The sequence below is a fragment of the Leclercia sp. M50 genome (assembly GCF_037150775.1).
Taxonomy (GTDB): domain Bacteria; phylum Pseudomonadota; class Gammaproteobacteria; order Enterobacterales; family Enterobacteriaceae; genus Enterobacter.
In genome coordinates this window covers 1-57671 of the sequence record NZ_JBBCPK010000004.1, presented here as the reverse complement: position 1 = coordinate 57671, position 57671 = coordinate 1, and the positions used below count along the sequence as shown (strand labels likewise).

51 protein-coding genes, 1 pseudogene and 1 riboswitch (1 of these 53 running past the window's edge) are annotated in these 57671 nt (G+C 56.2%); of the genes and pseudogenes, 19 read left to right on the top strand and 33 right to left on the bottom strand.

Annotated features, from left to right (window positions below):
- The 3 genes from aceF to pdhR form a co-directional block, all read right to left on the bottom strand.
- Positions 1-34, bottom strand: the 5' portion of a protein-coding gene (aceF, locus tag WFM46_RS01730; protein WP_336996953.1) for a pyruvate dehydrogenase complex dihydrolipoyllysine-residue acetyltransferase. Its footprint begins 1871 nt before the window's first position; only the first 34 of its 1905 coding nucleotides appear in the window; its start codon is at positions 32-34; its stop codon lies off the left edge, out of view.
- 14 nt (positions 35-48) lie between these two features.
- Positions 49-2712: a pyruvate dehydrogenase (acetyl-transferring), homodimeric type gene (aceE, locus tag WFM46_RS01725; protein ID WP_103178292.1), complete on the bottom strand. Its 2664-nt coding sequence runs from the start codon at positions 2710-2712 to the stop codon at positions 49-51.
- 121 nt (positions 2713-2833) lie between these two features.
- Positions 2834-3598 carry a pyruvate dehydrogenase complex transcriptional repressor PdhR gene (pdhR, locus tag WFM46_RS01720; RefSeq protein ID WP_039030352.1) on the bottom strand — a complete coding sequence of 255 codons (765 nt, stop codon included), beginning with the start codon at positions 3596-3598 and terminating at the stop codon, positions 2834-2836.
- Between the two features lie 538 nt (positions 3599-4136).
- Between pdhR and aroP the strand changes: the two genes are divergently transcribed.
- The 3 genes from aroP to WFM46_RS01705 all read left to right on the top strand — a co-directional run bounded on the left by aroP (position 4137) and on the right by WFM46_RS01705 (position 8026).
- The gene (gene aroP, locus WFM46_RS01715) at positions 4137-5507 is read left to right on the top strand and encodes an aromatic amino acid transporter AroP (RefSeq protein ID WP_139156318.1); all 1371 of its coding nucleotides are present in this window, start codon (positions 4137-4139) and stop codon (positions 5505-5507) included.
- Positions 5508-5667: 160 nt separating this feature from the next.
- Complete coding sequence (locus tag WFM46_RS01710) at positions 5668-7065, top strand: MFS transporter (protein WP_336996952.1); 1398 nt, start codon at positions 5668-5670, stop codon at positions 7063-7065.
- Positions 7066-7075: 10 nt separating this feature from the next.
- Positions 7076-8026 (top strand): glycoside hydrolase family 43 protein, encoded by a 951-nt coding sequence (locus tag WFM46_RS01705; protein WP_103178289.1) that lies wholly within the window; start codon positions 7076-7078, stop codon positions 8024-8026.
- Positions 8027-8044: 18 nt separating this feature from the next.
- On the opposite strand, the gene ampE is transcribed toward WFM46_RS01705, so the two are convergent.
- Entirely contained in the window at positions 8045-8899 is an 855-nt protein-coding gene (ampE, locus tag WFM46_RS01700; RefSeq protein ID WP_103178288.1) for a beta-lactamase regulator AmpE, read from the bottom strand.
- The gene (gene ampD, locus WFM46_RS01695) at positions 8896-9459 is read right to left on the bottom strand and encodes a 1,6-anhydro-N-acetylmuramyl-L-alanine amidase AmpD (RefSeq protein ID WP_180210889.1); all 564 of its coding nucleotides are present in this window, start codon (positions 9457-9459) and stop codon (positions 8896-8898) included. Before ampD ends, ampE begins: the two co-directional genes overlap by 4 nt.
- An 87-nt stretch (positions 9460-9546) precedes the next feature.
- Here ampD and nadC point away from each other — a divergent pair, with 87 nt between their 5' ends.
- The 4 genes from nadC (at position 9547) to hofC (ending at position 13644) form a co-directional block, all read left to right on the top strand.
- Positions 9547-10440, top strand: a complete 894-nt coding sequence (nadC, locus tag WFM46_RS01690; protein WP_103823262.1) for a carboxylating nicotinate-nucleotide diphosphorylase — start codon at positions 9547-9549, stop codon at positions 10438-10440.
- 183 nt (positions 10441-10623) lie between these two features.
- Positions 10624-11076 carry a prepilin peptidase-dependent pilin gene (gene ppdD, locus WFM46_RS01685; RefSeq protein WP_336996951.1) on the top strand — a complete coding sequence of 151 codons (453 nt, stop codon included), beginning with the start codon at positions 10624-10626 and terminating at the stop codon, positions 11074-11076.
- Positions 11073-12458 (top strand): type II secretion system protein GspE, encoded by a 1386-nt coding sequence (gene gspE, locus WFM46_RS01680; RefSeq protein WP_336996950.1) that lies wholly within the window; start codon positions 11073-11075, stop codon positions 12456-12458. Before ppdD ends, gspE begins: the two co-directional genes overlap by 4 nt.
- Complete coding sequence (hofC, locus tag WFM46_RS01675; RefSeq protein WP_103178283.1) at positions 12448-13644, top strand: protein transport protein HofC; 1197 nt, start codon at positions 12448-12450, stop codon at positions 13642-13644. Before gspE ends, hofC begins: the two co-directional genes overlap by 11 nt.
- Positions 13645-13675: 31 nt before the next feature.
- On the opposite strand, the gene WFM46_RS01670 is transcribed toward hofC, so the two are convergent.
- Complete coding sequence (locus WFM46_RS01670; RefSeq protein ID WP_103178282.1) at positions 13676-14719, bottom strand: GMP reductase; 1044 nt, start codon at positions 14717-14719, stop codon at positions 13676-13678.
- Positions 14720-14954: 235 nt separating this feature from the next.
- Here WFM46_RS01670 and coaE point away from each other — a divergent pair, with 235 nt between their 5' ends.
- Genes coaE through yacG form a run of 3 tightly spaced genes read left to right on the top strand, consistent with a single transcriptional unit; the run spans position 14955 to position 16513 of the window.
- Entirely contained in the window at positions 14955-15566 is a 612-nt protein-coding gene (gene coaE / locus WFM46_RS01665; RefSeq protein ID WP_103178281.1) for a dephospho-CoA kinase, read from the top strand.
- Positions 15566-16309, top strand: a complete 744-nt coding sequence (gene zapD, locus WFM46_RS01660; RefSeq protein ID WP_103178280.1) for a cell division protein ZapD — start codon at positions 15566-15568, stop codon at positions 16307-16309. The genes coaE and zapD overlap by 1 nt, the downstream gene beginning before the upstream one ends.
- 9 nt (positions 16310-16318) lie before the next feature.
- Positions 16319-16513: a DNA gyrase inhibitor YacG gene (yacG, locus tag WFM46_RS01655; RefSeq protein WP_103178279.1), complete on the top strand. Its 195-nt coding sequence runs from the start codon at positions 16319-16321 to the stop codon at positions 16511-16513.
- A gap of 38 nt (positions 16514-16551) precedes the next feature.
- Here the strand turns inward: yacG and mutT are convergent, their stop codons facing one another.
- The 23 genes from mutT to leuO form a co-directional block, all read right to left on the bottom strand.
- Entirely contained in the window at positions 16552-16941 is a 390-nt protein-coding gene (mutT, locus tag WFM46_RS01650; protein WP_103178278.1) for an 8-oxo-dGTP diphosphatase MutT, read from the bottom strand.
- Between the two features lie 57 nt (positions 16942-16998).
- Positions 16999-19704: a preprotein translocase subunit SecA gene (gene secA / locus WFM46_RS01645; RefSeq protein ID WP_103178277.1), complete on the bottom strand. Its 2706-nt coding sequence runs from the start codon at positions 19702-19704 to the stop codon at positions 16999-17001.
- A gap of 60 nt (positions 19705-19764) precedes the next feature.
- A complete protein-coding gene (gene secM / locus WFM46_RS01640) occupies positions 19765-20268 on the bottom strand; it encodes a secA translation cis-regulator SecM (protein WP_139156317.1) in 504 nt (167 codons plus the stop codon).
- 251 nt (positions 20269-20519) lie between these two features.
- Positions 20520-21437: a UDP-3-O-acyl-N-acetylglucosamine deacetylase gene (gene lpxC / locus WFM46_RS01635; protein WP_103178276.1), complete on the bottom strand. Its 918-nt coding sequence runs from the start codon at positions 21435-21437 to the stop codon at positions 20520-20522.
- Between the two features lie 101 nt (positions 21438-21538).
- Positions 21539-22690, bottom strand: a complete 1152-nt coding sequence (gene ftsZ / locus WFM46_RS01630) for a cell division protein FtsZ (protein WP_103178275.1) — start codon at positions 22688-22690, stop codon at positions 21539-21541.
- 63 nt (positions 22691-22753) lie between these two features.
- Positions 22754-24010 (bottom strand): cell division protein FtsA, encoded by a 1257-nt coding sequence (ftsA, locus tag WFM46_RS01625; RefSeq protein ID WP_103178274.1) that lies wholly within the window; start codon positions 24008-24010, stop codon positions 22754-22756.
- A gap of 2 nt (positions 24011-24012) precedes the next feature.
- Positions 24013-24846, bottom strand: coding sequence for a cell division protein FtsQ (ftsQ, locus tag WFM46_RS01620; RefSeq protein WP_336996949.1), 834 nt, complete (start codon positions 24844-24846; stop codon positions 24013-24015).
- Position 24847: 1 nt separating this feature from the next.
- Positions 24848-25768, bottom strand: a complete 921-nt coding sequence (locus tag WFM46_RS01615) for a D-alanine--D-alanine ligase (protein ID WP_336996948.1) — start codon at positions 25766-25768, stop codon at positions 24848-24850.
- Positions 25761-27236, bottom strand: coding sequence for a UDP-N-acetylmuramate--L-alanine ligase (murC, locus tag WFM46_RS01610; protein WP_180209021.1), 1476 nt, complete (start codon positions 27234-27236; stop codon positions 25761-25763). The genes WFM46_RS01615 and murC overlap by 8 nt, the downstream gene beginning before the upstream one ends.
- Positions 27237-27295: 59 nt before the next feature.
- Complete coding sequence (murG, locus tag WFM46_RS01605) at positions 27296-28360, bottom strand: undecaprenyldiphospho-muramoylpentapeptide beta-N-acetylglucosaminyltransferase (RefSeq protein ID WP_103823248.1); 1065 nt, start codon at positions 28358-28360, stop codon at positions 27296-27298.
- Entirely contained in the window at positions 28357-29601 is a 1245-nt protein-coding gene (gene ftsW, locus WFM46_RS01600) for a cell division protein FtsW (protein WP_039030375.1), read from the bottom strand. Before ftsW ends, murG begins: the two co-directional genes overlap by 4 nt.
- The gene (gene murD / locus WFM46_RS01595) at positions 29601-30917 is read right to left on the bottom strand and encodes a UDP-N-acetylmuramoyl-L-alanine--D-glutamate ligase (protein WP_220435364.1); all 1317 of its coding nucleotides are present in this window, start codon (positions 30915-30917) and stop codon (positions 29601-29603) included. Before murD ends, ftsW begins: the two co-directional genes overlap by 1 nt.
- Before the next feature lie 2 nt (positions 30918-30919).
- Positions 30920-32002 (bottom strand): phospho-N-acetylmuramoyl-pentapeptide-transferase, encoded by a 1083-nt coding sequence (gene mraY, locus WFM46_RS01590; RefSeq protein WP_103178268.1) that lies wholly within the window; start codon positions 32000-32002, stop codon positions 30920-30922.
- Positions 31996-33354, bottom strand: coding sequence for a UDP-N-acetylmuramoyl-tripeptide--D-alanyl-D-alanine ligase (murF, locus tag WFM46_RS01585; RefSeq protein WP_336996947.1), 1359 nt, complete (start codon positions 33352-33354; stop codon positions 31996-31998). The genes mraY and murF overlap by 7 nt, the downstream gene beginning before the upstream one ends.
- Positions 33351-34838, bottom strand: a complete 1488-nt coding sequence (gene murE / locus WFM46_RS01580; RefSeq protein WP_159339987.1) for a UDP-N-acetylmuramoyl-L-alanyl-D-glutamate--2,6-diaminopimelate ligase — start codon at positions 34836-34838, stop codon at positions 33351-33353. Before murE ends, murF begins: the two co-directional genes overlap by 4 nt.
- Complete coding sequence (locus WFM46_RS01575) at positions 34825-36591, bottom strand: peptidoglycan glycosyltransferase FtsI (protein ID WP_114315899.1); 1767 nt, start codon at positions 36589-36591, stop codon at positions 34825-34827. The genes murE and WFM46_RS01575 overlap by 14 nt, the downstream gene beginning before the upstream one ends.
- Positions 36592-36606: 15 nt before the next feature.
- Positions 36607-36972, bottom strand: coding sequence for a cell division protein FtsL (ftsL, locus tag WFM46_RS01570; RefSeq protein ID WP_103178264.1), 366 nt, complete (start codon positions 36970-36972; stop codon positions 36607-36609).
- Entirely contained in the window at positions 36969-37910 is a 942-nt protein-coding gene (gene rsmH, locus WFM46_RS01565; RefSeq protein WP_103178263.1) for a 16S rRNA (cytosine(1402)-N(4))-methyltransferase RsmH, read from the bottom strand. Before rsmH ends, ftsL begins: the two co-directional genes overlap by 4 nt.
- Before the next feature lie 2 nt (positions 37911-37912).
- Positions 37913-38371, bottom strand: coding sequence for a division/cell wall cluster transcriptional repressor MraZ (gene mraZ, locus WFM46_RS01560; protein ID WP_103178262.1), 459 nt, complete (start codon positions 38369-38371; stop codon positions 37913-37915).
- Between the two features lie 597 nt (positions 38372-38968).
- Complete coding sequence (gene cra, locus WFM46_RS01555; protein ID WP_103178261.1) at positions 38969-39973, bottom strand: catabolite repressor/activator; 1005 nt, start codon at positions 39971-39973, stop codon at positions 38969-38971.
- 179 nt (positions 39974-40152) lie between these two features.
- Entirely contained in the window at positions 40153-40644 is a 492-nt protein-coding gene (ilvN, locus tag WFM46_RS01550; RefSeq protein ID WP_032616525.1) for an acetolactate synthase small subunit, read from the bottom strand.
- Positions 40644-42368, bottom strand: a complete 1725-nt coding sequence (gene ilvI / locus WFM46_RS01545) for an acetolactate synthase 3 large subunit (RefSeq protein ID WP_180209026.1) — start codon at positions 42366-42368, stop codon at positions 40644-40646. Before ilvI ends, ilvN begins: the two co-directional genes overlap by 1 nt.
- A gap of 385 nt (positions 42369-42753) precedes the next feature.
- Positions 42754-43698 carry a transcriptional regulator LeuO gene (gene leuO, locus WFM46_RS01540; protein WP_180209062.1) on the bottom strand — a complete coding sequence of 315 codons (945 nt, stop codon included), beginning with the start codon at positions 43696-43698 and terminating at the stop codon, positions 42754-42756.
- 635 nt (positions 43699-44333) lie between these two features.
- On the opposite strand from leuO, the gene leuL reads away from it, so the two are divergent.
- From leuL to leuD, 5 genes are all read left to right on the top strand, one after another.
- Positions 44334-44420, top strand: a complete 87-nt coding sequence (leuL, locus tag WFM46_RS23790) for a leu operon leader peptide (protein WP_103178258.1) — start codon at positions 44334-44336, stop codon at positions 44418-44420.
- 93 nt (positions 44421-44513) lie between these two features.
- Positions 44514-46085, top strand: a complete 1572-nt coding sequence (leuA, locus tag WFM46_RS01535) for a 2-isopropylmalate synthase (RefSeq protein ID WP_103178257.1) — start codon at positions 44514-44516, stop codon at positions 46083-46085.
- Positions 46085-47176: a 3-isopropylmalate dehydrogenase gene (leuB, locus tag WFM46_RS01530; RefSeq protein WP_180209027.1), complete on the top strand. Its 1092-nt coding sequence runs from the start codon at positions 46085-46087 to the stop codon at positions 47174-47176. The genes leuA and leuB overlap by 1 nt, the downstream gene beginning before the upstream one ends.
- A gap of 2 nt (positions 47177-47178) precedes the next feature.
- Positions 47179-48579 carry a 3-isopropylmalate dehydratase large subunit gene (gene leuC / locus WFM46_RS01525; RefSeq protein WP_103823236.1) on the top strand — a complete coding sequence of 467 codons (1401 nt, stop codon included), beginning with the start codon at positions 47179-47181 and terminating at the stop codon, positions 48577-48579.
- Between the two features lie 10 nt (positions 48580-48589).
- Positions 48590-49195 carry a 3-isopropylmalate dehydratase small subunit gene (gene leuD / locus WFM46_RS01520; RefSeq protein WP_180209028.1) on the top strand — a complete coding sequence of 202 codons (606 nt, stop codon included), beginning with the start codon at positions 48590-48592 and terminating at the stop codon, positions 49193-49195.
- A gap of 56 nt (positions 49196-49251) precedes the next feature.
- Here the strand turns inward: leuD and WFM46_RS01515 are convergent, their stop codons facing one another.
- Positions 49252-50430 carry a sugar efflux transporter gene (locus WFM46_RS01515; protein ID WP_336996946.1) on the bottom strand — a complete coding sequence of 393 codons (1179 nt, stop codon included), beginning with the start codon at positions 50428-50430 and terminating at the stop codon, positions 49252-49254.
- Between the two features lie 101 nt (positions 50431-50531).
- A complete protein-coding gene (gene sgrT, locus WFM46_RS01510) occupies positions 50532-50684 on the bottom strand; it encodes a glucose uptake inhibitor SgrT (RefSeq protein ID WP_103178252.1) in 153 nt (50 codons plus the stop codon).
- A gap of 87 nt (positions 50685-50771) precedes the next feature.
- Between sgrT and sgrR the strand changes: the two genes are divergently transcribed.
- The 4 genes from sgrR (at position 50772) to thiQ (ending at position 55846) form a co-directional block, all read left to right on the top strand.
- A complete protein-coding gene (gene sgrR, locus WFM46_RS01505; protein WP_336996945.1) occupies positions 50772-52427 on the top strand; it encodes an HTH-type transcriptional regulator SgrR in 1656 nt (551 codons plus the stop codon).
- A 36-nt stretch (positions 52428-52463) separates the two neighbouring features.
- Positions 52464-52563, top strand: a riboswitch (TPP riboswitch).
- A gap of 34 nt (positions 52564-52597) precedes the next feature.
- Positions 52598-53581: a thiamine ABC transporter substrate binding subunit gene (gene thiB, locus WFM46_RS01500; RefSeq protein WP_159339990.1), complete on the top strand. Its 984-nt coding sequence runs from the start codon at positions 52598-52600 to the stop codon at positions 53579-53581.
- The gene (gene thiP, locus WFM46_RS01495; protein WP_336996944.1) at positions 53557-55167 is read left to right on the top strand and encodes a thiamine/thiamine pyrophosphate ABC transporter permease ThiP; all 1611 of its coding nucleotides are present in this window, start codon (positions 53557-53559) and stop codon (positions 55165-55167) included. Before thiB ends, thiP begins: the two co-directional genes overlap by 25 nt.
- The gene (gene thiQ, locus WFM46_RS01490) at positions 55151-55846 is read left to right on the top strand and encodes a thiamine ABC transporter ATP-binding protein ThiQ (RefSeq protein ID WP_336996943.1); all 696 of its coding nucleotides are present in this window, start codon (positions 55151-55153) and stop codon (positions 55844-55846) included. The genes thiP and thiQ overlap by 17 nt, the downstream gene beginning before the upstream one ends.
- Positions 55847-55852: 6 nt before the next feature.
- Here thiQ and WFM46_RS01485 read toward each other — a convergent pair whose 3' ends face one another.
- Together WFM46_RS01485 and araC are read right to left on the bottom strand one after the other, a co-directional pair.
- A complete protein-coding gene (locus WFM46_RS01485) occupies positions 55853-56620 on the bottom strand; it encodes a DedA family protein (RefSeq protein ID WP_103178247.1) in 768 nt (255 codons plus the stop codon).
- Between the two features lie 129 nt (positions 56621-56749).
- Positions 56750-57523: pseudogene (gene araC, locus WFM46_RS01480) on the bottom strand (arabinose operon transcriptional regulator AraC); the annotation flags it as partial.
- Positions 57524-57671 lie beyond the last annotated feature (148 nt).

The following is a 57671-nucleotide window of genomic DNA, read 5'->3' as shown; positions in this document are numbered from 1 at the left end:
CCCCGATGTCCGGTACATTGATTTCGATAGCCATTATTCTTTTACCTCTTACGCCAGACGCGGGTTAACTTTTTCTGCATCGATGTTGAATTTGGTAATTGCGTCCGCAACCACTTTCTTATCGATTTCGCCACGTTTAGCCAGTTCGCCCAGGGCTGCTACAACCACGTAAGAAGCATCAACTTCGAAGTGGTGACGCAGGTTTTCGCGGCTGTCAGAACGACCGAAGCCGTCAGTACCCAGTACGCGATAATCATCAGCTGGAACGTAAGTACGAACCTGCTCTGCGAACAGTTTCATGTAGTCAGTAGATGCTACGGCCGGAGCGTCGTTCATCACCTGAGCGATGTACGGAACGCGCGGAGTTTCCAGCGGGTGCAGCATGTTCCAGCGCTCACAATCCTGGCCATCACGCGCCAGTTCAGTGAAGGAGGTTACGCTGTACACGTCGGAGCCCACACCGTAGTCTTTCGCCAGGATCTGCGCTGCTTCACGGACGTGACGCAGGATAGAACCGGAGCCCAGCAGCTGAACTTTACCTTTGCTACCTTCAACGGTTTCGAGTTTGTAGATACCTTTACGGATACCTTCCTCGGCACCTTCCGGCATGGCCGGCATGTGGTAGTTTTCGTTCAGGGTGGTGATGTAGTAGTAAATGTTCTCTTGCGCTTCACCGTACATGCGCTGCAGACCGTCATGCATGATGACTGCCACTTCGTACGCGTAAGACGGATCGTAAGAGATACAGTTCGGGATAGTCAGAGACTGAATGTGGCTGTGACCATCTTCGTGCTGCAGACCTTCGCCGTTCAGGGTCGTACGACCGGAAGTACCACCGATCAGGAAGCCGCGAGCCTGCTGGTCGCCTGCCTGCCAGCACAGGTCGCCGATACGCTGGAACCCGAACATGGAGTAGTAGATGTAGAACGGGATCATCGGCAGGTTGTTGGTGCTGTAGGAGGTCGCAGCAGCCAGCCAGGATGCGCCTGCACCCAGCTCGTTGATACCTTCCTGCAGGATCTGGCCTTTCTCGTCTTCTTTGTAGTATGCAACCTGCTCACGGTCCTGCGGGGTGTACTGCTGGCCGTTCGGGCTGTAGATACCGATCTGACGGAACAGACCTTCCATACCGAAGGTACGCGCTTCGTCCGCGATGATTGGCACCAGACGATCTTTGATCGACTTGTTCTTCAGCATCACGTTCAGGGCACGCACGAAGGCGATAGTGGTAGAGATCTCTTTGTTCTGCTCTTCCAGCAGCTGAGAGAAGTCTTCCAGCGCTGGGAGTTCCAGTTTCTCAGTGAAGTTCACCTGACGGGACGGCAGGTAGCCGTTCAGTTTCTGACGCTGCGCGTGCAGATAGGTGTGCTCTTCAGAACCTTCCGGGAAGGTGATGTAAGAGAGGTTTTCAACCTGCTCGTCGGTCACTGGAACGTTGAAACGGTCGCGGATATAACGCACGCCGTCCATGTTCATTTTCTTAACCTGGTGCGCGATGTTTTTACCTTCGGCAGTGTCACCCATGCCATAACCTTTAACGGTATGCGCCAGGATTACGGTTGCTTTGCCTTTGGTTTCCTGCGCTTTTTTCAGTGCAGCGTAGACTTTCTTCGGATCGTGACCACCACGGTTCAGGGCCCAGATCTGCTCGTCAGTCCAGTCTGCAACCAGGGCTGCGGTTTCAGGATATTTACCGAAGAAGTGCTCACGAACATAGGCACCGTCTTTGGATTTGAAGGTCTGGTAGTCACCGTCAACGGTTTCGTTCATCAGCTGGATCAGCTTACCGCTGGTATCTTTACGCAGGAGCTCGTCCCAACGACCGCCCCACATCACTTTAATAACGTTCCAGCCAGCACCTGCGAAGATGCCTTCCAGTTCGTTGATGATCTTTCCGTTACCGGTTACCGGACCATCCAGACGCTGCAGGTTACAGTTGATTATGAAGCAGAGGTTGTCCAGCTTCTCACGGGTCGCGATGGTGATCGCGCCTTTGGATTCTGGCTCATCCATCTCGCCGTCGCCCAGGAAGGCGTAAACGGTCTGCTGAGAGGTATCTTTCAGGCCACGATGTTCCAGATATTTCAGGAATTTAGCCTGATAGATCGCACCGATTGGGCCCAGACCCATGGAAACGGTCGGGAACTGCCAGAATTCTGGCATCAGTTTCGGGTGCGGATAGGAGGAGAGACCTTTACCGTGAACTTCCTGACGGAAGTTGTTCATCTGCTCTTCAGTCAGACGACCTTCCAGGAACGCACGTGCGTAGACGCCCGGAGAGATGTGGCCCTGGAAGTAGACCAGGTCGCCGCCGTCTTTCTCGGTGCGCGCGCGGAAGAAGTGGTTAAAGCACACTTCATAAACGGTTGCAGAGGACTGGAAGGATGCCATGTGGCCACCCAGCTCCAGATCTTTTTTGGATGCGCGCAGAACGGTCATGATGGCGTTCCAGCGGATTGCAGAACGGATACGGCGTTCCAGATCCAGATTGCCCGGGTATTCCGGTTCGTCTTCAACGGCAATCGTGTTTACGTAGTTGTTAGCCCCTGCACCTGCAGCTACTTTCACGCCGCCTTTGCGGGCTTCAGAAAGCATCTGTTCAATCAGATACTGAGCGCGCTCAACACCTTCTTCACGGATGACCGATTCGATCGCCTGTTGCCAGTCGCGAGTTTCGATCGGATCCACGTCATTTTGGAGACGTTCTGACATGGGGGTATTCCTTATCTATCTAATACGTTGATTTGTCTGGAACCTGTCCCATTGCATTTTCGCCAGAAAACGCAATAAGACAGGTTCTGCGTTTAGTTGCCGCGCTCTAAAAAACTGGCGCTTAATCCTTTCGTTGCTGTATGCGGCGTAATGAACGTTCGCGACGCGACTGTTCACGGCTGCGGTCCAGCAAGATTTCCTCAATGAAAGCCAGGTGACGGTGCGACGCTTCACGCGCCTGCTCCGGCTCCCCGGCCATTATCGCCTCGAATATTCGGGTGCGATGGTTGCTGACCAGCGGAAGCATCTCCCGGCGGGCATACAACAATTCAAAATTCTGACGAACGTTCTGGGCAAGCATTGGCTCCATGCAGCGTAGCAGATGGAGGAGCACCACGTTGTGGGCCGCTTCAGTGACGGCGATTTGATACTGGACGACGGCGTCGGACTCGGCGTCGAGATCGCCGGATTCCTGAGCCCGTTCGATGGCCTGATGCAGTTCGCGGATGCGCTCGCGATCGGCATCATTGCTGCGCAGCGCCGCGTAATAAGCCGCGATGCCTTCAAGCGCGTGACGGGTCTCAAGCAGATCAAACTGGGATTCTGGGTGGTCGGAGAGCAGCTCCACTAACGGGTCGCTGAAACTCTGCCACAGGCTGTTTTGCACAAAGGTTCCGCCCCCCTGGCGACGAAGCAGCAGGCCCTTGGCTTCAAGGCGTTGGATCGCCTCACGCAGCGAGGGACGGGAAACGTCGAACTGTTTAGCCAGTTCGCGTTCAGGTGGTAGTTTTTCACCGGGGCGCAGGGTCCCCTCAAGGATCAAAAACTCCAGCTGCTGCTCAATCACATCGGATAATTTTGGTTGGCGAATTTTGCTGTAGGCCATATTCCCTGTCTTACGCCTTTTTGCCCGGAGTCAATTGGTCTTACCAATTTCATGTTCGTATCGCTAAAGTAACAAAGTATTCACCTTGTGTCCATATTGGTTTTGATTGAAATCATTAAACCCTGCTTATTTTAACAACCTTACAGAAATAACGTTTCAAAAATGTAACTCTGCACAAATGAATTGATTACCCCGAAAGAGGCAGTTTTAACTTTATTGAAACGGTGAAAAGTGCGATCTGAACCGATTTAGCGGAGTAAAAAATGAAATTCTGCCCACTTATGGCGCATTTTTATTCTATAGGTTGATAAAGGGAATTAAACGGGACGATTTACAAATGCTTTCTTTTTATTCGAACTCGCTTTCTCCTCGCATAAAGCAGGTGCATTCGCCGTCGCTTACCACTATTCTTCCGAATACGGAAGACACAGCCGGTTATTTCAGCCAATTGAACCGTAAACTAATAAATACATGAAATGGAATTTCATAATTACACACGCCAGAGCGTGAACATAACAACCACACACGAGGTTTTATAATGGAAGGTCAACAGCACGGCGATCAGCTAAAGCGCGGCCTTAAAAACCGCCATATCCAGCTTATTGCCCTCGGTGGTGCGATCGGTACCGGCCTGTTTCTGGGTAGCGCATCGGTTATTCAGTCTGCCGGGCCGGGTATTATTCTGGGCTATGCCATTGCCGGTTTTATCGCATTCCTTATTATGCGTCAGTTGGGCGAGATGGTGGTTGAAGAGCCGGTAGCCGGTTCCTTCAGCCATTTTGCTTATAAATATTGGGGCAGTTTTGCCGGCTTCGCGTCCGGCTGGAACTACTGGGTCCTCTATGTTCTTGTCGCGATGGCGGAACTGACCGCGGTCGGTAAATATATCCAGTTCTGGTGGCCTGAAATCCCAACCTGGGCCTCAGCGGCAGTCTTCTTTGTGGTCATCAACGCCATTAACCTGACCAACGTGAAAGTGTTCGGCGAGATGGAGTTCTGGTTTGCCATTATTAAAGTTATCGCCGTTGTGGCGATGATCCTGTTCGGCGGCTGGCTGCTCTTCAGCGGTAATGGCGGCCCGCAGGCAAGCGTCAGCAACCTGTGGGATCAGGGCGGCTTCCTGCCGCACGGCATGACCGGACTGGTGATGATGATGGCGATCATCATGTTCTCCTTCGGGGGGCTGGAGCTGGTGGGTATCACCGCCGCGGAAGCAGACAACCCGGAGCAGAGCATCCCGAAAGCGACCAACCAGGTGATCTACCGTATCCTGATCTTCTATGTGGGCTCGCTGGCCGTGCTGCTCTCCCTGCTGCCATGGACCCGCGTCACCGCAGATACCAGCCCGTTTGTCCTCATCTTCCACGAGCTGGGCGACACTTTAGTAGCGAACGCGCTGAACGTAGTAGTACTGACCGCGGCGCTGTCGGTTTACAACAGCTGCGTCTACTGCAACAGCCGTATGCTGTTCGGCCTGGCCCAGCAGGGTAACGCCCCGAAAGCGCTGCTCTCTGTGGATAAACGTGGCGTACCGGTGAACACCATCCTGGTATCGGCTGTGGTGACCGCACTCTGCGTGCTGATCAACTACCTGGCGCCGGAATCGGCCTTCGGCCTGCTGATGGCGCTGGTGGTCTCTGCCCTGGTGATCAACTGGGCGATGATTAGCCTGGCGCACATGAAGTTCCGTCGTGCCAAGCAGCAGCAGGGCGTGAAAACACGTTTCCCTGCCCTGCTCTACCCGCTGGGTAACTGGGTTTGCCTGCTGTTCATGGCCGCCGTACTGGTTATTATGCTGATGACCCCAGGCATGGCCATTTCGGTCTACCTGATCCCGGTATGGATTGTGATCCTCGGGGTGGGCTACATGTGTAAGCAGAAAAATGCTAAAACGGTAAAAGCGCACTAATCCTCTCCCCTCTGCGTCCTCCCGGACGCAGAGGGTTGTTACCTTCCTCACACTTTCCCGTCAACAGCAATTTTATCCATATCAGCGACGTTATACTGCAACGCATATTTTCCTTTGCCAGCGAATAATTCTCTCCATACCGCTACTCGGAGAAACGTCGATGGATAACAATAAATTATCAGTGAAAGAAAAGATCGGCTATGGGATGGGTGATGCCGGGTGCAACATCATCTTTGGCGCCATCATGTTGTTTGTGAATTATTTTTATACGGATATTTTTGGCCTGGCACCCGCCCTGGTGGGCGTACTGCTGCTCTCGGTACGCGTAATTGATGCCGTTACCGACCCGATTATGGGGGCTATTGCCGACCGTACTCGCAGTAAGTATGGGCGATTTCGTCCATGGCTGCTGTGGATCGCCTTCCCCTATGCGCTCTTCAGCATCCTGATGTTCACCACCCCGGACTGGACCTACAACAGCAAAGTTATCTATGCCTTCGTCACCTACTTCCTGCTCTCTCTGACCTATACGGCGATTAACATTCCCTACTGCTCGTTGGGCGGGGTGATCACCAACGATCCTAAAGAGCGTGTTGCCTGCCAGTCCTACCGCTTTGTGCTGGTGGGTATTGCCACGCTGCTGCTGTCGCTGACGCTGCTGCCGATGGCCGACTGGTTCGGCGGCGAGGACAAAGCCAAAGGTTATCAGATGGCCATGACCGTGCTGGCGCTGATTGGCACCTGCATGTTCCTGTTCTGCTTCGCCACGGTGCGCGAACGTGTGCGCCCGGCGGTACAGACCCATGACGAACTGAGAAACGATCTGAAAGATGTCTGGAAGAACGACCAGTGGGTGCGCATCCTGCTGCTGACCCTGTGTAACGTCTGCCCTGGCTTTATCCGCATGGCGGCCACCATGTATTACGTCACCTGGGTGATGGGCCAAAGCACCCACTTTGCGACCCTGTTTATCAGCCTGGGTGTTGTGGGCATGATGCTCGGCAGCGTTATGGCAAAAGTGCTGACCGACCGCTGGTGTAAACTGAAGGTCTTCTTCTGGACTAACATCGCGCTGGCGATCTTCTCCTGCGCCTTCTATTTCTTCGATCCAAAAGCCACCGTGACCATTGTGGTGCTCTACTTCCTGCTGAACATCCTGCACCAGATCCCATCCCCGCTGCACTGGTCCCTGATGGCCGACGTGGATGACTACGGCGAATGGAAAACCGGGAAACGTATCACCGGGATCAGCTTCTCCGGCAACATCTTCTTCCTTAAGCTGGGTCTGGCCATTGCCGGTGCCATGGTGGGCTTCCTGCTCTCCTGGTACGGTTATGATGCCGGCGCAAAAGCGCAAAGCGCTGACGCCATCAACGGTATCGTCCTGCTCTTCACCGTTATCCCTGGCATCGGATACCTCATTACCGCAGGCGTGGTGCGTCTGCTGAAGGTCGACCGCGAAACGATGAAGCGGATCCAGGAAGACCTGGAGAAGCGTCGCAATAACTACCGCGAGCTGAACGAGTATCAGGAACTCAGCGCCGCTGAGACGAAATAAGGAGAGCCGAATGCAAACCTGGCCAAACCCATTTATTGAACAACGCGCCGATCCGTACATTCTTCATCATGAAGGGCAGTACTACTTTATTGCCTCGGTTCCGGAGTATGACCGGCTGGCAATCCGCCGCGCCGACTCGCTGGAAGGGCTGCGCAGCGCACAAGAGGTCGTGGTCTGGCATAAGCCCGACAGCGGCCCGATGGGTAATCTGATCTGGGCCCCGGAACTGCATGCTATCGACGGCAAATGGTACATCTACTTCGCGGCGGCCCACACCCAGGCGCTGGACGAGCTGGGCATGTTCCAGCACCGGATGTATGCCCTGGAGTGCGCCGACAGCGACCCGCTCACCGGCAAATGGGTAGAGAAGGGGCAGATCAAAACGCACTTTGATACCTTTGCGCTGGATGCCACCACCTTTGTCCATCAGGGTAAACGCTGGTATCTCTGGGCGCAAAAAGCCCCGGATATCACCGGTAACTCGAACCTTTATCTGTGCGAAATGGAAAACCCATGGACGCTCAAAGGCGATCCGGTGATGCTCAGCAAACCGGAATATGACTGGGAGTGCCGCGGTTTTTGGGTCAACGAAGGTCCGGCGGTGCTGTTCCACGGCGATCGGCTGTTTATCAGCTACTCCGCCAGCGCCACCGATGAAAACTACTGCATGGGACTGCTCTGGATCGACCTCAATGCTGACCCACGTAACCCGGCGAACTGGCATAAATCCCCGCAGCCGGTGTTCACCACCAGCTACGAGAATCGCCAGTACGGACCGGGACATAACAGCTTTACCCAAACGCCGGAGGGGGAAGACGTGCTGGTTTACCATGCGCGCAACTACACCGAAATCGAAGGCGATCCGCTGTACGATCCAAACCGCCACACCCGCCTGAAAACCGTAAACTGGAACGAAAACGGGATGCCCGATTTCGGCATCCCGTCAGCTGATACACTCTGAAGCCTGCGGCGCGCTGGTTTAGATCAGCGTGCCGTAGATGGTCAGCAGCGCCACAATCACCACCACCACAAAAGAGGTTTTCTTAGCCATCGAGACCGCCGCTTTCGGCGTTGCGATCTTATCCGTGTGCGGCTCGCGGGCCAGGGAGAACTGGGCCAGACGTGTTAACACCAGATATTGCGAGGTGTGGCGATCGCCCAGCGAGGCGAACCATGCCGGCAGGGCTTTCTCGCCGTGGCCGATCAGGGCATACACCACGCCGAACAGCCGCACCGGCAGCCAGTCCACCACGTGCAGGATCGCATCGATACCAGACTGCAACCGCTCGTGCGGGGTCAGATAACGTGCCAGCCAGCTCTGCCAGGCGCGTAAAAACGCATAGCCCATCAGCAGAACCGGGCCCCACGCGCCGCCCACCACAAACCAGAACAACGGCGCCAGATAGAAGCGGTAGTTAATCCACAGCAGCGCATTCTGCAGTTCGCGTAAAAACTCGCGTTCATCGCACTCCGGCGGAATACCGTGAATTAAGGTCAGCTCGCTGGCCATCGCCCCACGGGCATGCAGGTCACCGTTAGTGGCCGCCTTCAGGTAGGCATGGTAGTGCAGACGAACCTTACCTGCGCCAATACAGAGTACACCGAGCAGGATCCACACCACCAGCAGCGGCACGTTGAAGAAGAGGCCATACAGCGACCGCAGCAGCAGGAATACCACCACCATCACGCCCGCCGTCATCAGCAGTGTGCGAATCATGGAAAAGTGGCGGATGCGACGAAACAGCACTTCCATCCGATGATCCAGATGCCAGTGCTCGCCCAGCTTAAACAAACGCTCGGCAATCAACACCAGCAGCATGGTAAATAACGTCATGTCATCTCCTTTTCTGACAGGGCGGTAAGCAGGGTTTTGAATCGTTCCCAGTCAAACGCCGGGCCGGGATCGGTCTTGCGCTGCGGCGCAATATCGCTGTGACCGGTCACGTTGTGGGCGATAGCCGGGTAGAGTGAAATCAGCGTGCGCGTTACCGCAGCCAGTTGCTGATATTGGGCATCGGTGTAGGGCAGCGTATCTGTCCCTTCGAGCTCAATACCGATGGAAAAATCGTTGCAGCGTTCACGCCCCTGATACTGAGAAACGCCCGCATGCCAGGCGCGTTTATCGAAAGGAACATACTGGACGATCTCGCCGTCACGACGAATCAGACAATGGGCAGAAACGCGCAGGTGGGCAATTTCTGCGAAAAAGGGGTGAGCATCGGGATCGATTGTCCCGGTGAATAACGCGTCAATCCACGGGCCGCCGAACTCGCCGGGCGGCAGGCTGATGTTATGCACAACCAGCAGCGACGGGATTTCATCCTCTGGACGGCAATCATGGTGTGGCGAAGGAACACGCCGAGCCTCCACCAGCCAGCCATGTTCTGAGTGCATGCAGGATCTCCTTATATATGGTGCTGATTCCCGGTTCAGAGTAGCATGTTTCAATCTTATGATTCGTTACCAATTTGGAGTTTTAACATGCCGCCACGCCGCTACAACCCCGACCACAGACGTAACGTACTGCTGGAACGTATAAATATGGATATTCCGGCAAGCGTCGCCAATGCGCTGCGCGAAGATCTGGGTGGAGACGTCAATGCAGACAACGACATTACCGCCCAGCTGCTGGCGGAGGATGCCCGTTCCCATGCGGTTGTTATCACCCGTGAGGATGGCGTTTTCTGTGGCAAACGTTGGGTGGAAGAGGTCTTTACGCAACTGGCCGGGGATGGTGTTCAGGTGACGTGGCATGTCGAAGATGGCGACAGCATTGTGGCTAACCAGCCGCTCTTTGAACTGGAAGGGCCATCGCGCGTCCTGCTCACCGGTGAACGCACCGCGCTGAACTTTGTCCAGACGCTCTCGGGCGTGGCAAGCGAAGTGCGCCGCTACGTCAACCTGCTGGAAGGCACAAATACCCAGCTGTTGGATACGCGCAAAACCCTGCCCGGCCTGCGTACCGCACTGAAATATGCCGTGCTGTGCGGCGGCGGCGCCAACCATCGCCTGGGGTTGTCCGATGCCTTCCTGATTAAAGAGAACCACATCATCGCCTCCGGCTCCGTTCGCCAGGCAGTGGAAAAAGCCTTCTGGCTGCACCCGGATGTCCCGGTCGAAGTGGAAGTAGAAAGCCTGCAGGAGCTGGAAGACGCGCTGAAAGCGGGTGCCGACATCATCATGCTGGATAACTTCGAAACTGAGCAGATGCGTGAAGCCGTGAAGCGTACCAATGGTCAGGCCCGCCTGGAAGTCTCCGGCAACGTGACGCGTGAAACCTTACGTGAATTTGCCGAAACCGGCGTCGATTTCATCTCCGTTGGCGCACTGACTAAACACATTCGCGCCCTCGATCTGTCGATGCGCTTTCGCTAGCTGACTTCAGCCCGGTCTGCCGAGGCCGGGCTCCCCCGATTTCCGACCCTTCTCGCAACCCCCTTGCATCACGCTGTAACATCAACACAACTCGCTGAATCCTGCTTCCCAAAATGATTTTTGCCGCTCGCCCCTGCTCTGCCGTGCTGCCACAGTAGCGCCAGTTCACACAAGGAGCGACTCATGGAAAGACAAAAAGGATTTACCCTCATCGAGCTAATGGTCGTCATCGGCATCGTCGCCATTCTTAGCGCCATCGGCATTCCAGCCTATCAGAACTACCTGCGAAAAGCCGCCCTCACTGACATGCTGCAAACCTTCCTGCCCTACCGTACCGCCGTCGAACTCTGCGCGCTCGATCATGGCGGGACAGAAAGCTGCGACGCGGGCGTCAACGGCGTTCCCTCCCCTGCCACCTCCCGCTATCTCTCAGCCATGAGCATTGTCAAGGGTACCGTTACCCTGACGGGTCAGGAGAGCCTGAACGGTCTGGAGGTCGTGATGACGCCGCAATGGAATAACGGCAACGGCATCACCGGCTGGACGCGCGTTTGCACCATTGCCAACGACAGCGCGCTGAAGCAGGCCTGTGAAGAGGTGTTCCGCTTTACGGCTGGCGAGGAGAACGTGCAATGAATTCTGACCAGCTCACCGCGCTGTGTCAGCGTCACAACGCTTTGTTGCTGACCAGCGCCCCGGACAGCGTCACGATTGCCGTGGTGGGTAACCCGCCTGTTGGGCTGCTGGAGGCGTTACGTTTCGCGACGCAGAAAAGGATAGATATCGAATGCTGGACCAGCGAGAGAATGGAAAAGCACCGGCAAACCGCATCAGACTCGCATCTGCCTGTGGCCGCCATCTCCACCCGCTCCGCCATTGAGATCCTCAACCGCACCCTGTTGCAGGCGATGAGCCAGCGGGCATCGGATATTCACATCGAGCCCGCCGACGAGAGCTGGCAGATCCGGTTACGCATCGACGGCGTGTTGTATCCGCAACAGCCTCTTTCGTCCGAACTGGGCACTACGCTGATCGCCAGGCTGAAGGTGCTGGGCAATCTGGATATCGCCGAGCGGCGCTTACCCCAGGATGGACAATTTACGGTTGAGCTCTCCGGCGCCCCCGTCTCGTTTCGTATTGCCACGCTTCCCTGTCGCAACGGAGAAAAAATCGTGCTGCGGCTTCTGCAGCAGGAGCAGCAGGCGCTCCTGCTGGATCAGCTGGGCATGAGCACCATCCAGCAGCGATTATTCGCCGAAGCGCTGCATAAATCCCAGGGGCTGATTCTGGTGACGGGCCCCACCGGCAGCGGTAAAACCGTTACCCTTTACAGCGCGTTACAGGCCCGGAATACGCCCGCTGTGAACATCTGCAGCGTAGAAGATCCTGTTGAAATCCCGCTCGAGGGGCTAAACCAGACCCCCATAAACCCCCGGGCGGGGTTAACCTTCCAGAGCGTATTGCGTGCATTTCTACGCCAGGATCCAGACATCATCATGGTGGGCGAAATACGTGATGGCGAAACGGCCGGGATCGCGATCAATGCCGCCCAGACCGGCCATCTTGTGCTGTCGACGCTGCATACCAACTCTACCGCCGAAACGCTGGTTCGCCTGCAGCAGATGGGCGTGGCGCGCTGGATGATCTCTTCGGCATTGTCTCTGGTGATCGCCCAGCGGCTGGTACGTCGGCTGTGCCCGCACTGTCGTCAGGAGGCCCGCCGGGATGCCCCCCTGCCCCAGGCGTTGTGGCCTCGCCCGTTGCCGCACTGGCTGCCGGTGGGTTGCGACCGCTGCTACCACGGTTTTTATGGCCGGGTGGCAATCTTCGAGGTGATGGTAATCACCCGCGAGCTGCGCACCGCCATTGCCAGCGGAGCGTCGGTGGAAGAGATCGAAAAGCTGGCCCGACAGACGGGTATGACCACGCTGTTTGAGCATGGCTGCATGGCGGTAGAACAGGGGCACACCACCCTCGAAGAGCTGGTTCAGATGCTGGGCGCGCCCGATGGCAGGTAATCAACTCTGGCGCTGGCGGGCACTCAGCCCGCAGGGGGAGCGGCAGGCGGGCGCGCTTTGGGCACCCGACAAACAAACGGCATGGGCTATCCTGCATGGCAAAGCGCTCGTTCCCCTGGAACTCAGGCGATGCGTGCAACAGACACGGTGGCAGGCGCAGCATCGCTACGACATTATCCATCAGCTGGCGACATTGCTACAGGCGGGGTTAACCCTGTCGGCAGGGCTGGCGCTTTTGGCGCAGCAGCACCCGGCCAGACAATGGCAGGCGTTGTTGCAAAGCGTTGCCGACGATCTCAGTGCCGGGTGTGCCTTCTCTGACGCCCTGAAAAAATGGCCGCATGTTTTTCCGCCGCTTTATGTTTCGATGATCAAAACCGGGGAGCTGACCGGCAAGCTGGACGAATGTTGTCGCCAGCTCGCGCAGCAGCAAAAAACCCAGCAGCAACTCAGCGCAAAGGTAATAAAAGCGCTGCGTTATCCGGTAATCATTCTCGGTCTGGCTTTCGCCGTAGTGCTGGCGATGGTGACGCTGGTGCTGCCGGAGTTTGCCGCTATCTATAAAACCTTTAACACCCCGTTACCTGCCCTGACGCGGGCAGTGATGGGGCTGGCAAACGTGCTTCAGGAGCGGGGGGCGGCGCTACTGTTCAGTCTTATAGCGATAACATCCGGCCTGCTGTTTCTTCGCCGCAAACGACGATGGCGATATGCCACCCAGCGTCTGCTGCTGAATAGCCCGGTGATTGGTCCGCTGGTACGGGGGCAAAAGCTCAGCCAGATATTCACCGTTCTCTCGCTCACGCAGCAGGCGGGCATCGCCTTTATACAAGGGCTGGAAAGTACGGAGGAGACGCTGGAGTGCCCCTTCTGGCAGGAGAAATTACAGGCGATACGGCATCGCATTATGCAGGGGTTGCCCATCTGGTCAGCCCTGAATGAGGCAGAAATTTTTACGCCACTCTGCATTCAGCTGGTACGCACAGGCGAAGCATCGGGCGCGCTGGACACCATGCTGAGCAACCTGGCGCAGCATCATAATGAGCAGACTTTTCAGCAGGCCGACAATTTAGCCTCACTGCTGGAGCCAGTACTGCTGATTGTGACGGGATTGATTATCGGCACGCTGGTGGTCGCGATGTATCTACCGATTTTCCATCTGGGGGATGCGATGAGTGCAGGATAACGCTGGCGCGAAAACGCGCCAGCGAGAAGCATTACAGGCTGTTGAAAACGCGGTTTTCCTGCTCCTGAACGCGGATAAAGGTCGTGCGCTTGGTCAGCTCTTTCAGGCGGGACGCCCCCACGTAAGTACATGCTGAACGCAGGCCACCCAGGATATCACGCGCGGTATTTTCAACCGGGCCACGCAGAGGCAGCTTAACGGTTTTACCTTCAGCGGCACGATACTGCGCAACACCACCCACATGGCGGTTCATGGCCGATTCAGAGCTCATGCCGTAGAACAGCATGAATTTTTCACCGTTTTCTTCAACAACGGTACCGCCGCTCTCTTCGTGGCCAGCCAGCATACCGCCCAGCATCACGAAGTCTGCGCCGCCGCCGAATGCTTTTGCCACGTCGCCCGGCATGGTGCATCCACCGTCGCTGATGATCTGACCACCCAGACCGTGGGCTGCGTCAGCACACTCGATCACTGCTGACAGCTGCGGATAACCAACGCCGGTTTTAACGCGCGTGGTGCAGACAGAACCCGGACCAATCCCCACTTTCACGATATCTGCCCCGGAGAGGATCAGCTCTTCACACATTTCACCGGTAACCACATTACCTGCAATAATGGTTTTGGTCGGCCAGGCTTGACGCGCCTTGCTGACGAACTGAACGAAGTGTTCAGAATAACCATTCGCAACATCAATACAGATGAAGTTAAGGTTTGGGTTAGCAATCAGGATCTGTTTCGTTTTTTCGAAATCGGCATCAGAGGTGCCGGTAGAGACCATCACGTGCTTCAGCACGTTTTCAGATACGGAGCCTGCAAACGCATTCCACTCTTCCACGCTGTAGTGCTTGTGTACAGCGGTCAGAATGTCGAAGGAAGCCAGCGCTTTTGCCATCGCAAACGTTCCGACGGTATCCATGTTAGCGGCGATAACGGGTACGCCAGACCAGGTCTGACCGGAATGCTTAAAGGTGAATTGACGTTCAAGTTCAACGTCGGAGCGACTTTTCAGAGTAGAACGTTTAGGGCGGATAAGAACGTCTTTGAAACCTAACTTCAAATCTTCTTCGATACGCATTTGCGGATTCCTGGGGTACTGGGGTAAATGTCGAAAAACGTAACACACAACTCCAGTGACGCTATCATACGCACTAATACCTGTTGCGCAAGACTGCGAAAATCACTTTTTTTACGCTACAATCCTATAAATTTACCTGGTAAAAAGTACGTAAGCAGGGCTTAATCTTCGCTGATAAAAGATTAAATCTTAAGCAATTGATATCAATAATGAATATTTCCCAGGATTTTATTTAATGGGGTACATCGTTGCATTAACGGGAGGCATTGGCAGTGGCAAAAGCACTGTGGCTGACGCCTTCTCTCGTCTGGGTATCACGATAATTGATGCCGACATCCTTGCCCGCCAGGTGGTAGAGCCAGGTACACCCGCACTACGCGCTATTGCAGACCATTTCGGCAGCGACATTATCGAGCCTGACGGCACCCTTAATCGTCGAATGCTGCGCGAACGCATTTTCACGCATCCTGAAGAGAAAGCCTGGCTTAACGCCCTGCTTCACCCGCTTATCCAGCAGGAGACGCAGAAACAGATAGCACACGCGACTTCCCCCTATGTGCTCTGGGTTGTCCCGCTTCTTGTGGAAAATAATCTCCATGACAAAGCGGACCGGGTACTGGTTGTGGATGTCTCTCCGGCAACACAAATTCAGCGCACCATCGCCCGTGATAACGTCGGGCGAGAACATGCGGAACAAATTCTTGCCGCGCAGGCCACGCGTGAAGCGCGCCTGGCCGTCGCGGATGATGTGATTGATAATAACGGCTCACCGGATGCCATTGCATCGGATGTGGCTCGCCTGCATCAGCAATATCTGGCGCAGGCCGTCTTACAGGAAAAAGCCTAATGCACACCCATGTTCTTTTCGAGCATCCCCTCAATGAAAAAATGCGCACCTGGCTGCGCATCGAATTTTTGATCCAGCAGCTTTCCGGCCTGCTTCCGGTTCATGACCACACCACGGCGCTGCACTTTTTCCGCAACGTGAGCGATCTGCTGGATGTGTTAGAGCGTGGCGAAGTCCGCACAGAATTACTGAAAGAGCTGGAGCGCCAGCAGCGTAAACTGCAGGCCTGGGCAGAAGTGCCGGGGGTGGATAACAGCCGCATCGACAGCCTGCGCCAGCAGCTGAAAAACAGCAGCGGCGTATTAATGGCGGCGCCGCGTATCGGCCAGTTTTTGCGTGAAGACCGCCTGGTCGCCCTGGTGCGTCAGCGTCTGAGCATTCCCGGCGGCTGCTGCAGTTTCGATTTACCGACCTTGCACATCTGGCTGCATATGCCGCAGGAACAACGCGATATGCAGGTGCAAAGCTGGCTGAACAGCCTTGAGCCGCTGAACCAGGCGCTGTCGCTGATCCTGGATTTAATCCGCAATTCAGCGCCATTCCGCAAGCAAACCAGCCTGAATGGTTTTTATCAGGATAATGGTGAAGATGCGGATCTCCTGCGCCTGCAGCTCTCCCTTGCCGATCAGCTTTACCCGCAAATTTCAGGCCATAAGAGCCGCTTTGCGATCCGTTTCATGCCGCTCGACAGTGAACATGGTCTGGTGCCGGAACGCCTCGACTTTGAACTGGCGTGCTGCTAAGGAGTTAAGATGTCTGAAGTCACCACCGTGAACTGCCCCACCTGTGGCAAGCCCGTTGTCTGGGGCGAACAGAGCCCGTTCCGCCCTTTTTGCAGCAAGCGCTGCCAGCTAATCGATCTGGGCGAGTGGGCTGCGGAAGAGAAACGCATTCCCAGCTCAGGCGATATGTCCGACAGCGATGACTGGAGCGAAGAGCAGCAGTAATGTCCCCATGGCCTGCCGGCACCTCGCTCGCAGGCCAGTTAGTCCGCCACTAAACGCGCAATGACAGGCGCATTTGCCGGTGGGAATTTATCGGCATCCAGCGCGTTCAGCGTCACCCAGTTTCCAGGCTGTCCCTCTTTGCCCCAGGGTTCCCCCTCCCAGTTTTCCACCAGCCAGAACCACAGCGTGATATGGCGATCGGGAAAGGTATATTCCAGTTTATCGAACAGGGTCGCACCGCGCGGCGTGATGCCCACCTCTTCCTGAAGCTCGCGGATAAGCGCCTGTTCCGGCGTCTCGCCGGACTCAATCTTACCGCCAGGAAACTCCCACTTATTCGCCATGTGCGCATCGGCCGCACGCTGGGTAATAAAGATTTGGTTATCGGAATTACGAATGATCCCGACAGCGATTTGCAGTATTTTCATTGTCTTGCATCCATAAAAAAGGCGCAGATATCTGCGCCTTTTACGTGTTTTACAGGCTTAGCTCAGACGGCCATGGCACTGTTTGTATTTTTTACCGGAACCGCACGGGCACGGATCGTTACGACCGACCTTACGATCACCGGACTGCGCGGCAATTGCGGCGGCGGCGGCTTCTTCATCGTCCTGATGGCTGAGCTGCTGCATCTGAGCCAGACGCTCCGCTTCTTCACGACGCTGCTGTTCCATCTCTTCCACTTCTTCCGGCATGCGCACCTGGACTTTGCTCAGGGTGCTGATCACTTCGTACTTCAGTGATTCAAGCATAGAGGCAAACATCGCAAAGGATTCACGCTTGTACTCCTGCTTCGGATCTTTTTGCGCATAGCCACGCAGGTGAATACCCTGACGCAGATAATCCATCGCTGCCAGGTGCTCTTTCCACAGGGAGTCCAGGGTTTGCAGCATCACGCCTTTTTCGAAATGACGCATCATCTCAGCGCCAACCACCTCTTCTTTACGCTTATAGACCTCAAGGGCGTTAGCGAAAATACGCTCGCGCAGGGTCTCTTCATGCAGCTCCGGCTCTTTATCCAGCCACTCCTGAATCGGCAGATCCAGGTCGAAGTCGTTTTTCAGACGCGCCTGCAGACCTTCGACATCCCACATCTCTTCCAGAGATTGCGGTGGAATATGGTTATCGATAGTCGCTTTGAAGACATCTTCGCGAATGCTGTTAATGGTTTCGCTCACGTCGGAAACGTCCAGCAGTTCGTTACGCTGGGTGTAGATAGCGCGACGCTGGTCGTTGGCCACGTCATCATACTCAAGCAGCTGCTTACGAATATCGAAGTTACGGCTTTCCACTTTACGCTGGGCGTTGGCGATGGCTTTGGTCACCCACGGGTGTTCAATCGCTTCGCCCGGCTTCATACCCAGTTTACGCATCATGCCCGATACTCGGTCAGAGGCGAAAATACGCATCAACGCATCTTCCATCGACAGATAGAAGCGTGAAGAACCGGCATCACCCTGACGACCCGCACGGCCACGCAGCTGGTTGTCGATACGACGGGATTCGTGACGTTCCGTACCGATGATGTGCAGACCGCCCGCAGCCAGAACCGCATCGTGACGAACCTGCCAGTCGGCTTTGATCTGCGCGATCTGTTCCGGGGTTGGGTTTTCCAGCGCAGCCACTTCAGCCTGCCAGCTACCGCCCAGCATGATGTCGGTACCACGACCCGCCATGTTGGTGGCGATGGTCACGGCTGCCGGATAGCCCGCCTGGGCAACGATATCGGCCTCTTTAGCGTGGAACTTGGCGTTCAGCACGTTGTGTTTGATACCGGCTTTGGTCAGCTCATTGGAGACCACTTCCGATTTTTCAATGGAGATAGTCCCCACCAGCACCGGCTGGCCCGCAGCGGTACGATCGCGGATATCTTCAATGATGGCCTGAATTTTTTCCGCTTCGGTCATGTAGACCAGGTCCGGCATATCCTTACGGATCATTGGACGGTTGGTTGGAACGACTACGGTATCCAGCTTATAGATGGAGCTGAATTCGAAGGCTTCGGTATCCGCCGTACCGGTCATCCCTGCCAGCTTCTCGTACAGACGGAAGTAGTTCTGGAAGGTAATGGATGCCAGCGTCTGGTTCTCGTTCTGGATATCGACATTTTCTTTGGCTTCAACGGCCTGATGCAGACCGTCGGACCAGCGACGACCCTGCATGGTACGGCCGGTATGTTCGTCGACGATAATAACTTCGCCATCCTTAACGATGTAGTCCACGTCACGGGTAAACAACACGTGGGCGCGCAGGGCGGCAGTGACGTGGTGCATCAGCATGATATTGCCTGGGGAATAGAGTGACTCGCCCTCTTCCATAATGCCCTGGGCAACCAGCAGCTCTTCGATCTGCACCAGACCGCGCTCGGTCAGGTTCACCTGGCGGGCTTTTTCATCAACGGAGAAGTGACCTTCACCCTGGAAGGTGTCGGAGTCCTCTTTTTCCTGACGGATCAGGTGCGGAATGATTTTATCGACTTTGCGATACATCTCGGAGCTGTCTTCAGCCGGACCAGAGATGATCAGCGGCGTACGCGCTTCGTCGATCAGAATGGAGTCCACCTCATCCACCAGCGCATAGTGCAGCTTACGCTGTACGCGCTCTTCCGGGCTGAAGGCCATGTTGTCACGCAGGTAGTCAAAGCCGTATTCGTTGTTGGTCCCGTAGGTGATGTCGGCGTTATAGGCTTCGCGTTTCGCAGGGGCCGGCAAACCAGACATGTTGATCCCGACGGTCATACCGAGGAATTCGAACAGTGGACGGTTGTTTTCGGCATCACGCTGCGCCAGATAGTCGTTGACGGTAACCACGTGCACACCTTTACCCGACAGGGCGTTAAGGTAGGCAGGCAGGGTTGCGGTCAGGGTTTTACCTTCACCGGTACGCATCTCAGCGATGCAGCGGTCGTTCAGCACCATCCCGCCCAGCAGCTGCACGTCGAAATGACGCATGCCAAACACGCGCTTACTCGCTTCACGCACCACGGCGAACGCTTCCGGGATCAGGCTTTCAACGGTTTCACCTTTTTCAAGGCGGGCACGGAATTCAGCGGTTTTGGCTTTCAGCTCTTCATCAGAGAGTTTTTCCATCGCCGGCTCAAGGCTGTTGATGACGCTGACGGCTTTGCGCATGCGGCGCAGGGTACGATCGTTACGACTACCGAAAACTTTTGTTAGTAATTTGATTAACATAATAAATTCTCAAACGCCCCATGATGGGCAGTTAAATTAAGGTATTGAACAACGGTTAATTTAGCTGAGGCGTTGAGGTCCGGCGCGGATGCCCTGCACCTGGCTAATCCAGGCGGACACAGAGAAAGCGGTTTGTGGATAAAGTGTGGCAAGCGCGACCTGACGGACAATAACCGGCGGCTTGCTTTGCTGCGTAAGCAGCGTGGTGAGTGTATCGAGCAGCGCCAGATGGTGCGCCTGTACCGGTAAAGGCTCTTCGACAACAGGTAACGCCTGCGGCGCCATGGCAAAGGAGAGATGCCGGATGACGGTACGAATCGCATGCTGATGCCAGTAATCCACCGTGAAATTGGGTCGGCGGTTCGCTTCCAGCAGGGCGAGATTCGTGAAATTGACCCGCGTGCTCAGATCGTGGCGGGTGGTGGTGGTCTTTGCCGGATTTGCGGTTTCGGTGTTACTGCTGAGCGCGGGCAGGCCAAGACTCGCCGCGACCATCCCCAGAAGGAGATGCGGCCAGAAGTAACGTCTGCCAAATTGTCGCCAGCGCGTCAGAATTCCGCTCAATTGCCCCACCACAAGTAAGTGAACCTTCAGGCTCACCGTATGATTTTTATATTTTCGCGCCCAGATAGTAACACTAAAGCCGGGTTGCAGCAGCAGTAATGCGCCACAGAGGAGGTTAAAAATGGTGATGAAATCAGCAAACGAGCCATTGACTACAGCAATACGGGGAAGATAAAAACAAAAACGACTGGTCTTCCTGGCCGGAGAGAGTGCCAGGTCAACCAGTCGAATTTACATAACGGAATTTACCGTTACGCCAGAACCGTGCTCGGTGCTTTGAATGCCAGAGGCAGTTCAGCTTCGTCTTCGAAGGTCACATATTCCCAGGCTTCCTGTTTTGCCAGAACAGCCTGCAACAATTTGTTGTTCAGTGCGTGACCGGATTTATACGCGGTAAACGCACCAATGATGTTGTGACCACACATGAACAGGTCGCCGATCGCATCCAGCATTTTGTGACGAACGAATTCGTCTTCAAAACGCAGGCCGTCTTCGTTCAGTACGCGATAATCGTCAACAACGATGGCACAATCGAAGCTGCCGCCCAGGCACAGGCCGCGGGACTGCAGATATTCGATATCACGCATGAAACCAAACGTACGCGCTCGACTGATCTGACGCATAAACGCATCAGCAGAGAAGTTCATCGCATAGCGCTGGGTGCTGGAATCAATCGCCGGATGGTTGAAGTCGATGGTGAAATCCAACGAAAAACCATTAAACGGCTTGAATTCAGCCCATTTGTCGCCATCCTGGACACGAACGGTCTCTTTGATACGTACGAATTTCTTCGCACTGTTCAGTTCTTCGATGCCGGCGTCCAACAACAGGTAGACGAACGGTGCAGCACTGCCATCCATAATCGGGATTTCCGGCGCATCGACTTCAACAATAATGTTGTCGATACCCAGACCCGCCAGGGCGGCATTCAGGTGCTCTACGGTAGATATCCGCACGTCATGCTCATTCACCAGGCAAGTACAGAGCATGGTATCACGCACAGATTTGGCATCAGCCGGGAAATCTACCGGTGGATTCAAGTCGGTGCGACGATAGATGACCCCGGTATTGGCCGGCGCAGGGCGCAACGTCAGGGTGACTTTCTTGCCGGTATGTAAACCGACACCTGTCGCCTGAACGATACGTTTTAATGTCCTTTGTTTGATCATCGTATAATCTCGCCAAGTTACTTATCCAACCGAGAGTGTACATCACTATCGGGCGGCCAGTTTAGCACAAAGAGCGTAAATTCCCTAATTCCAGCTAATTCTTAATCAGCTTGTTTACGCAGGAATGCTGGAATGTCCAGATAATCCGGCTCTTTCTGCGTTTGTGGCGTATTGTCATTCACCACCTTAGCAGCGGGTTTCTGCTCCTGGGTCAATGGCGCCATGCCGTGCGGCTGGTAGCGATCCATCACCGGCTGCTGTGCAGTTTTGTTGGTCACCAGAGTGATCTCAGGACGTTTGTCCATACCGATACCGGTCGCAACAACCGTTACGCGCAGCTCATCGTTCATTTCCGGATCAAGGGAAGTACCGATTACCACGGTTGCGTTATCAGAGGCGAACGCACGGATGGTGTTACCCACGGTTTCGAACTCATCCAGACGCAGGTCGAAGCCCGCAGTGATGTTAACCAGCACGCCGCGCGCGCCAGACAGATCGATATCTTCCAGCAGCGGAGAAGAGATCGCCATTTCAGCGGCTTCTTCTGCACGGTCTTCACCTTTCGCCACGCCGGAACCCATCATCGCGTAGCCCATTTCGGACATCACGGTGCGCACGTCAGCAAAGTCGACGTTCATCAGGCCTGGACGGGTGATCAGCTCGGCGATACCCTGGACTGCGCCTTTCAGAACATCGTTCGCCGCGCCAAAAGCGTCCAGCAGAGAGATGCCACGACCCAGCACTTTCAGCAGTTTGTCGTTTGGAATAGTGATCAGCGAGTCCACATGCTTGGACAGCTCGGTGATACCCTGCTCTGCAAACGCCATACGCTTCTTGCCTTCAAAGTTGAAAGGCTTGGTCACAACGGCAACAGTCAGGATACCTAAATCTTTAGCCACTTCCGCAACAACTGGCGCAGCACCGGTTCCGGTACCACCGCCCATGCCTGCGGCAATAAACACCATGTCTGCACCATCAAGTGCCGCACGCAGTGCTTCACGATCTTCTTCTGCAGCGTTACGGCCGACTTCCGGGTTTGCCCCAGCGCCCAGCCCTTTAGTGATGCCGCCGCCGATCTGAATTGTCTGGCCAACAGCCGTCTTACGCAGTGCCTGCGCATCGGTGTTCACCGCGAAGAATTCAACGCCTTCGATGCGCTCGCGCACCATGTGCTCTACAGCATTACCGCCGCCGCCACCGACGCCGATGACTTTAATCACCGCGTCGTTGGTCAGTTCCATAGGTTCAAACATAGTTTCTCTCCGTTTTGTGCCTGTCGCCTGAAACCGTTAATTCTCTCCGGTCTCTTACAAAAATTAAAACTCTTTTCGCAGCCAGGTGTTGATTCGTTTAAACCACGAACCCACCGACGTGCGTTTTTCTACTTCTGCTTCGCCACTAAGATGGGTTTCCTTCCCGTAATGAAGCAAGCCCACAGCCGTTGAGTAATACGGCTCCTGAGCATAATCCGTCAGACCGGTGATGTTCAGCGGTGCCCCAATGCGCACCTGCGTATGGAACACGCGCTGAGCGCAAGCCGCAAGACCTTCAATTTGCGCCGCGCCGCCGGTTAATACAATCCCCGCCGCAAGATGATGTTTAACCCCCTGCTGGCGAAGCTGTTCCTGTAATTGCAAAATCTCTTCGTTCACGAGGTTGAGCAGCTCGGTATAACGCGGCTCAATGACCTCGGCCAACGTCTGGCGCTGCAGGCTGCGCGGCGGACGACCACCGACGCTCGGCACTTCGACGCTCTCATCTTTACCAACGATAGAGCCCAGCGCACACCCGTGGCGCACTTTAATCGCCTCAGCATCGCTCGGTGGCGTACCAAAGGCATACGCGATATCGCTGGTGACCACATTCCCTGCATAAGGGATAACTTTGGTGTGGCGCAGCGCTCCGCCGGTGTAGACGGCCATGTCCATAGTACCACCGCCGATATCGACGACACAGACGCCCAGCTCACGTTCGTCTTCAGTCAGCACCGAATAACTTGCCGCCAGACCGGCGAAAATAAGTTGGTCAACTTTCAGGCCACAACGTTCCACGGCTTTAACAATGTTCTTCGCCATATCGTTGTGACATGTGATCAAGTGCACTTTTGCCTGCATACGCACGCCTGAAAGCCCCACCGGATTTTTAATGCCTTCCTGATAATCGATGGCGTATTCCTGCGGGATCACATGCAGTACGCGATGCTCATCGCGGACACGCACCGACTTCGCAGTATGCACTACGTTCTCGACGTCTTCCTGCGAGACTTCTTCTTCTGAGATCGGCACCATACCGATCTCGTTCTGGCAGCTGATATGTTTGCCAGAGAGTGCCAGATACACGGAGGAAATCTGGCAATCCGCCATCAGTTCGGCCTGATCGATGGCGCGCTGTACGCATTTCACCACCGACTCGAGGTCGTTTACCCCACCTTTATCCATACCACGGGAGGGGCAGCTACCCACACCAATGATATTGACCATACCGTCGGGCAGAACTTCCCCTACTAAAGCAGCAACCTTCGCAGTGCCAATCTCCAGTCCTACTACCAGTTTTCTGTCCGTCGCCTTGATCATTGTTATTCTGCCTGTACCTGAGCCTGATTCTGTTGCTGATTAGGTTCCTCAACCGGGGCCGGGGTCCACCCGACCGATGCGCCTGAGTCATAGCGCAAATCAACGTAGCTAATCCTTTTGCCTTCAGCCTGCGCCTGCTGCTGCAGAACGGGATAGAGTTCTACAAAACGTTCCAGACGCTTCATCGTGTCACCCCGCCCCAGGTTCAGCTTAATATCGTTCGTCAGCGTCAACTGCCAGGAACGACGCGCCGTCATTGCAGCCTGTTTCAGGGTAAAACGATCCTTAGCCAGCACCTTCCCCATGCTACGAAAACCTTCCAGCACTTCGTTTTCGCTGCCTTCCGGCCCATATAACATAGGTAAATTTTGCTTGCTGACACGATCGGCCGGGACGCTGAAAGAAACTCCCTGTACGTCAACCATATGCTGATCATTCCAACGCGCAATGGGTACATATTCAACCAGATGAATCTTCAATTCATCAGGCCATTGCTTTCTGACGCTTGCCTGTTTAATCCACGGCAGGCGCTCAATCTGACTCTGAATAATGTTCACATCCTGCGTCATGAAGGTGCCAGGCGATCCCAATGCCAGGATCGACTGACGGATATCATCATTACGCGTGTAGTGACGGTCACCCGTTACCACCAGTTTCGACAGAGGCAGACGTTGTGCATCTTCCATCCAGCCGAGCACCATCCAGCCGCTAACAAACACAGTACACAGCACGGCGAGCAGGAAGGTAATCCCTGCAAGACGCGTTCCATTACTCCGCCGGGAAGTATATTCTTCTTCCTCGTCGCGGTTTCGCGTGTTCAGCGCAGCCTGAGACATATCAGCCCGCCTGATCCAGAATGCGGACCACCAGCTGCGAGAAGCTCATTCCCGCCTGGCGAGCCGCCATCGGCACCAGACTGTGGCTGGTCATACCCGGTGAGGTATTGGCTTCCAGCAGATAAAATTGCCCGTCGCTATCCTGCATGACGTCGATTCTTCCCCAACCACGGCAGCCAAGAACATGCCAGGCTTTTAGCACCAGAGCGCTTAATAATGCTTCACGCCCGGCATCCAGACCACTTGGGCAGAAATATTGCGTCTCATCAGAGAGATACTTCGCCTCATAATCATAGAAGGTTCCGGCAGGTTGGATACGAATTGACGGTAAAATTTCTTCCCCGAGCATCGCAACGGTAAATTCCGGTCCGCTTAGCCATTTTTCAACCAGAACTTCTTCATCATGTTGAAATGCCAGCGCTAATGCAGATGATATATCGCCTGCTTCGTCTACTTTAGACATTCCTACGCTTGAGCCTTCACGGCTGGGTTTCACAATCACTGGCAATCCCAGCGCTGCAATACGTTCAGTGACGCTGGCTTCAAGGCCCTGCTCAAATTCACGGCGTGTCAGTGCCACCCAAGGCGCAACCGGTAACCCGGCGCCCTGCCAGAGCAGCTTGCTGCGCAGTTTGTCCATAGAGATGGCCGACGCCATCACGCCGCTGCCGGTATAAGGCAGGCCAATGATATCCAGCAAGCCCTGCAACGTGCCGTCTTCACCGCCGCGACCGTGCAGCGCGATAAACACTTTGTCAAAACCCATCTCTTTCAGGCGCGTCACGTCGGTCTCTTTCGGATCGACCAGGTGCGCATCAACGTCGCCTTCCCGCAACCCGGCCAACACCGCGGCGCCAGAGTTCAGGGAGACCTCGCGCTCAGCCGAGGTGCCGCCAGCGAGGACCGCAATCTTATCAGCCATGATGCTCTTCCTCCGAAATTTGCGGCTTAAGTTTGATTTCGGCCAGTGTACGGGCGATTTTGCCGATATTTCCTGCCCCTTGCACCAGAATCAAATCATTGCCGGTCAACACTGGGGCAAGCATGGCTGCCGCCTGTGCATGATCGGAGACCAGAATCGGGTCGACCTTGCCGCGCCCACGAATGGTACGGCACAGCGAACGGCTGTCGGCACCCGGAATGGCCGCCTCACCCGCTGAGTACACTTCCAGCATCAGCAACGTATCAACCTGCGAGAGCACATTCGCGAAATCATCGTACAGGTCACGGGTACGGGTGTAACGGTGTGGCTGGAACAGCATAACCAGATTTTTGTCCGGCCAGCCCGCGCGCGCCGCTTTGATCGTGGCATCCACTTCTGTCGGGTGGTGTCCGTAGTCATCCACCAGCATCGCGGTGCCGCTTTTGCCATTAACCCCCTCCAGCGGAAACTCGCCGAGGAAATCAAAACGGCGCCCGGTTCCCTGGAAGCTTTCCAGCGCCCGCAGAATCGCCTCGTCGTCAATGCCTTCCTCTGTGGCGACCGCAACGGCTGCCGCAGCATTAAGGGCGTTATGACGTCCTGGCGCGTTAAGCGTCACCTGCAGCAGCTCTTTATCCTGACGTGCCAGAGTGAAATGCCCCTGCGCACCAATCTGTTTGAAGCTCTCTATGCGGACATCAGCATCTTCGCTGAAACCGTATGTCGTGATCTGACGTCCGACACGCGGCAGCAGCTCGCGGATCACCGGATCGTCAACGCACATGACCGCACGTCCATAAAACGGCAGGTTGTGCAAAAAGTTTATAAAGGTTTGCTTTAAATTTTCGAAGTCGCCCTGGTAGGTATCCATATGGTCGGCTTCGATGTTGGTCACAATCGCCACCATCGGCTGCAAATGCAGGAACGAGGCGTCACTCTCATCCGCTTCCGCGATGAGATAACGGCTGTTGCCGAGGCGAGCGTGAACGCCCGCCGCTTTGACCAGGCCGCCGTTCACGAAGGTCGGATCGAGACCCGCTTCGGCATAAATACTGGAGACCATCGCCGTGGTGGTGGTTTTACCGTGCGTACCGGCAATGGCAATACCGTGACGAAAACGCATCAGCTCGGCCAGCATCTCCGCGCGGCGGATCACCGGGATACGCGCTTCATGTGCGGCAACGATTTCCGGGTTATCGGCGGGAATGGCGCTGGAGACCACGACCACGCTCGCATCCAGCACGTTTTCCGGGCGGTGATTAAAATAGATGGTCGCACCCAGCGACGCCAACTGTTGCGTAACAGGGTTCGGCGCCAGATCGGACCCGCTGATCTGGTAGCCTTCATTCGCCAGCACCTCGGCAATACCGCCCATACCGGCGCCGCCGATGCCAACAAAGTGAATGTGCCGGACGCGACGCATCTCGGGCACGATTGAACGCAGTTTCGCCAGTTGTTGTGTATTCATTCTCTAAACGCCATCGACTACTTCAAAAAAATCGTGCAGCGCAACACGCGCTGCGAGGGTTACGCCTGGGCTGCCAGGCTCACTTCTTTCGCCACCCGCTCCGTTGCATCCGGGATCGCGGCGGCACGTGCGTGCTGCGCCATCGCCAGCAATGTCTCCCGGTCCCAGCCCGCCAGGGTGGTGGCGACCGCGTCGGCGGTAAACTGCGGCTGTTCAAAAATTTTCGCGGCACCGGCTTTTTCAAGCGGCAGCGCATTCCAGTACTGCTGACGGTCTTTGTGCTGGAACGGCACAAACAGCGCCGGCAAGCCAGCGGCGGCGATCTCGCTCACCGTCAGCGCGCCGGAGCGGCAGACCACGACATCGGCCCAGGCATACGCCGCCGCCATGTCGTCGATAAATTCGGTCACTTTATGCTGCGGCTGTCCGGCTTCGGCATAAGCTTGCTCTACCGTTTGCTGCGCGCCTTTTCCGCTTTGATGCCAGATGGTCACCGCGCTGCCGAGCTTCGCCGCCACCTGCGGCAGGGTCTGGTTCAGAACGCGCGCGCCCTGTGAGCCGCCCACGACCAGTACCCGCACCGGCCCTTCACGGCCAACGAGTCGCTCCTGCGGCAACGGCAGGGCCAGCACGTCAACACGCACCGGGTTGCCTACCACGTCGGCTTTCGGGAATGCCCCCGGAAAAGCCTGCATCACTTTGCTGGCAATTTTCGCCAGCCATTTATTGGTGAGGCCCGCGATACCGTTCTGCTCGTGAAGCACAACCGGAATACCGAGCGACCACGCCGCCAGCCCGCCTGGGCCGGAGACATAACCGCCCATCCCCAGCACCACGTCCGGCTTAAAACGCTTCATGATCGCCCGCGCCTGACGCCAGGCGTTGAAAATACGCACCGGCGCCAGCAGCAACGCTTTGATCCCCTTGCCGCGCAGGCCAGAAATACGAATAAAGTCGATCTCAATCCCGTGCTTCGGCACCAGATCGGCCTCCATGCGGTCGGCGGTTCCCAGCCAGCGTACCTGCCAGCCCTGATCCATTAAATGGTGCGCAACCGCGAGCCCGGGGAACACATGCCCGCCAGTACCGCCCGCCATCACCATTAACCGCTTCGGTTGATTCATCGTGAACCTCGTGTAAACGCCTGGGCATTTTCCAGACGCGTTTCATAATCTATGCGTAACAAGAACATAATGGCGGTCGACATGATCAACAGACTCGAACCACCGTAACTGATTAACGGCAACGTCAGACCTTTGGTTGGCAGCATACCTGCTGCGGCACCTACGTTAACCAGCGCCTGGAAGCTAAACCAGATCCCGATTGAGCAGGCTAAAAAGCCTGAAAAACGGTGATCGATAACCAGCGCTTTTCGGCCAATCGACATCGCACGGAAAGCGACGAAGAATACCATTAATAGCGCTAATACCACACCGATATAACCCAGTTCTTCCCCAATAATGGAGAAGATGAAGTCGGTATGCGCTTCGGGTAAATATTCCAGTTTCTGGACCGAGTTCCCCAGCCCTTGGCCCCACATTTCACCGCGGCCAAACGCCATCAGCGACTGTGTCAGCTGATAACCGCTGCCGAACGGATCTTCCCAGGGGTTCCAGAAAGAGGTCACGCGGCGGATACGATACGGCTCGGCGAGGATCAGCAGCACGACCGCGGAGATCCCCATCCCGATGATGGCGATGAACTGCCACAGTTTCGCCCCCGCCAGGAACAGCATCGCCAGCGTGGTGACGAACAGTACCACCACGGTACCGAGGTCCGGCTGGGCCAGCAGCAGTACCGCCAGCACCAGAATCACGCCCATCGGTTTTAAGAAGCCGCGCAGGTTGTTACGCACCTCATCCACCTTACGCACCAGGTAGTTGGCGAGATAGCAGAAGAGCGACAGCTTGGTAAATTCCGCCGGCTGAATACGCAGCGGGCCAAAAGCAATCCAGCGCGATGCCCCGTTCACCGAGCTCCCGACCACCAGCACGATTAACAGCATCACGATCGAGGCGATGAGCATGGCGGTACTGTGGCGCTGCCAGAACGCCATCGGCAGGCGTAACGTCACCATTGCCAGACAGAACGCCAGGATGATGTAGAGCCCATCACGCTTGGCAAACAGGAAAGGATCGTTCGCCAGTCGTTGCCCGACAGGCATCGATGCCGAGGTCACCATAATAAAACCAATCGCCGCCAGCCCCAGCGTGAGCCAGAGCAGCATGCGGTCGTACATCACCAGGCTATCGGAGTCTTTATCCCGGGAGCCCATGACCCAGCCTTTTAATGCCGACGAGATCCAGACCAGGATGCCAAATCCTGGCAGGCGCGGCATTTTTGGGCGAGGGAGAGAGAAACGCATCAGCCTAACTCCTTCGCCAGGCGGGTAAAGAGATCGCCCCGCTGTTCGAAATTCTTAAACTGATCGAGGCTGGCGCAGGCCGGAGAGAGCAGCACCATATCGCCCGGCTTCACGCGAGGGGCAATCAGGCGCATTGCCTGTTCCATGGTTTCGGTCTGCTCGGCAATCTCAGGACGCAGTTCAGCCAGTTCCCTGCCGTCACGACCAAAGCAGTAGAGACGGATGTTATCGCCGGAGAGATACTGCTTCAGGGAGGTGAAATCGGCAGATTTACCGTCGCCACCCAGCAGCAGATGCAGAGTGCCGTCGACGTGCAGGCCGTTCAGCGCCGCTTCGGTGCTGCCGACGTTGGTGGCTTTGGAATCATTGATCCAGCGTACCCCGTTATGCTCCAGCGCCAGCTGGAAACGGTGCGCCAGTCCGGTAAAGGTGGTTAACGCCTGCAGGCTGGAGGAACGTGGAAGACCGACGGCATCCGCCAGCGCCAGCGCCGCCAGCGCATTGGTGTAGTTATGCTGACCGGAAAGCTTCATCTCCTTCACGTTCAGCACTTTCTCACCTTTCACCCGCAGCCAGGTTTCACCTAACTGCCGGTTCAGATGATAATCACCCATGGTGATACCAAAGCTGATGCAGCGGTCATCAGCGCCGCGTACTGGCATGGTCAGGGCATCATCGGCGTTAACGACGCAGACTTTCGCATTTTCATAAATACGCAGTTTGGCTGCGCGATACTGCTGCAGACCAAACGGATACCTGTCCATATGATCTTCGGTCACGTTCAGGATCGTGGCCGCGGCTGCATGCAGGCTGGAGGTGGTCTCCAGCTGGAAGCTGGAGAGTTCCAGTACGTACAGCTCGCAGCCTTTGTCCAGCAGCATCAGCGCCGGCAAACCGATGTTGCCGCCAACGCCGACATTTTTGCCCGCCGCTTTCGCCATCTCACCCACCAGGGTGGTGACGGTGCTTTTTCCGTTAGAGCCGGTAATGGCGATAACAGGCGCCTGCGCTTCACGGCAGAACAGCTCGATATCACCAACAATCTCAACGCCCGCATCGGCCGCGGCGCTCAGTGAAGGGTGCGCCAGCGCCATACCGGGGCTGGCCACAATCAGATCGGCTGCCAGCAGCCAGTCATCATTCAGACCACCAAGGTGGCGTTCAACCTGTTCCGGCAGTTTATCCAGACCAGGCGGAGAGACACGCGTGTCCATCACACGCGGCGTCACGCCCCGCGCGAGGAAAAAGTCCACGCAGGAGAGGCCGGTTAAGCCTAACCCGATGATAACGACTTTTTTACCCTGGTAATCTGCCATGATTAACGTACCTTCAGCGTTGCCAGGCCAATCAGCACCAGCATCAGCGAAATAATCCAGAAGCGCACGATGACGCGCGGTTCCGGCCAGCCTTTCAGTTCATAGTGGTGATGGATAGGTGCCATCCGGAAGATGCGCTGACCGCGCAGCTTGAAGGAGCCTACCTGCAGGATCACCGACAGGGTTTCAACCACGAACACACCGCCCATGATCACCAGCAGGAACTCCTGGCGCAGCAGCACGGCGATAATGCCCAGCGCGCCGCCCAGTGCCAGAGAACCGACGTCCCCCATAAAGACCTGCGCCGGGTAGGTGTTGAACCACAGGAAGCCTAAACCTGCGCCGACAATCGCCGTGCAGACGATCACCAGCTCACCGGCGTGACGCAGATAAGGAATATGCAGATAGCTGGCGAAGTTCATATTGCCGCTCGCCCACGCCACCAGCGCAAAGCCCGCTGCGACAAAGACGGTTGGCATAATGGCCAGGCCATCCAGGCCGTCGGTCAGGTTGACGGCATTGCCGGTACCGACAATCACAAAGTAGGACAAGAGGATGTAGAACAGGCCCAGCTGCGGCATCACGTCTTTAAAGAACGGCACCACCAGCTCGGTGGCCGGGGTGTCTTTTCCTGCCAGATAGAGCGCGAAGGCCACGCCCAGCGCAATCACCGACATCCAGAAATATTTCCAGCGGGCGATCAGACCTTTGGTGTCTTTACGCACCACTTTGCGGTAGTCATCAACAAAACCGATAATCCCGTACCCCACCAGTACCACCAGCACGCACCAGACGTACGGGTTTGACGGGTAAGCCCACAGCAGCACCGACACCACAATCGCGGTGAGGATCATAATGCCGCCCATGGTCGGCGTACCGCGTTTACTGAAGTGTGATTCCGGACCGTCGTTACGCACGACCTGGCCGAAAGAGAGTTTTTGCAGACGGGCAATCATGCGCGGACCCATCCACAATGAGATGAACAGCGCAGTCAGCAGGCTGACGATGGCGCGAAACGTCAGATAGGAAAAGACGTTAAAGCCGGAATAATATTTGACCAAATGCTCGGCCAGCCAAACTAACATGTCCCGTTCTCCTGTAAAGCGTGCACGACCTCTTCCATGGCGGCACTGCGTGAACCTTTCACTAAAACTGTCACAATTTGTTGTTCTGCAACCAGTGCCTTAAGGCGAGCGATCAACGCCGCTTTATCGGCAAAATGCTCACCGACGCCGCTGGCCTGGCTGATAAATTTGCTGAGATGTCCCGCGCTTAACACGCGATCGATACCGGAGGCTTTTGCCGCCTCACCCACCTGGGTATGGCAGGCTTCGCTTTCATCGCCCAGCTCGGCCATATCGCCAACCACCATCACGCGATAGCCAGGCATCTCAGACAGCACCTGTACGGCGGCAGTCATGGAGCCGACGTTGGCGTTGTAGGAGTCGTCCAGCAGCAGTTTGTTTTCCGCCAGCGGGATCGGGAACAGGCGTCCGGGAACGGCTTTCAGGTTTGCCAGCCCGCTTTTGATAGCAGACAGCGGCGCGCCGACGGCCATCGCCAGTGCACTCGCCGCCAGGGCATTGGCGATGTTGTGGCGACCCGGCAGAGGCAGCAGCACCTCCACATTCCCCGTTGGGGTCTGCAACGTAAATTCGGTGCCGTGAGAGGTCACATGAATGTTGTTGGCGGTGAAGTCGCTGTTCGCGGCATTAGGCGAGAAGCGCCAGGTTTTGCGATCCCCGATAACGCTTTGCCAGTTCAGCCAGTCGTTATTATCGGCATTCATAATGGCGATGCCGTTGGCCGGCAGGCCGGTGTAGATCTCGCCCTTCGCTTTTGCCACGCCTTCGAGCGAGCCGAAGCCTTCCAGATGTGCCGCCGCCAGGTTATTCACCAGCGCCGCTTCCGGTTGCGTCAGGCTAACGGTCCAGGCGATTTCACCCTGGTGATTGGCACCGAGTTCGATTACCGCAAACTCATGCTCGCGGGTCAGACGCAGCAACGTCATCGGTACGCCAATATCATTGTTCAGATTGCCTGCGGTATAGAGGGTATTGCCACACTGGGTGAGGATGGCGGCCGTCATCTCTTTAACGGACGTTTTACCAGAGGAGCCGGTCAGCGCCACAACGCGCGTCGGAACCTGCTGGCGAACCCATGCCGCCAGTTCACCAAACGCCAGACGGGTATCTTTTACCACCGCCTGCGGCAGGTCGATATCCAGTTTACGGCTTACCAGCAGCGCACCTGCCCCGGCGGCTTTCGCCTGTTCGGCGAAATCGTGGGCATCGAAACGCTCCCCCTTAAGCGCCACAAACAGGCAGCCGGGAGTGATTTTACGCGTGTCGGTGGTCACCGCATCGAAACTCATCTCATCGCCGCTGACGTCTGCGCGCAGGATCGTCGCAAGCTGGCTTAGCGTTACGCTGATCATGCCACCACTCCCAGCAGACGCGCCGCGGTTACACGGTCGGAGTAATCCAGACGGTTGGTGCCGACAATCTGATAATCTTCGTGGCCTTTACCGGCCAGCAGCACCACATCGTTCTCGTTAGCCTGCATGATGGCGTTGGTCACCGCTTCTGCGCGGCCTTCCACCACACGGGCACGGCCCGCATCCAGCATACCGGCCAGAATGTCGTTGATGATGGCGCGCGGCTCTTCGGTGCGCGGGTTGTCATCGGTCACGACCGCGATATCCGCGAACTGTTCAGCAATGGCGCCCATCAGCGGACGTTTGCCTTTATCACGATCGCCGCCGCAGCCAAAGACGCACCACAGTTTACCGGCGCAGTGCAGGCGCGCGGCTTCCAGCGCTTTCTCCAGCGCATCCGGCGTGTGGGCATAATCCACCACCACCGTCGGTTTGCCTGGGGCGGTGAAGACTTCCATGCGGCCACAAACCGGCTGCAGGCGCGCGGAGGTACGGAGCAGTTCCGCCAGCGGATAACCCAGCGCCAGCAAGGTCGCGAGGGCCAGCAGTAGATTGCTGACGTTGAACGCCCCCATCAGACGGCTTTCGATTTCGCCCTCGCCCCAGCTCGAGGCAAAGCGAATGGTCGCGCCGCTATCGTGATAGGCCACGTCGGTGGCCTTCAGCCAGCGGCCGTGGCAGTTCGGGTTGATACGATCGGCCATGGAGACCGCAACGGCATCCGGCAGTTTAGCCAGCCAGCGGCGACCCACTTCGTCATCGGCGTTGATAATCGCCTGACCGCAGTGATGCGTGGCATAAAGCTGCCATTTCGCCGCTTCGTAGTTCTCCATGTCGCCGTGGTAGTCGAGGTGATCCCGGCTCAGGTTAGTGAACACAGAGGCGGCAAATTTCAGCGCCGCGACACGGTGCTGTACCAGCCCGTGAGAAGAGACTTCCATCGCTGCAAAGGTCGCACCCTGCCCCGCCAGACCGGCCAGCACGTGCTGTACGTCAACGGCAGAGCCGGTGGTATTTTCCGTTGGGTTCACTTTGCCCAGCAGGCCATTGCCCACGGTACCCATTACCGCGCTGGTTTCACCCAGCAGTTGCGCCCACTGCGCCATCAGCTGCGTGGTGGTGGTTTTACCGTTGGTGCCGGTCACGCCAACCAGACGCAACCGGTCAGAAGGTTCGTTATAAAAACGTCCCGCCAGCGCAGAGAGACGTTCATTCAGCTGGCTGAGATAGATGACCGGCACGCCGTGCATTTCACGGATTTCACCGTCAGTGGCCTCATCTTTTGCCTCAGCAATAATGGCAGCAACACCTTGCGCTATCGCCTGCGGGATATAGCGACGCCCGTCCGCCTGATGACCTACGACTGCCACAAAAAGATCGCCCGAGGCAGCCACACGGCTGTCGAGTACCATCTCTCGCAGTTCTCTCGCAGGTAAGCCTGTTACCCACGGAGCAAGAAGGTCGCGCAAATTACGATCTGCCACCTGTTCCCTCGCCTTGATTAATTACAAATTCACTTTTCTCGCCCGTTGCCAGCGCATCCGGCTCGATGTTCATGGTGCGCAATACGCCGCCCATGATGGCACCGAAAACCGGCGCGGAAACGGCGCCACCGTAGTATTTACCCGCCTGTGGATCGTTGATGACGACCACCAGCGCAAAACGCGGATTACTCGCAGGCGCAACGCCTGCGGTATATGCAATGTATTTATTGATGTAGCGGCCATCTGGCCCGACTTTTTTCGCCGTACCGGTTTTGATGGCGATGCGATAGCCTTTGATCGCCGCTTTCACGCCGCCGCCGCCGGGCAGCGCCACGCTTTCCATCATGTGAACGACGGTACGAACGATCGATTCCGGGAAGATACGCTCACCGGGAACCGGGGGATCAACTTTGGTAATTGAGAGCGGGCGATAGACGCCATAGCTGCCAATCGTTGCATAGACACGCGCCAACTGTAACGGCGTTACCATTAGCCCGTAGCCGAAAGAGAAGGTGGCCCTCTCTATGTCAGACCACCGTTGTTTTTGAGGATATAAGCCACTGCGTTCTCCGACCAACCCCAAATTGGTCGCCTTTCCCAGCCCAAAACGTGAGTAAGTTTCTACTAACGCTGAGGACGGCATCGCTAACGCCAGCTTAGAAACGCCAACGTTACTCGACTTCTGTAAAACCCCGGTGAGGGTCAATTCGCTGTAACGCGCCACGTCTTTGATCTCGTGACCATTGATGCGGTAAGGCACGGTATTCAGCACGGTATTTTCATTGACGATACCGCGCTGCAGGGCGGTCATCACCACCATCGGTTTTACCGTGGAACCCGGCTCGAAGACGTCGGTGATGGCACGGTTACGCATGGCGTCTTTGGCCGTGCCGGTAAAATTGTTCGGGTTGTAAGACGGGCTGTTGGCCATCGCCAGCACTTCACCGGTGCTGACATCCACCAGCACGGCGCTGCCGGATTCCGCTTTGTTAAAGGCGACGGCGTTATTCAGCTCACGGTAGACCAGCGCCTGTAAACGCTCGTCAATACTCAACGCCAGATTGTGCGCCGCCTGGCTGTCGGTTGAAGAGATATCTTCAATCACGCGACCATAACGGTCTTTACGCACCACGCGCTCGCCCGGTTGACCGGTCAGCCATTTATCGAAACTCTTCTCAACGCCTTCAATCCCCTGGCTGTCGACGTTGGTAAAGCCAATCAGGTGGGCGGTCACTTCCCCGGACGGGTAGTAGCGACGCGACTCTTCACGCAGGTGAATGCCGGGCAGCTTCAGCTTTTTGATGTAGTCGGCCATGTCAGGGTTAACCTGACGTGCCAGATAGATAAAGCGCCCTTTCGGGTTAGCATTGACGCGAGCGGCCAGCTGATCGAGCGGCATTTTCAGCGCGTCAGAGAGCGCCTTCCAGCGGTTATCCAGTGAGATCCCGCCAGCGTCATGCAGCTCTTTAGGATCCGCCCAGATCGCTTTTACCGGTACGCTGACCGCCAGCGGACGACCAGAACGGTCGGTAATCAGGCCACGCGATGTCGAGACTTCCTGAACGCGCAGAGAGCGCATATCGCCCTGGCGCACCAGCATGTCGGGGGCAATGATCTGCAGCCACGCCACGCGTCCCAGCAGGAAACCCAGCGCCAGTAAAATGCAGCCGCACAGCAACGCAAAACGCCAGCTGATAAAGCTGGCCTGTTCTTCCTGACGTTTTGGTTTTAGCGCCTTCGCCGCGGATTTCATGCGTCGCGTTTTTCCTTATTTTTGTACTACGATATTTTCCTGAGAGGGATCAACATGCTGCATCTGCAGCTTTTCCGTTGCGATCCGTTCCACCCGGCTGTGATCGCCGAGCGCATTTTCTTCGAGGATCAGATTTCGCCACTCGATATCCAGAGCATCACGCTCCAGCACCAGCTGTTCGCGCTGCGCCGTTAACAAACGGGTATGGTGAGCGGTGGTCACAACGGTGACCGCCGACACAATGATGCAAATAAACAGGCACAGTGGCAGCTTGCCGAAACGCAACAGATCGTCCCAGATCACGCCCGGCAATGCATGACGCTCGTTGCTGCCTAACGTCTCTTTGACCTTGCTTAAGGTGCCTGCCACTTTGCCGATCATGCACTCGTCCTTTCTGCAATGCGCAGCACTGAACTACGGGCGCGGGGATTCTCTTCCACTTCTGCCTCGCCCGGCATTAACTTGCCCAATGCGCGCAGCTGACGGCCCCCCAGCTTTTTGAGCTGCTCTTCCGTCATCGGTAACCCGGCCGGCACCTGCGGACCACGGCTTTGCTCGCGCATAAAACGCTTCACGATGCGATCTTCCAGCGAGTGGAAGCTGATAATCGACAGGCGACCACCCGGCGCGAGTACGCCAAGCGAACTTTTCAGCGCCTGCTCGATCTCCTCGAGCTCGCTGTTCACCCAGATGCGAATTGCCTGGAAAGTACGGGTGGCGGGATGTTTGTACTTATCCTTCACCGGCGTTGCCGCCGCGATCACTTCAGCCAGCTCTTTGGTACGGGTCATCGGCTCAATGCGGTTGCGCTCAACGATGGCGCGCGCGATACGCTTGCCAAAACGCTCTTCGCCGAAGGTTTTGATCACCCAGGCGATATCCGCTTCATCAGCCGTTTGCAGCCACTCGGCGGCGGACTGGCCGCGCGTCGGATCCATACGCATATCCAGCGGACCGTCGCGCATAAAGGAGAAGCCACGTTCAGCATCATCAAGCTGCGGTGAGGAGACGCCAAGATCGAGAAGAATGCCGTCGATCTTGCCGGTTAAATCGCGCTCGCTGACGTAATCAGCCAGCGCGGAGAAAGGACCATGAACGATAGAAAAGCGTGGGTCATCAATAGTTTTTGCCACCGCTATCGCCTGCGGATCGCGATCGATCGCCAGCAAACGGCCTTCCGCGCCCAGTTGGGAGAGGATTAAACGTGAGTGGCCACCCCGGCCAAAAGTGCCATCAATATAGATGCCATCAGGACGAATATTCAGGCCATTGACGGCCTCATCCAGTAGCACCGTCGTATGTTTATAATTTTCCATCATATTTATAGAGACAAATCCTGCAATCGTTCCGACAATGTCGCGGAATCAGACTGCTCAGCGTCGATATCTTCCTTGACCCGTTGATACCAGGCCGTTTCATCCCACAGTTCAAACTTATTGAACTGTCCGACCAGCATCACTTCTTTTGTCAGACCCGCATGCTGCCGCAGCACTGGCGCAATCAATAAACGCCCCGCGCTATCCATCTGACATTCACTGGCATGACCCAATAACAGCCGCTGTACGCGACGTTCCTGCGGGTTCATGCTCGACAGTCGAGACAGCTTTTGCTCAATGATTTCCCATTCAGGCAAGGGGTAAAGCAGCAGGCAGGCGTGGTTGATGTCAATGGTGCAGACCATTTGACCAGAAGCGCTCTCGTTCAGCTGGTCGCGATATCGGGTTGGTACCGACAAACGCCCTTTGCTGTCGAGATTGACTAACGTCGCTCCACGGAACATGCCAGTCTCACCCCTCCTCACCACTTTTACCCACAAATTCCCACTTAAGGGAGTTTACGGAGCGATGGAAAAGCTTGTCAAGCCAGGACTTCCGCGACATCAGTCTAAATGTTACTGATTTACGAACGGAAGTTAATCAGGCTATTAACCGTACAACTGGCGAGGCAAAATTAACGTGATGAATATTTGTGAGAAAAAACTCGAATATGCAGACCAGCGTTAAAAATCACTCATCTCGCCGCAACCAAATATAAAGTGTCAGTTTGCGACGCGGGCGGCATTTTAAGCCATATCGTCAGGGGTGAACAGCGCCAGATTCAACGCTGACGCCGCGTCGAACGCTGGCAAGCGGATGGCGACAAATTTGCGGGGTAAAAATGGCTGATAATTCAGCAATGATGATCGGTTGTGTAACAAAATAATACAAATAATCTCATTAATGACAATTAAATAAACATGAAAAGAAGTTTTAAATAGCAAAGTGAAATAAAAAGGCGTTCAGGCGATACTTTTTAAAGAATTATCTTAAAAAGAGTAGGGAATTGCTGAGTGGATGAAGGCAATAAATTCAGGGCAGTTTCCACTGCCCTGCGTCCCTTATGACCGGCTCAGTATGCCGCGACGATAGAGGTTACGACGGATGCGCGTCAGCCCCGGTTTAGGCTTACGCGGCTCATCGAGACTCGCCAGCACAATCTCCAGCACCCGCTCTGCCACGTCACGATGACGCTGGGCGACTGCCAGCACCGGACACTGCAGGAAATCGAGCAGTTCGTGATCGCCAAAGGTCGCAATTGCCAGATTGGAAGGCAGCTTACCTTCGCGGCGCAGCGTCACGTCCATCACTCCCTGCAACAGGGCAAAAGAGGTGGTGAACAGCGCCTGCGGCATCGGATGAGTTTCCAGCCACTTCTCAAACAGCTGCGCCGAGGCTTCGCGCTCGTAGCTATTGGCATAGAGGAAATCCACTTTACGGGGATCGTCTTTCCAGGCGGTTCGGAAACCCTGCTCGCGCAGGAAGCTCACGGAGAGTTCCGGCAACGCCCCCAGGTAAAGGACATTTTCCGCCGGGAAGGTGCGCAGCTCCGCCGCCAGCATTTCAGCATCGTCCTGATCGGCACCGACTACGCTAGTGAAATGCTCGCGATCTAACGCACGGTCGAGGGCGACAATCGGGAATGAATCATTGGCCCAGCGCTGATAGAAAGGATGCTCCGGGGGTAACGAGGTTGAAACGATAATGGCATCGACCTGACGCTGGAGCAGATGTTCAATGCAACGCATTTCGTTATCGGGCTGATCTTCTGAGCAGGCGATCAACAGTTGATAGCCGCGCTGACGCGCCTGGCGCTCAAGATAGTTTGCGATCCGGGTGTAACTGGTGTTTTCCAGATCCGGGATCACCAGGCCGATCGAACGGGTGCGCCCGGCACGCAGGCCGGCGGCGACAGCATTCGGATGGTAGTTATGTTCACGAACCACTGCCATGACTTTCTCAACGGTCTTGTCGCTGACCCGATACTGCTTCGCTTTACCGTTAATCACATAGCTTGCCGTAGTTCGTGACACGCCGGCGAGCCTGGCGATTTCATCCAGTTTCACAATTGCCCCTTAAAAAATATAAAAGAGTCCATGACCTTGTCAGGGTTATGACTTAATCTTGTAACATCTAAACGCAGAATAGTCTGTGCGGCAACCGCTTTTGTCGCGACTCCGGCATCGGTGCGCAAAAAAAAGCCCGGTAAATCGCACCGGGCAATAGAGAGGCGAACTTTTTATCTTTAACGCATCACTTTGTCACCGCGGGAAAGTCCCACAACGCCTGAACGCGCCACTTCGACAATTTTTGCCACATCCCGCACCGAGGCGAGGAAAGCATCCAGCTTATCGCTGGTGCCGGCAAGTTGAACGGTGTAGATAGAGGGGGTGACATCAATGATCTGCCCGCGGAAGATATCCGCATTGCGTTTCACCTCTTCACGCCCATAACCGGTGGCCTGAATTTTCACCAGCATAATCTCACGTTCAACGTAGGCTCCCTGCCCCAGCTCGCTGACGCGCAAGACATCTACCAGTTTATGCAGCTGCTTTTCGATCTGCTCCAGCACCTTGGCATCGCCCACCGTCTGGATGGTCATGCGGGAAAGCGTGGGATCGTCCGTCGGCGCTACCGTCAGGCTTTCAATATTGTAGCCACGCTGTGCAAAGAGCCCAATCACGCGCGACAGCGCACCGGACTCGTTTTCCAGTAATACAGATAATATCCGGCGCATCAGGTTCTCTCCGTTTTGCTTAACCACATCTCATCCATACCGCCGCCGCGAATATGCATCGGATAAACATGCTCGGTGCCATCCACAACCACATCGACAAAGACCAGGCGGTTATTTTTAACGTGCTCAAGGGCTTCACTGAGCTTCGCTTCCAGCTCTGCCGGATGACTGATACGCATACCAATGTGGCCGTAAGCCTCTGCCAGACGCACAAAATCCGGCAATGAATTCATATAGGACTGCGAATGGCGACCGGAATAGATCATATCCTGCCACTGCTTCACCATCCCCAGATAGCCGTTATTCAGATTGAGCACCAGCACCGGCAGTTCGTACTGCAGCGCGGTGGAGAGTTCCTGAATATTCATCTGGATACTGCCATCGCCGGTCACGCAGACCACTGTCTCTTCCGGTAATGCCAGCTTCACGCCCAGCGCGGCAGGCAGGCCAAAGCCCATAGTGCCCAGACCACCGGAGTTGATCCAACGACGTGGCTTATCAAACGGGTAATAGAGGGCGGCAAACATCTGGTGCTGGCCGACATCCGAGGTCACATAAGCGTCGCCTTTGGTCAGCTGCCAGAGCGTTTCGATCACCGCCTGCGGCTTAATGTTCTCACTTTGGGTATCGTATTTCAGGCACTGACGCGCACGCCACTGCTCAATCTGCAGCCACCAGTCACGAATCTCATCCAGCGGCTGAGCATAATTTTCCTGCGCCAGCAGCTCCAGCATCTGATCCAGCACCTGACGCGCATCGCCCACAATGGGCACATCCGCCGGCACGGTTTTGGAAATCGAGGTGGGATCGATATCAATGTGCAGCACCGTGGCATCAGGGCAATATTTCGCCAGGTTATTGGTGGTGCGATCGTCAAAGCGCACCCCAACGGCAAAAATGACATCGGAGTTATGCATCGTCATATTGGCTTCATATGTGCCGTGCATACCGAGCATGCCAAGCGCCTGTCGATGGGTGGCTGGAAACGCCCCGAGCCCCATTAATGAAGAGGCCACCGGCAGGTTCAGCTTTTCGATAAGCGCGCGCAGCTGTGCTTCACACTGGGCGTTCACCGCCCCGCCGCCAACATAGACCACCGGCTTTTTAGCCGCCATCAGGGTTTGCAGGGCGCGCTTAATCTGTCCCTTATGTCCCTGGGTCGTGGGGTTATACGAACGCATGCTGACCGACTCCGGCCAGACATAAGGCAATTTATTGGCCGGGTTGAGAATATCTTTCGGAAGGTCAACTACCACCGGCCCGGGACGCCCGCTGGCCGCCAGCCAGAAGGCCTTTTTCAGCACGCCCGGAATATCTTCCGTCTGCTTGACCAGGAAACTGTGTTTCACTACCGGACGGGAGATGCCGACCATGTCACACTCCTGAAAGGCATCATAGCCAATCAGCGAGGTTGCAACCTGACCGGAGAGCACCACCATTGGAATGGAGTCCATATAGGCGGTGGCGATACCCGTAATGGCGTTCGTCGCGCCAGGACCGGATGTTACCAGCACGACCCCCACCTCACCTGTCGCGCGTGCCAGTCCATCAGCCATATGCACGGCAGCTTGCTCATGACGCACGAGGACGTGATCGATACCGCCAACGGTATGTAGTGCGTCATAAATATCGAGGACCGCGCCTCCCGGGTAACCGAACACTTGCTTCACGCCCTGATCGATTAACGATCGGACGACCATTTCGGCGCCAGACAACATCTCCATGATTTGCCTCCAGGCTTATCGTTTCAGACGGACAGGAGAAATATGCACTGCGCCGTCTTTTTTGTCAGGGTTACCCCTGGCGATTTTTATTGTGCAGAGTGACAGTTACCATAACCGCTCGCCGTGAGGCAGGCAATTAGCAAACCTCGGCTGGCGCGGGATCCCAAAAGAAGAAAGATAAGGTATTAATAATTGTTATGGATAAATCTACTGCGAGAACGGGAGGGAGTGAGCGTTCATCATTTAAAAAGGCGGCGCCACAGTAATTCATCCATTTTTACGGCCAGGAAAAGGCAATGAAAATATCTTCAGCAGAATAATATTTCAGAAACGATAAGAAAGTCAGGATAAATAGCAATAACACTGAAATTTATCCTGACCGCATTTATCGCCGGCAGACGTTAACCAGCAGCTCTTCCATCCACTGATGGCCTTTATCGCGACCGGCTGCTTCATGCCATGAGAGATAGCAGGTGCGTGAGTTAAGGCTCAGCGGCAACACCATAATTCGCAGGTTCAACGGATCGGCAAACTCTTCAGCCAGCCAGCGCGGGGCGATGGCAACCAGGTGAGTTTGCGAGACAACATTTAATACGCTGACCATTGCCATCCCCTGATAGGCTACACAGGCCTGCTTATCTGGCGTGTCGTACCACGGCTGGCTAAAAGAGGCGTAGCGATCGAGGGCAACAACCGCATGCTGTTCGCGATAAATATCGCTCTCCTGCAACATACCATTAAGGCGCGGATGCGCTTTGCTGGTAACCAGTACCATTTCGTCCTTAAATAACGGTACGCAAGAAAATTCGGGGCGACGAAATTCTTCGTAGCCAATAACAAACTCCGTCTCCTGATATCGCAGCTGATGTTCCGTATTCTGGTTAAGGGATGACTTGAAAACCAAATGTATATTGGGCGCAACTTCCTCGACTTTATTATAAATAAGTGAGGTCAGATAATTATCCAGAGGGCTGCAAACGCACAGATGGAAAACACGCTCGCTGCTGCTTGAATCAAACCCGGAGCCCGGAAGTTCATTCTGCACAAGCTGAAGCGCCTGACGTACCGATGCAAACAGCTGATAGGCACGGGCAGTAGGCTGGATACCGCGGCCATAACGAACGAATAACTCGTCATTAAACATAACCTTGAGTCTTGCAACGGCATTACTGACAGCGGGCTGAGACATTCCCAGCGACTGGGCGGCACGCGTAATATTTTGTTCCTGCATGACCGCATCGAAAACCGTTAAAAGATTCAGGTCCACCGTACGGAGCTGTGGTTTTGCCCCCTCTGACACAGACGATTTTTCGCTACTTTCTTCACACATACCCTGCTCCACTGTCACGCTGAACTCCTTTCCTCGTGTGTAACAATAAATTTAGAAAATATGATTTATCACGCATATAAAACAAGCTAAAGAGAAATGTTACAAATTAGGAATATATAAATACCCGCCAGCCGTGACAGAGCTCAGGCATAAGATAAGAAAACATGCTTAAAAAAGCGAGAAAGCATATCGATTAGTTTATATTGCGAATGAAACCATAGATCTCACAAATAAACAATATGGCATTTCGTTAAGGCCTATTTAAGTTTTAATGAAATATTAACAGTGACTTAATTAAATTAGTTAACATTCTCTTATCAGACCAATCACCTTCTAACCTGCAACACCCAAATTATTATGGTAAAGTGATGAAAGTTAAGGAATTCAAAACGCTGGCTTATTATTCCTGGATTTTAAACAATTGCAATAAAGTATATGCAAACGATTCAACTGATAAATTCGCACACATAACTCAGAATAAGAAAATGGCAAAAAAGGGAAAAACCAGCACAATAAGCTAATTCTTTCTGCCCGGGTCGCGAAGGCGAAGAGGCGTTTTCGCCTGGCAGGGGTTGACATCATTCCGCGTATCCAGTACCACTAAAAGCATATCTTATTTATCTGGAGCTTGATTCATGATTCGCAGCATTCGTTTCACCGGTCTACTACTACTAAACGCATCCACTGTGCGCGGTAGACTGGCGGGCGAAATTCAGCGTTGAATCGTTCTCTGGTTAAGACAAAAAACCCGCGCCACTGCGCGGGTTTTTTTATGCTCGTAGCAAGGCGCCCAAATTCAGACAAGGACCTAACCCATGAGCCAGCAAGTCATTATTTTCGATACGACCTTACGTGACGGTGAACAAGCATTACAGGCAAGCCTGAGCGTTAAAGAGAAATTGCAGATTGCTCTGGCCCTTGAACGTATGGGCGTAGACGTAATGGAAGTGGGCTTCCCGGTCTCTTCCCCGGGGGATTTTGAATCCGTTCAGACCATCGCCCGCAGCGTAAAAAACAGCCGTGTGTGCGCCCTGGCTCGCTGCGTCGAGAAAGATATCGATGTGGCCGCCGAGTCGCTGAAGGTCGCCGAAGCCTTCCGTATTCACACCTTTATTGCTACCTCGCCGATGCATATCGCCACCAAGCTGCGCAGCACCCTGGATGAGGTGATCGAGCGCGCCATCTATATGGTGAAACGCGCCCGCAATTATACTGACGACGTTGAGTTCTCCTGTGAAGATGCAGGCCGCACGCCGATTGAGGATCTGGCCCGTGTGGTTGAAGCGGCCATCCGTGCCGGTGCCACCACTATCAACATCCCGGACACCGTCGGCTACACCATGCCGTTCGAGTTCTCCAGGATCATTACTGGCCTGTATGAGCGTGTGCCGAATATTGATAAAGCGATTATCTCCGTTCACACCCACGACGATTTAGGCCTGGCTGTCGGCAATGCCATTGCCGCGGTCCACGCCGGGGCGCGTCAGGTTGAAGGTGCCATGAACGGTATCGGTGAGCGCGCCGGCAACTGTTCACTGGAAGAGGTGATCATGGCGATCAAGGTGCGCAAGGACATCATGGATGTGCATACCCGCATCAATCACCAGGAGATCTGGCGCACCAGCCAGACCGTGAGCCAGATCTGCAACATGCCGATCCCAGCGAACAAAGCGATTGTCGGCACCGGTGCCTTCGCTCACTCCTCCGGTATTCACCAGGACGGCGTGCTGAAGAACCGCGAAAACTACGAAATCATGACTCCGGAATCGATCGGTCTGAATCAGGTGCAGCTGAACCTGACCTCCCGCTCTGGCCGCGCGGCGGTTAAACACCGCATGGAAGAGATGGGCTATAAAGAGACCGACTACAACATGGATCATCTGTACGACGCCTTCCTGAAGCTGGCCGATAAAAAAGGCCAGGTATTTGACTACGACCTGGAAGCGCTGGCGTTTATCAACAAGCAGCAGGAAGAGCCAGAGCATTTCCGTCTGGACTACTTCAGCGTGCAGTCGGGTTCAAGCGACATCGCGACCGCCTCCGTCAAGCTGGCCTGCGGCGACGAGATCAAAGCCGAAGCGGCCAACGGCAACGGTCCGGTAGATGCCATCTACCAGGCCATTAACCGCGTCACGGAATATGACGTTGAGCTGGTGAAATATGACCTGACGGCGAAAGGCCAGGGTAAAAACGCGCTGGGCCAGGTAGACATCGTGGTCAACTATAACGGCCGCCGCTTCCACGGCGTGGGCCTGGCGACCGATATCGTCGAATCCTCCGCCAAAGCGATGGTTCACGTCCTGAACAATATCTGGCGCGCCGCGGAAGTCGAAAAAGAGTTGCAACGCAAAGCTCAGAATAAAGAGAACAATAAGGAAACCGTGTAATGTCGAAGAATTACCATATTGCTGTGTTACCGGGCGACGGAATTGGTCCCGAAGTTATGGCACAGGCACTGAAGGTGCTGGACGCTGTCCGCACCCGTTTTGCGATGAAAATTACCACCAGCCACTACGATGTAGGCGGTATCGCGATCGATAACCACGGTACGCCGTTGCCGCAGGCAACCTTGACCGGCTGTGAGAATGCCGACGCGGTCCTGTTCGGCTCCGTAGGCGGCCCGAAATGGGAACATCTGCCACCGGCCGAGCAGCCAGAGCGCGGGGCGCTGCTGCCACTGCGTAAACACTTCAAGCTGTTCAGCAACCTGCGTCCGGCCAAACTCTATCAGGGGCTGGAAGAGTTCTGTCCGCTGCGCGCCGATATCGCCGCCAACGGCTTCGACATTCTGTGCGTCCGTGAGTTGACCGGCGGTATCTACTTTGGTCAGCCGAAAGGCCGCGAAGGCAGCGGTCAGCACGAAAAAGCGTTCGATACCGAGGTGTATCACCGTTTTGAGATTGAACGTATCGCCCGTATCGCGTTCGAATCTGCCCGCAAACGCGGCCATAAAGTGACCTCGATCGATAAAGCTAACGTGCTGCAATCCTCCATCCTGTGGCGCGAAATCGTTAACGAGATTGCTCAGGCGTATCCGGACGTTCAGCTGGCGCATATGTACATCGACAATGCCACCATGCAGCTGATTAAAGATCCGTCCCAGTTTGACGTCCTGCTCTGTTCCAACCTGTTCGGGGACATTCTCTCTGACGAGTGCGCGATGATCACCGGCTCCATGGGGATGCTGCCGTCCGCCAGCCTGAACGAAGAAGGTTTTGGCCTGTACGAACCGGCTGGCGGATCCGCACCGGATATCGCGGGTAAAAACATCGCCAACCCGATCGCGCAGATCCTCTCTCTGGCGCTGCTTTTGCGCTACAGCCTGGATGCTAACGAGGCAGCTACCGCGATCGAAAACGCCATCAACCGCGCCCTGGAAGAGGGTGTGCGCACCGGCGATTTAGCCCGCGGCAACGCGGCGGTCAGTACTGAAGAAATGGGCGATATCATTGCCCGCTATGTCGCTGAAGGGGTGTAATCATGGCGAAGACGTTGTACGAAAAAATTTATGATGCTCACGTGGTCTATGAAGCGCAGAACGAAACCCCGCTGCTCTATATCGATCGCCATCTGGTGCACGAAGTGACCTCGCCGCAGGCGTTCGATGGCCTGCGCGCGCACAAGCGTCCGGTGCGCCAGCCGGGTAAAACCTTCGCGACGATGGACCATAACGTCTCAACCCAGACTAAAGACATCAACGCCTCCGGTGAGATGGCGCGCATTCAGATGCAGGAGCTGATCAAGAACTGCAACGAGTTTGGCGTTGAGCTGTACGATCTGAATCACCCGTATCAGGGCATCGTCCATGTGATGGGCCCTGAACAGGGGATCACCCTGCCGGGCATGACCATCGTTTGCGGCGACTCCCACACCGCGACCCACGGCGCATTCGGTGCGCTGGCCTTCGGTATCGGCACCTCCGAAGTGGAACATGTGCTGGCGACCCAGACCCTGAAACAGGGCCGTGCGAAGACCATGAAAATTGAGGTGACCGGCGAGGCCGCACCAGGCATCACTGCCAAAGACATCGTGCTGGCGATCATCGGTAAAACCGGTAGCGCAGGCGGCACCGGACATGTGGTGGAGTTCTGCGGCAGCGCAATCCAGGCCCTGAGCATGGAAGGCCGTATGACCCTGTGCAACATGGCGATTGAAATGGGTGCGAAAGCTGGTCTGGTTGCGCCTGACGAAACGACCTTCAACTATGTGAAGGGGCGTTTGCACGCCCCGAAAGGCCAGGATTTTGACGACGCGGTCGCGTACTGGAAAACCCTGAAAACCGACGAGGGTGCGGTATTCGACACCGTGGTCACCCTGCAGGCCGAAGCGATTGCGCCGCAGGTCACCTGGGGCACGAATCCGGGGCAGGTCATCTCCGTTAACGACAGCGTTCCCGATCCGGCCTCGTTCGCCGATCCGGTTGAGCGCGCCAGCGCAGAGAAAGCGCTGGCCTATATGGGGCTGAAGCCGGGCGTACCGTTGACCGACGTGAGCATTGATAAAGTGTTTATTGGCTCCTGCACCAACTCGCGCATCGAAGATCTGCGCGCCGCGGCAGAAGTGGCGAAAGGCCGTAAAGTGGCGCCGGGTGTGCAGGCGCTGGTGGTCCCAGGCTCCGGCCCGGTCAAAGCGCAGGCGGAAGCCGAAGGTCTGGATAAGATTTTCATTGAAGCAGGCTTTGAATGGCGTCTGCCGGGCTGCTCCATGTGTCTGGCGATGAACAACGATCGCCTGAACCCGGGCGAGCGCTGCGCTTCCACCAGCAACCGTAACTTTGAAGGTCGTCAGGGGCGCGGTGGACGCACGCATCTGGTCAGCCCGGCGATGGCCGCGGCAGCCGCAGTGACCGGCCACTTCGCCGATATTCGCAGTCTGAAATAAGGAGATCATCATGGCAGAGAAATTTACCCAACATACTGGCCTGGTGGTCCCTCTGGACGCGGCTAACGTCGACACCGACGCCATCATTCCAAAGCAGTTTTTGCAGAAGGTAACCCGCACCGGTTTTGGCGCGCACCTGTTTAACGACTGGCGTTTTCTGGATGACAAAGGCCAGCAGCCGAACCCGGAGTTCGTGCTGAACTTTCCTGAGTACAAAGGCGCATCTATCCTGCTGGCGCGGGAAAACTTCGGCTGTGGCTCATCGCGCGAGCATGCGCCGTGGGCGCTGACCGATTACGGTTTCAAAGTGGTAATTGCCCCGAGCTTTGCCGACATCTTCTACGGCAACAGCTTCAACAACCAGCTGCTGCCAGTCACGCTGAGTGATGAACAGGTTGACGAGCTGTTTACCCTGGTGCAGGGCAACCCGGGCATGACCTTTGAAGTGGATCTGGAAGCGCAGGTCGTAAAAGCCGGGGATAAAACCTACAGCTTTAACATCGACGCGTTCCGCCGTCACTGCATGATTAACGGTCTGGACAGCATCGGACTGACCCTGCAGCACGAAGACGCCATTGCCGCCTACGAGAGCAAGCAGCCAGCCTTTATGGGCTAATGGCTTAGCCCTCACGCTAAAGAGTCCATTGCACAGTCAATGGACTCTTTTTTTATTCAGACATCTTTAACCCGCCAGGTGAGCACCAGCGTCACCAGCGAAATCCCCGCAATAGCCATGTAAACCGCAGAGTGGCCGTAGCTTTGTGCCAGCGCGCCCTGAATCACCCCCGCCAGGATCACGCCGGTAGAGATACTGTTGGTAAACAGCGTGGTTGCCGACCCCGCCCTGCCCGGCATCAGATCCTGGAACCAGAGCATGCCAATCCCGGCGATGATGCCAATAAAGATCGCGTTAAAGAGTTGCAGGCCAAGCAAGGCCTCGCGGCTGTGGAAGAGGATCAGCCCCAGATAAAAGAGCACCCCCGCCGCCACGGCCATCACCATCATCCGCCGTTTACCAACGTGTTTGACGTAATAACCCGCAAGGATCATTGCCGGGATCTCCAGCCCGGCGGCAGTGCCCATTAAGATCCCGGCCAGCTTGTCCGGCAGCCCCAGATCGCTGCTGATCCACAACGGCATGTCGATGATATACATGGTGTTACAGGTCCACATTAGCGTGGACGCAATAAACAGCCTGCGGACATTTTTATCTTTCCAGCCGCTTACCTCCGTCACCGGAACGGCGGTCGCCGAATCCACCCTGGCCACAGAAGGCAGCGCGAAGGCGATCAGCGCCAGGCTGATGGCAAAAATGGCCGCCGCAATAGAGAACATAGTGGTAAAGCCGTAGTTAAGCGCCAGCATAAACGCCAGCGGCGGACCGATGACCCACGCCAGCGACAGCTGCGCACGCATCACCGAGCTGAACATCACCACCTCACGCGCAGAGCTGTCGGCATATTCCCGCGCCAGAGCAAACAGCTGCGGCATGGCGGTATTGGCAATCGAGGCCAACAGTACGCCGCAGGTTAATAAGGTCAGGTAGTGGCGGTTAAAGGCAAACAGCAGCGCGTTGCCAATCGCCATCGCGCAGCAAAAGAGGATCAGCTTGCGGCGATCGCCCTGGCTGTCCGAACGCTTCGCCAGCCACAGGCTGACCAGGATCCCGGCGACGGCGTTGACGGTATAGAACAGCCCCACCCAGAACGGTTGGGCGCCCACCTCGCGGCTCAGGAACAGACTCAGGGTCGGCGCCTGCAGTGCTCCGGCTACGCCCATCATAAACGCCACCATTAAAAAAGCGGCATACACACCGTTGAGACGGCGTCCCATCGTCATTAACCAGAGCATCACTGTTCCTTTAGCGCACGAGAAAACGAAAAAAGCCAGCAGATGATACCTGCTGGCGTGGTGATTAGCACCAATACTCAGTCACACATGATCGAAGCAATTCAGCGTTCCGAGGTCGACGTTGTCACCTCCCACTGCATCAGCTCTTCCAGTATTTTCAGCCGTTGCTCTGCACACCGGCGGGCCAGCCAGGACACTCCCTTTGTCGCTGAGAAGTACTGTTGGTAAAACTGATTTGTGGCAGACCTCTTCATATTTACCTCCTCGCTTCATCGAAGTGAATTATTGGCTTAATATAGGGATTAATAAATTGCTGATTTTTTGTCAGGAGTTCCTCTTTTATGCCCTCTGGTCGTCTGCAACAACAATTCATTCGCCTCTGGCAGTGCTGTGACGGCCAGACCCGGGAGACCACGCTCAGCGAACTGGCCGACCTGCTCAGCTGTTCGCGCCGCCATATGCGCACCCTGCTCAACACCATGCAGCAGCAGGGGTGGCTGAGCTGGGAAGCGGAGGCCGGGCGCGGCAAGCGCTCGCGTCTCACCTTTTTGTATACCGGCCTGGCGCTTCAGCAGCAGCGGGCGGAGGATCTGCTGGAGCAGGATCGCATCGAGCAGCTGGTGCAGCTGGTCGGCGATAAAGCCGCGGTGCGCCAGATGCTGGTCTCCCACCTCGGGCGCAGCTTCCGCCGGGGCAAGCACATCCTGCGCGTGCTCTATTATCGTCCGATGAAAAACCTGTTGCCGGGGAGTGCATTACGGCGCTCCGAAACCCATATGGCGCGGCAAATCTTTAGCGGGCTGACGCGCATAAATGAGGAAAATGGGGAACTGGAAGCCGATATTGCCCACCACTGGCAGCAGCTTTCTCCTCTGCACTGGCGATTTTTTTTGCGGCCTGGTATCCATTTCCATCATGGCCGCGAGCTGGAGATGGCTGATGTTATCGCCTCGCTGCAGCGCGCCCGCGAATTGCCCCTCTATTCACACATCAGCCGGGTCCAGTCACCCACCGCCTGGACGCTCGATATTCAGCTTACGCAGCCCGACCGCTGGCTGCCGTGGCTGCTGGGGTATGTGCCATCTATGATCCTGCCGCGGGAGTGGGAAACCATGCACAACTTTGCCAGCCTGCCGGTGGGCACCGGGCCGTATGCGGTTTCCCGTAATAACAATAACCAGCTGAAGATCCGCGCCTTCGATGATTACTTCGGCTACCGGGCGCTGATTGACGAGGTGAACGTCTGGGTGTTGCCGGATATCAACGAAGAGCTGAGCGTCGGCCTGACCCTGGAGGGGCCAACCGAGGGGGAAAAGGCGGTGGAAAGTCGGCTTGAAGAGGGCTGTTACTATCTGCTGTTTGACGCCCGCTCCCACCGCGGGGCCAGCGCCGAGGTGCGCCAGTGGGTAAGCCGGATCCTCTCCCCGGCGAACCTGATCTATCAGGCTGAGGAAGTGTATCAGTCCTACTGGTTCCCGGCATATGGCCTGCTGCCGCGCTGGCACCATGCCCGTCCGGGACGTGGCGACAAACCAGCCGGGCTGGAGAGCCTCACCCTGACCTTCTATCGCGAACATATCGAACATCGGGTGATCGCCAGAATGATGAGCGAGCTGCTCGCCGCCGAGCAGGTGACGCTGAACATTCAGGAGGTCAGCTATGAGGAGTGGCATCGCGGCGAGATCGTGAGCGACATCTGGCTCAACAGCGTCAACTACACCCTGCCGTTGGATTTCTCGCTGTTCTCACATCTCTATGAGGTGCCGCTTCTGCAAAACTGTATTGAGCGCGACTGGCAACAGGACGCCGCCGAGTGGCGCGCGGGTGAGATGAATCTTGCGTTCTGGTGCCAGCAGCTGCTCGCCCAGCAGGCCATCGTCCCGCTGATCCACCACTGGCTGATGATCCAGGGGCAGCGCAGTATGCGCGGCTTGCGTATGAATACGCTGGGGTGGTTTGATTTTAAATCGGCGTGGTTTGCGCCGCCGGAACCATAACACTTTCGTAATATTCACCAAATCATTACAATACTGCCGTTCTCAACGGGGTGCTGCGTGAAAGCGTGTGCTGAGAAAATACCCGTCGAACCTGATCCGGATAACGCCGGCGAAGGGATTTGAGGCTGTTGCTCAAAATCCTTTGCCACTCTCAAACAATGAGGTGCAAAGTGTTCAAAACTGTTCTTCCCCTGTTGGCGCTGGTTGCGCTGCCTGCCGTTGCCAGTCCTGTCCTGACGGTCTACACCTATGACTCTTTCGCTGCCGACTGGGGCCCGGGCCCGGCGGTCAAAAAAGCCTTTGAGGCCGACTGCAAGTGCGAGCTGAAGTTCGTGGCGCTGGAGGATGGCGTCTCGCTGCTGAACCGCCTGCGCATGGAAGGCAAAAACAGCAAAGCCGACGTGGTGCTGGGGCTGGATAACAATCTGCTGGAAGCAGCCACCCAGACCGGGCTGTTCGCCAAAAGCGGTGTGGCGGCCGATGCGGTTAACGTCCCTGGCGGCTGGAAGAACGACACCTTTGTGCCTTTCGATTACGGCTACTTCGCCTTCGTCTACGACAAAAACAAGCTGAAAAATCCGCCAAAGAGCCTGAAAGAGCTGGTTGAGAGCGACCAGAAGTGGCGGGTGATCTACGAAGATCCGCGCACCAGCACCCCGGGGCTGGGTCTGCTGCTGTGGATGCAAAAGGTCTACGGCGACAAGACCCCGGAAGCCTGGCAGAAACTGGCCGCCAAAACGGTCACCGTGACCAAAGGCTGGAGCGAAGCCTATGGTCTGTTCCTGAAAGGGGAAAGCGATCTGGTGCTGAGCTATACCACCTCCCCGGCGTACCACATCATCGCCGAGAAAAAAGAGAACTATGCCGCCGCTGACTTTGCTGAAGGTCACTATCTGCAGGTTGAGGTCGCCGCCCGGACCGCAGCCAGCAAACAGCCGGAGCTGGCTGAGAAGTTCCTGAAATTTATGGTTTCTCCGTCGTTCCAGAACGCCATCCCGACCGGCAACTGGATGTACCCGGTGACCAATGTGACGTTACCGGCAGGTTTTGACACCCTGGTGAAACCGCAAACCACGCTGGAATTTACCCCGCAGGAAGTGGCCGGGAAACGTGCAGCATGGGTCAGTGAATGGCAACGCGCCGTCAGCCGTTAATCGCCGGCTGGTTGCTGCCGGGGCTGCTGGCCGCCACGCTGATGGTGGCCGTCGCCCTGGGCGCATTTCTGGCGCTGTGGTTTAACGCGCCAGCCACCGACGTCGCGGCGCTTCTGCACGACAGCTATCTGTGGCACGTTATCCGCTTCTCGTTCTGGCAGGCGTTTCTCTCCGCCCTGCTCTCCGTCGTGCCCGCGATATTTCTTGCCCGCGCGCTCTACCGGCGTCGCTTCCCTGGCAGGCAGGCGCTGCTGCGCCTGTGCGCCATGACCCTGATCCTGCCGGTACTGGTGGCGGTATTTGGTATTCTCAGCGTTTACGGGCGTCAGGGCTGGCTGGCCGCGCTATTCCAGGCACTCGGGCTGGAGTGGCGCTTCTCGCCCTATGGCCTGCAGGGGATCCTGCTGGCGCACCTCTTTTTCAACATGCCGATGGCAACGCGCCTGCTCTTACAGGCGCTGGAAAATATCCCCGGCGAACAGCGCCAGCTTGCCGCCCAGCTCGGGATGCGCGGCGGGTCATTTTTCCGTTTTGTCGAATGGCCATGGCTGCGCCGCCAGATCCCCCCCGTCGCCGCCCTGATCTTTATGCTCTGCTTTGCCAGCTTCGCCACCGTGCTCTCACTCGGCGGCGGGCCGCAGGCCACCACCATCGAGCTCGCCATCTATCAGGCCCTGAGTTACGACTACGATCCGGGCCGCGCGGCGCTACTGGCGATGGTGCAGATGGTCTGCTGTCTGGGGCTGGTGATGCTGAGCCAGCGGTTGGGAAAAGCGATCCCCATCGGCGCCAGCCAGCTTGCCGGCTGGCGCGATCCGCAGGATAGCCTGCGCAGCCGCCTGACCGATGGCCTGCTCATCACCCTCGCCCTGCTGCTGTTGCTCCCGCCGCTGCTGGCGGTGGTGGTGGATGGCCTGAATCTTAACCTGGTGTCGGTGCTGCAACAGCCGGTGCTATGGCAGGCGCTGGGCACTTCGCTGCGCATTGCCCTGGGCGCCGGGCTGCTTTGCGTCCTGCTGACCATGATGCTGCTGTGGAGCAGCCGGGAGCTCTATGCCCGTCAGGCGATTGTGGCCGGACAGGCGCTGGATCTCAGCGGCATGCTGATCCTGGCGATGCCCGGCATCGTGTTGGCGAGCGGCTTTTTCCTGCTGTTCAACAGCACCGTTGGCCTGCCCGAATCGGCCGATGGCATTGTCATCTTCACCAACGCCCTGATGGCCATTCCCTACGCGCTGAAAGTGCTGGAAAATCCGATGCGCGACCTCAGCGCCCGCTACACCCTGCTTTGCGACTCGCTGGGGATGCACGGCTGGCAGCGGCTGAAGGTGGTAGAGCTGCGCGCCCTGAAGCGCCCGCTGGCCCAGGCGCTGGCCTTTGCCTGCGTACTGTCGATCGGCGATTTCGGCGTGGTGGCGCTGTTTGGCAATGATGATTTCCGCACCCTGCCGTTCTGGCTTTATCAGCAGATCGGCTCGTATCGCAGCCAGGACGGGGCCGTCACGGCGCTACTGCTGCTGCTGCTCTGCTTTGCGTTATTTACCGTTATCGAAAAACTACCGGGGCGTGATGTTAAAACTGACTGATGTAACCTGGCTTTATCAGCACCTGCCGATGCGCTTCAACTTGTCCGTGCGCCGGGGCGAACTTATCGCCGTGCTCGGCCCCAGCGGCGCCGGGAAAAGCACCCTTCTCAATCTGATCGCCGGTTTTCTGCAACCGGCCAACGGCAGCATCACCCTTAATGGTCACGATCACACCCGCACGCCGCCTGCTGCGCGCCCGGTGTCGATGCTGTTTCAGGAAAACAATCTCTTCACTCATCTGAACGTGCGCCAGAACATTGGCCTGGGCATGCATCCCGGCCTCAGGCTCAACGCAGTGCAACAGCAGAAGCTAAGCGACATCGCGCTGCAGATAGGGATCGGCGATCTGCTGGAGCGCCTGCCGGGTGAGCTTTCGGGCGGTCAGCGTCAGCGCGTCGCGCTGGCGCGCTGTCTGGTGCGTGAGCAGCCTGTCCTGCTGCTGGACGAGCCCTTTTCGGCACTCGATCCCGCCTTACGCCAGGAGATGCTGCTGCTGGTCAAAGAGGTGTGCGAGCGCCAGCAGCTGACGATGCTGATGGTATCGCACAGTGTGGAAGATGCACTCAGGATCGCCCCCCGGTCGGTGGTGATTGCCGATGGCCGTATCGCCTGGGATGGCGATACGGAACAGCTGGCAAGCGGAAACGCGAGCGCGTCGCGCCTGCTGGGGATCCACTGATGCCGATCAGCGGCTGACAACCTTAAGCAGGATCTCGCCATACACCGGCATCATCGGGTGACGGACCAGCATCACCAGTGCCACCAGCGCCACGCCCAGGGTGACGGGAGCCAGCCAGAATAAGCGTCCACGCGGCAGATAGCGGCTGAGGCGATCCGAGGACGCTTTCCCGCTGCGCCACAGCCGCCAGCAGAGCCAGGCCGCCAGCCACAGCAGCAGCGCGGTCGCCAGCAGCAGCCAGCGGAAGCCCCCGCTCTGTACACCGGCAGGAATATCGATTGCCGCGCCGGCCAGGATGCCCGGCAGGAAGTAAATTGGCGGCCAGAACAGACAGCCAATCAGGTTCGGCACGATAAATTTCGCCACCGGCAGATCCAGCATCCCCGCCACCATCGGCACCAGGGGGCGCGTCGGGCCAACAAATCGCCCCACCAGAATGGTAAACATGCTGTGTTGATGCAGGGCATGCTCGGTTTTATCGAGCAGGGCTTTGTTCTTTTTCATGAATGACCAGCGGTGCAGCGGCTTTTTAAAGCGCCAGCCCAGCCAGAATGAGATCCAGTCGCCCAGCAGACAGCCGACGATCCCCGCCAGCCACGCCTGCCAGAAGTTAACCTCGCCACTGCCAATCAGCGCGCCGAGCCCGGCCATCATCACCGTGCCGGGCAGGATCAGTCCAACCAGCGCCAGAGATTCCAGGAAGGCCACGAGCGCGACGGCGACGAGCGAATAGGTAACGGACTGGGTAATAAAATGTTCCAGCAATGCCTGCATAACAGTTCCGGTCAGGTGACGAAGCAGGGATTCTGCGAAGAGCGCCCTGCTGCGTCAAGACAACAATTGTCTGAATAGTTTACCGGGTGTGAACAGGATCCAGCGAACTTGTTTAGTTTTATTTACTTTCTATTCACACCCTGCGCGAAATTCGCTGGGGCTGGCGCCGGTGCATTTTTTAAAGACCCGGGAAAAGTAGAGCTGATCCTCAAAGCCCACGTTGCGCCCGACGGTGGCAATTGGCATGCGGGTGGTGCTGAGCAGCAGCTTGGCCTGGCTGATGCGCTGATCCTCGCGCCAGCTCAGTACGCTCACCCCCAGCTGCTGGCGGAACAGGTGCGACAGACGCGACGGCGACAGGCAGACATGCTGGGCGACGCTGGCGATATCAAACTGGCTGTCCGCCAGGTGGTCGCTGATGTACTGGCAGGCTTCGCGCACCCGGTGATCCAGCGGCGGGTTGAGCGATTCATTGATCGCCTCCATCCGGCGCAGCAGCAGCTGTTCCAGCAGGTTGATGGCCAGCAGCTCGGCATAGCGCCCCCCGCCCTGCCCGGCCTCGATGATCTGGGCAAACAGCTCCCGAAACTGCGGCTGATGCGCTTCATCCGGGCGATAAAAGCCGGTATGGGCAAACATCGACGGCCAGGCCAGCCACTCCTGCCAGTAAGCGCGCGGGCGGAAGTAGACCCACTGGTGATACCACTCCCGGGCATCGGGATGACGACCATAGTGATGAATTTCACCCGGCGGGAAGAGCAGAATATCACCCGGACGGCAGACGAAGGTCTGATCGCCATTCTTGATCACCCCCTCTCCGCGCACGGTCAGGTTGAGGATATAGCCCTTCATCCCCAGCGGTCGGTCAACGTAAAAATCGAGATAGCCGTCAGCCTCAATGGGAAAAACGAGGGGGGGGGTGGGGGAATAATAAAAAAAACAAAGCAGACTAATTAGTCCGCACGGTCGCCTTAACGAGCACCGGGCGCATCAATGATGAAATAATATAGAGTTTTAGGAGCAGCGACAGTCGATGTTGTTGTGACACACT

What these genes read in the sequence shown, in the direction of transcription:
- lpxC (WP_103178276.1), bottom strand. Translation starts at nt 21,437, where the DNA reads ATGATCAAACAAAGGACATTAAAACGTATCGTTCAGGCGACAGGTGTC.
- rsmH (WP_103178263.1), bottom strand. Translation starts at nt 37,910, where the DNA reads ATGATGGAAAATTATAAACATACGACGGTGCTACTGGATGAGGCCGTC.
- WFM46_RS01515 (WP_336996946.1), bottom strand. Translation starts at nt 50,430, where the DNA reads ATGCTCTGGTTAATGACGATGGGACGCCGTCTCAACGGTGTGTATGCC.
- ftsA (WP_103178274.1), bottom strand. Translation starts at nt 24,010, where the DNA reads ATGATCAAGGCGACGGACAGAAAACTGGTAGTAGGACTGGAGATTGGC.
- leuA (WP_103178257.1), top strand. Translation starts at nt 44,514, where the DNA reads ATGAGCCAGCAAGTCATTATTTTCGATACGACCTTACGTGACGGTGAA.
- ftsW (WP_039030375.1), bottom strand. Translation starts at nt 29,601, where the DNA reads ATGCGTTTCTCTCTCCCTCGCCCAAAAATGCCGCGCCTGCCAGGATTT.
- nadC (WP_103823262.1), top strand. Translation starts at nt 9,547, where the DNA reads ATGCCGCCACGCCGCTACAACCCCGACCACAGACGTAACGTACTGCTG.
- ampD (WP_180210889.1), bottom strand. Translation starts at nt 9,459, where the DNA reads ATGCACTCAGAACATGGCTGGCTGGTGGAGGCTCGGCGTGTTCCTTCG.
- leuB (WP_180209027.1), top strand. Translation starts at nt 46,085, where the DNA reads ATGTCGAAGAATTACCATATTGCTGTGTTACCGGGCGACGGAATTGGT.
- WFM46_RS01615 (WP_336996948.1), bottom strand. Translation starts at nt 25,768, where the DNA reads ATGGCTGATAAGATTGCGGTCCTCGCTGGCGGCACCTCGGCTGAGCGC.
- ftsL (WP_103178264.1), bottom strand. Translation starts at nt 36,972, where the DNA reads ATGATCGGCAAAGTGGCAGGCACCTTAAGCAAGGTCAAAGAGACGTTA.
- murD (WP_220435364.1), bottom strand. Translation starts at nt 30,917, where the DNA reads ATGGCAGATTACCAGGGTAAAAAAGTCGTTATCATCGGGTTAGGCTTA.
- leuL (WP_103178258.1), top strand. Translation starts at nt 44,334, where the DNA reads ATGATTCGCAGCATTCGTTTCACCGGTCTACTACTACTAAACGCATCC.
- murG (WP_103823248.1), bottom strand. Translation starts at nt 28,360, where the DNA reads ATGAATCAACCGAAGCGGTTAATGGTGATGGCGGGCGGTACTGGCGGG.
- WFM46_RS01575 (WP_114315899.1), bottom strand. Translation starts at nt 36,591, where the DNA reads ATGAAATCCGCGGCGAAGGCGCTAAAACCAAAACGTCAGGAAGAACAG.
- ftsZ (WP_103178275.1), bottom strand. Translation starts at nt 22,690, where the DNA reads ATGTTTGAACCTATGGAACTGACCAACGACGCGGTGATTAAAGTCATC.
- mraY (WP_103178268.1), bottom strand. Translation starts at nt 32,002, where the DNA reads ATGTTAGTTTGGCTGGCCGAGCATTTGGTCAAATATTATTCCGGCTTT.
- thiP (WP_336996944.1), top strand. Translation starts at nt 53,557, where the DNA reads ATGGCAACGCGCCGTCAGCCGTTAATCGCCGGCTGGTTGCTGCCGGGG.
- zapD (WP_103178280.1), top strand. Translation starts at nt 15,566, where the DNA reads ATGCACACCCATGTTCTTTTCGAGCATCCCCTCAATGAAAAAATGCGC.
- ampE (WP_103178288.1), bottom strand. Translation starts at nt 8,899, where the DNA reads ATGACGTTATTTACCATGCTGCTGGTGTTGATTGCCGAGCGTTTGTTT.
- ftsQ (WP_336996949.1), bottom strand. Translation starts at nt 24,846, where the DNA reads ATGTCTCAGGCTGCGCTGAACACGCGAAACCGCGACGAGGAAGAAGAA.
- leuO (WP_180209062.1), bottom strand. Translation starts at nt 43,698, where the DNA reads ATGTGTGAAGAAAGTAGCGAAAAATCGTCTGTGTCAGAGGGGGCAAAA.
- leuD (WP_180209028.1), top strand. Translation starts at nt 48,590, where the DNA reads ATGGCAGAGAAATTTACCCAACATACTGGCCTGGTGGTCCCTCTGGAC.
- mutT (WP_103178278.1), bottom strand. Translation starts at nt 16,941, where the DNA reads ATGAAAATACTGCAAATCGCTGTCGGGATCATTCGTAATTCCGATAAC.
- pdhR (WP_039030352.1), bottom strand. Translation starts at nt 3,598, where the DNA reads ATGGCCTACAGCAAAATTCGCCAACCAAAATTATCCGATGTGATTGAG.
- mraZ (WP_103178262.1), bottom strand. Translation starts at nt 38,371, where the DNA reads ATGTTCCGTGGAGCGACGTTAGTCAATCTCGACAGCAAAGGGCGTTTG.
- secA (WP_103178277.1), bottom strand. Translation starts at nt 19,704, where the DNA reads ATGTTAATCAAATTACTAACAAAAGTTTTCGGTAGTCGTAACGATCGT.
- ilvN (WP_032616525.1), bottom strand. Translation starts at nt 40,644, where the DNA reads ATGCGCCGGATATTATCTGTATTACTGGAAAACGAGTCCGGTGCGCTG.
- sgrR (WP_336996945.1), top strand. Translation starts at nt 50,772, where the DNA reads ATGCCCTCTGGTCGTCTGCAACAACAATTCATTCGCCTCTGGCAGTGC.
- leuC (WP_103823236.1), top strand. Translation starts at nt 47,179, where the DNA reads ATGGCGAAGACGTTGTACGAAAAAATTTATGATGCTCACGTGGTCTAT.
- hofC (WP_103178283.1), top strand. Translation starts at nt 12,448, where the DNA reads ATGGCAGGTAATCAACTCTGGCGCTGGCGGGCACTCAGCCCGCAGGGG.
- ppdD (WP_336996951.1), top strand. Translation starts at nt 10,624, where the DNA reads ATGGAAAGACAAAAAGGATTTACCCTCATCGAGCTAATGGTCGTCATC.
- gspE (WP_336996950.1), top strand. Translation starts at nt 11,073, where the DNA reads ATGAATTCTGACCAGCTCACCGCGCTGTGTCAGCGTCACAACGCTTTG.
- thiQ (WP_336996943.1), top strand. Translation starts at nt 55,151, where the DNA reads ATGTTAAAACTGACTGATGTAACCTGGCTTTATCAGCACCTGCCGATG.
- murC (WP_180209021.1), bottom strand. Translation starts at nt 27,236, where the DNA reads ATGAATACACAACAACTGGCGAAACTGCGTTCAATCGTGCCCGAGATG.
- murF (WP_336996947.1), bottom strand. Translation starts at nt 33,354, where the DNA reads ATGATCAGCGTAACGCTAAGCCAGCTTGCGACGATCCTGCGCGCAGAC.
- aceE (WP_103178292.1), bottom strand. Translation starts at nt 2,712, where the DNA reads ATGTCAGAACGTCTCCAAAATGACGTGGATCCGATCGAAACTCGCGAC.
- coaE (WP_103178281.1), top strand. Translation starts at nt 14,955, where the DNA reads ATGGGGTACATCGTTGCATTAACGGGAGGCATTGGCAGTGGCAAAAGC.
- ilvI (WP_180209026.1), bottom strand. Translation starts at nt 42,368, where the DNA reads ATGGAGATGTTGTCTGGCGCCGAAATGGTCGTCCGATCGTTAATCGAT.
- WFM46_RS01710 (WP_336996952.1), top strand. Translation starts at nt 5,668, where the DNA reads ATGGATAACAATAAATTATCAGTGAAAGAAAAGATCGGCTATGGGATG.
- yacG (WP_103178279.1), top strand. Translation starts at nt 16,319, where the DNA reads ATGTCTGAAGTCACCACCGTGAACTGCCCCACCTGTGGCAAGCCCGTT.
- WFM46_RS01670 (WP_103178282.1), bottom strand. Translation starts at nt 14,719, where the DNA reads ATGCGTATCGAAGAAGATTTGAAGTTAGGTTTCAAAGACGTTCTTATC.
- aroP (WP_139156318.1), top strand. Translation starts at nt 4,137, where the DNA reads ATGGAAGGTCAACAGCACGGCGATCAGCTAAAGCGCGGCCTTAAAAAC.
- sgrT (WP_103178252.1), bottom strand. Translation starts at nt 50,684, where the DNA reads ATGAAGAGGTCTGCCACAAATCAGTTTTACCAACAGTACTTCTCAGCG.
- WFM46_RS01705 (WP_103178289.1), top strand. Translation starts at nt 7,076, where the DNA reads ATGCAAACCTGGCCAAACCCATTTATTGAACAACGCGCCGATCCGTAC.
- WFM46_RS01485 (WP_103178247.1), bottom strand. Translation starts at nt 56,620, where the DNA reads ATGCAGGCATTGCTGGAACATTTTATTACCCAGTCCGTTACCTATTCG.